Here is a 41586-nt window from a genome sequence, read left to right as displayed (position 1 = left end):
ATACAATGCAACAACTTTTAACAACTAATCAGAATCTCTAGTACTCAAAATGGTCTATTCTCTTTGTTGAAAATTATCGTTTCCAATAACTTTCTTACGCTGTCAATTCAATATGTTTATGAACTTTTTTTATCTTTTCTTAAAGTCTTTCCTCCTTAAGCGGGTGCAAATATAAAACCCTTTTTTTAACTCCACAATACTTTTTTAATCTTTTTTGAAAAAAATATGAACCTTTTTCTTTCCCAACTAAATAAGTAACATTTTATGAACTTCGCTAATCAACTCTACTGCTGTTTTTAGCGGGTGCAAACATACTACCTATTTTTAATTACGCAATGGCTTTTTTAAACTTTTTTTTGCCTTTTTTTTATATCACTTTTAACTGCCTTGTTTTCTGTTATTTATAACCCTTAATTTTATTTGATTTTTTTTAATCTTATGACTAAAAGTATCTAGGTACGGATTATATACTGTTAATTGATTAGTTATTTTGACCTGTGAATCTTGTAGGCTTGAATTGTACTTTTATTATGTGAATAGTATTGTTATCGTATCTAATCATTATCTCGTTATGCCCGCGTTAGGGATTGTAGTGGATAGCCCACAGCGGAGGTACGACGCGAGCACTTGAAACCCTTAGACTCCGCTCAGGATAAAATTCAGCCCGACCCCTTTGAGGAACGTACTAATGAAAAAATTTTATAGGAAGAAATTCCATACTAAGCCGAAACGTATTGCGAAATCGCGGTATGGATACGTTGGTGCTGAATAAAAGTTATAGCCTGTTAATGAGGAATTGAAATGTTCGAGCTTGAAATAGATACGGGTTTGACGGATTTTTGCGTTTAAGAAAAAATCTAACCTTGGAAAATCGCCATATTGGGTTTCGTTTTGCACATAAAATTCTGATAGTAACGGACTGTAAGCATCCATATAATACTTTGAGAAGTAATTTAATGTTACTCCGGTTTGCAGATACATGGCTTTTTTGAATAGGTGACTTGAGAAATAGAATGTGTTTCGGGTGTTTATTTCGGGAACGTTTAATACCTGATTATCGTCTTTTACGCTTTGATACATTATAGTATTGTTTAAGGCGAATTTTCCGAATTTTATTTCGTTTTCTAACTTAACCCTAAAGTAGGATATGGATTTATTGTTTTGAAATGGATTGACTTGCGCTGTGGTTTGGTCTTTTTTAAAGTATACGTAATCATTTATTGTTGAGAAATCTGCTGTAATGTTTGCGAGTTCCTTATATTTTAGTTTGAACCCTATTTGCTGGGTTTCGATATTATTGAAATTATTTTGCCAGTTGTAATTTAAATAATCACTTTGGTATAATAATGTATTAAAGTTTGGCACTTTTGAACTGTGATTTAAGGATGCCGATGCCGAAATATCGTCGTTTAATTTAAAGGTTGCATCTGCTTTGAGGTAATTGCCTTCAAAATCTCCAGTGACATTTACTCCCAACTCTCCGTTTAATCGAAAGCCTTTATAGCGTTTACTATATTTACCGCCTACACCAAACACATTTCCTTTTAAGCGATTTACAATGGTATTACCGTTTAAAACTACTAACTTATTATAACCGTAGTTATAGTTTGTATTGTTTACATTTATTTGAACGTTACCTAATACGTTATTATAGTAATCTAGTTGCAGCTCGTTATAGAAATTTTCTAGTGTTGCTTTATCTGACAAACTTCTTGATTTGAAAGCATCACCAAAAATAGTCATATTCGCTATTGTTTGTTTATATTGATAGTATTTATCTTCAAAAGTCATGATGTGTCTTACACTAAGTCTGCTTTTTGAAGTAGAATCGTTTAAGGTGTTTGGAAGATACTTCTCAATTACTTTTTTATAGATGTCGTAGTTTTGATCGAGATAAATGCGTTTACCAATTAAAATATTTTCGGCATTTTCATAATTAACATCGAGGATGGAGCGTTCAAGAAATTCTTCTATGCCTGCTTCAAAATTTTCTACACTTTCGTCAATTAGTCCGCCATTTTCTTCATTATACAAATCTTGTGTTACTATATGGCCTCTGGCCTGATACTTCTTATTTTTAGAAGTATAGTTTGATGTAAACCTAAAATTACCTGTACTTGTAATGGCGTGCTGGTAAAAACCAATGGAGCGCATACCTTTATAAGCGATGGAGAAGTTTAATTGTGGTGAAACGTTAACACTAAAAAAAGAATCGGCAGTCTGCCCTTGTTCAAACACGGTACGATAAAACAACTCGGTAAACGGGGTTGGCATTCGATAATAAAATATATCATCGATTTCCATATAATTAAAGTGTCTTGCTGTTGCGCCAAATTTTGGCATGGCGCCGGTATTTTGAAAATTATAAGTTAGGCTATTATAAGATTGCCCAACATTCGAAAAAGGAATTAAACCAAAATTATCTTTTCGCAAGTAATTGAATTTAAATTCTTTTTTGATTGTTAATGTGGTATCTACAAAGGTAGTGTCTCTATGATGTGAAATAATAAGATAATCTTCTATTTTAGTTTTTGGACCTTTTTTAGTTGACCCTGTTGACTTTCTGGTTATTGAATCTTGTACACCAAAAGATTTATCGTCTATACTAGTACCCTTTTGAATTGGTTGTATTTGAGCCACAGTAAAATTAAACATAAGCAACCCGAAACAAGTTAAAAAGACTTTAAGCATCTGATTAGATATATTTCTATTTTTAATTTTTAGGGTTACTACCATATTAAGATTAAGGGTGAACTGAAGAAAATTTAGTTGTTTCTAGATATTCTTTGGCAAAAGTAATTATTTGAACGTAAAGTGTTGAAAAATATTTTAAATAAAGAAAGCCAGCGTTATTTAGCTGGCTTTCTTTTTAATTATAACATCTAATTACATAGATGAGATTTAAAATTATATTTGAGTTAGTCGATAGCAAACATCTAAATAATAAATTTAAAAAACAACTACTTTTACGAAAAACATACACATCTCTAGTTTATATGAATGATACCTAGCAAGTTAATTTTATATTTGTTTTTATTTTAAATATGCTATTACTAAACCACTCTGAATACAATTTAGAATGCGGAACTGACGAAGCAGGACGAGGTTGTTTGGCTGGTCCTGTAACCGCTGCAGCAGTGATTTTACCTAAAGATTTTAAGAATTTAATATTAAACGATTCCAAACAATTAAGCGAAAAAAAAAGAACGCTTTTAAAACCGGTTATTGAAGAAGAGTCTATTTGTTTTGGAGTTTCTCATGTTTTTCAAGAAGAAATAGATACTATTAATATTTTAAACGCTTCTATTTTAGCTATGCATCAGGCTATAGAAAACTTAAATACAATACCAGAATTTATAATTGTTGATGGTAATAAATTCAAGCCCTTTAAAAACATTCCTTATGAAACCATAATAAAAGGAGATGGTAAGTATTTAAGCATTGCAGCCGCTTCTATACTAGCAAAAACTTACCGTGATAAATACATGGATAAAATTCATGAAGAATTTCCGATGTACAATTGGAAACAAAATAAAGGTTACCCAACCAAAGAACATAGGGCTGCCATAAAAAAGTACGGCATAACCAAATATCACAGAAAATCTTTTAGATTATTGCCAGAACAATTAAAGTTAGATTTTTAAGTTTTTATATTTGCTGAAATTAATGAAGTCCATGAGATTATTTTGCTGTTCCCTCCTACTTTTTTTATTTTTTGGTTGCTCAAACACAGGCAAAAAACACAACAATCTTATAGAATTTATTCCTGACAATGCTAGTTTAATTATTAAAACCAATAACCTAGAAAGTTTAAATAGTAGTTTAAAAAACAACGATTTTATTGAACGGTTTTCCAAAACAACTGCTTACAATCGTTTACAAGAAAAGCTAAAGCCTTTGGCTTTACTCAAGCCATTAAACGAAGTTGTTTTATGTTTATCTGAAGGCGTTAATGACAATCTGGATTTCACCGTGATTACCAAACTAAATTCGAATATATTCGAAACAGATTCACTTCCAAATTACACTGAAGAAACGTTAACCTATAAAAACAAAACAATAATAAAATCGACACTAAATGATAATTCTTTTTACACTGCAAGTATTGATAGTGTGCTAGTAGTTTCATCATCAAAATCCATAGTAGAAAATACTTTTAGTAGTTTTAACGATGATGATGAATTTAAAAAAGCCTATCGCACTACTAGCAACGACAAATCCTGCTCTATTATTATAAAACCCAATTCAGAATTTATTTCAACATTTTTTATTGAAGATTTTTTAACTCTTAATAATTTTACCGAATATCTTGCTCTTGACGTTGAAATGAACCAGAACAGTATTTATTTTAATGGTATCACTAAAGCTTTAGCTTCTTCAAAAAAATTAATTAATATTTTTAAAAACACCTATCCTCAGGTTAATCAAACTCAGTATATAACGCCTTCAAACAGCGACGGTTTTATGAGTTTTACCTTTAATGATTTTAAGATTTTAGAATCAAATTTATTGAAATATCAGCAGAAAGATTCTTTAATGAGTAACGCTATTCTTTTAAATGATGTTGTAGAAGTTGGTGTGATTTATGAAGATAAAAACCGTGCTATTGTACTTAACTCTGTAGATGTTATAGCTACTAAAGATGCTTTAATAGCAGAACAATCCGTTGCAGATACTTATAGAGAAATTGAAATTTATAATTTTAGTCAACCTAAGTTATTCGTTGAAACATTTTCACCTTTAATAAGCGATACTCATGCCAATTTGTATTGTATTTTAGATAATTTTTTTGTGTTTTCAAGCCAAATGGACATGTTGCAAAATATAATTGCTAGTTATCAAAACAAAACCACTTTTTCGAACTCTTTAATTTTTGAAGACACCAAGGAGAAACTTAGTGATGCATCTTCAATTTTACAGATAAATAATGCTTCAGCATTAAAAAACATTTTTGATAAAAATTTAGGCTCCGATGAAAAATTTAAAATTGTAGAATATAACCAATCGGCCATCCAATTTATCTACGATAATAATTTTGCTCATGTTAATGGCGTTGTAAATAAAAACAAAACTCGAGGGTCTATAAATTCTGTTTCGGAAGAATTAAATATTAAGTTAGATAATGATATCTTAAACACGCCTCAATTTGTTACAAATCATATTACCAAGCATAAAGAAATTGTTGTGCAAGATGTAAACAACAACCTTTATCTTATTTCTAATAAAGGAAAAATTCTATGGAAAAAACGATTACAAGGACCTGTTTTAGGCAGAATTGAACAAATTGATATTTACAAAAACGGTCGTTTACAACTGGCTTTTGCAACACCAAAAAAAGTCTATGTTTTAGACAGAAAAGGGAGAGAAGTTAAACCGTTTTCGTTGAATTTTAAAGACAAAATTACACAACCGCTTGCTATTTTTGATTACGATAAAAGAAAAGATTATCGACTTTTAGTTACCCAAGGTAAAAACGTATTAATGTATAATGTTAAAGGAAAAATAGTATCTGGCTTTAAATTTAAATCGGCAAAAAATGCTGTTGTATGTAAACCCGAACACTTTAGAATTGGTAGTAAAGATTATATTATTATTAAAACAAACAAAAACCTTTATGTTTTAGATAGACTCGGTAAAATAAGAGTTAAACCAAAACAGTCTTTTTCATACACCAATCAACCTGTTTTTCTATATAATAATACTTTCACAACTACAAGCGAGTCTGGAGATTTAGTTTCTGTTAATCCATTGGGAAACGTTTCATTAAGAAAGTTAAACCTTTCTAATAATCATTTTATAGAAACAACAAGTAAAACGCTGGTAACACAAAGTGAAAACAAGCTATTTATAAAAAATAAAACTACTGAGCTTGATTTTGGCAATTACGTAAATCCAAAGATATTTTACATCAATGATAAAATTTATGTTTCGACAACAGATTTGCAATCTCATAAAATCTATTTGTTTGATAGTGCCTCAAAATTACTTCCCAATTTTCCGGTTTATGGCAATTCGACCATAGAGTTAAACAATATAGATAAGGATAAAAATTTAGAATTTGTTACCATAGGAGAAAGCAATGCTATTATTCTATATCAAATTAATTAAATTTATGATCATTTAAATACATTAAGTTGTATGAAATTATCATGAATTTTAACACTACATTTTTGTTTGTAAAAAACTAATTTCTATCTTTAAGGCAGCTATTAATCAATTAATTACAAATGAAAATTCCCAAAAGTGCTTACAGCATTCTACTTTTTTGGATTGCTTTTGTATTTACTTTCCCTAACATTGATGCACAAACCAAGAAATTAAAACGCCCAGGAAGTAAAGTTGGCATTTATAGCGTTGATAAATTTGTGTCTGAGTCGTTTGATATTTATGATAAAGTTTACAAATACGATGGGTATGCCGAAGCTGGAACACCCTTAGATGATGAAGATATTGATGTTCTCGAGGATGCTCTTGACGATTTAGAAGGTTTAAGTGATAGCGCACCCGATATTCTGAGTGATGTTGATGGCACCAGCGTCTTAAAACAAGCTAAAGCTACTTTGCAAATTAATAAAGCTAAAAAAGCCCTTAATTATAGCATAAAAACTGCGAAAGAATTATTGTTAGGACAGCGGGAACATGACACTGAAGAAGAATCTGAAGAAGAATCTAATGACACTTCAACCAATGATAATCCGAAAACCAATTCTACTTCAACCAACAATGATATTGAAGACAACGATGACACCAATATATCTGACAACTTAGAGATTTATAGCAAATTTGATTTTGTTCCTGGAGATAAGCTCTTATTTTTTGATGATTTCTCACAAGATTTTATCGGCGATTTTCCTAGTAAATGGAATACAAATGCTTCAGGCGAGGTGGTGAAAATTGGTGATAAAGGCAACTGGTTCGAATTAAAATCTGGTTACGGGGTCTATTTCATTCCAGATGTGAAAAACCTACCAGAAGATTATACCATTGAATTCGATATGTTAACTCAAGGAGTGGGACGAAACACCTCTTCAACAGCGAGGATTCATGTTATTTTAAGCGATGATGATAAAATTAAAGAGGGCAGCAATCATTACGCCTTTGTTTCTATTCCAGTAGGTCAATATGGTGCTTTTTCATTACGAGCCAAAAACTACTTTAATAGAGGGGGTGGCGCCATTAATACAGATATTAAAGCAGACGTTAGAAAAGCGGTTCTTAATCAACCACATATTGCGATTTCCGTGACCAAAAAACGATTTAGACTTTGGATTAACGAAACAAAATACGTCGATATTCCACGATTTATTGAGGAATTAAACGTACTCAAGTTTTTAAAATTTCACATCAATAATTTTAAAGATGGTGAAGAGCATCTTTATATTTCAAATTTGAAAGTCTCAGAAGGCGGTGTAGATTTAAGAAGAAAATTACTTGCCGATGGCAAAATTTCTACAAACGGCATTTTATTCGATACAGGTTCTGCAAATATAAAACCACAGAGCTATGGTATTATTCGCCAAATTTCTCAGGTTTTAATGCAAGATGAAAATATTAATTTAAAAATTATTGGACACACGGATGCTGATGGTACCGATGCATCCAATTTACAACTCTCCAAAACACGGGCTGAAGCTGTAAAAAATGCATTAATTGAAATTTATAAAATTTCTGAAAATAGGTTGCAAACAGATGGTAAAGGTGAAAGCGAACCTCTAAAAGACAATGGAACTAGTGATGGAAAAGCACAAAACCGTCGTGTAGAATTTGTAAAAATTTAAAATAATATGAAAACAAAAATCATCATACTCATAGGTCTTTTATTTATAAGTTTTTCGTCTTATAGCCAAAGTAATTGCAAAGCCTACTACCCTTTTGAAGAAGGCACCAAATTTGAAATTACCAATTACGACAAAAAAGGCAAGAAAGAAGGCGTCGTTAAATATCATGTATCAAATATTGAAAATAATGTGGCAACTATTGAAGCTGTAATTTTTGACGCGAAAGACAAAGAAGTTACCACCATGAGCTATAATGTAATGTGCGATGGTAATAAAATTTCTATTGACTTTAAGTCGTTAATGAATCCAGACATGTTAAATCAATATAAAGACATGGAAATGGAATTTACTGGTACTAATATTGAGCTTCCAAATGATTTACAAGTGGGCCAAAACTTAAACAATGCTAACATGAATATGGCTTTAAATATGGGAGGCATCACTATGAACATGAGCGTTAATATGTTAAACCGAACCGTAGACAAAAAAGAATCTATCACCACACCTGCAGGCACTTTTGATTGTTTTGCTATTAGCTACGACAACGAAATGAAAATGGGTATGAAAATGAAGTTTAAAATTAAAGAATGGATAGCAGAAGGTGTTGGTATGATTAGAAATGAAACATATAATAAAAATGATAAACTTATGGGTTACTCAGAACTTACAAGTTTTAGCAAATAACGATTTTTAACAACCAAAAGCAAGTCCTCGAATCTCGAGCGTCAAAATATTATGTTTTGGCGCTCTTTTTTTAAACCAAATTCAGCTTAATTTTATAGTATTGCATTAATAATACACGATACATGATTTCAAGAAAAAACGCCTCAATTTCAAAATTCATCATCCATAAAGTTGGTAATAAATTCAACGACACTAAAAATGCATTTTCAGAAAAACTAGTAGATTTTGACGAAGCGAGCTACGATTTAATGTTACCCTTTTTGTTAAGGCCATTTGGCAGTGTGGTACAGAGTTACCGTTTTAATCATCACGCTAATATTGCTTTAAATGAAATTAACAGCTATTGCACGCAATTGTTTAATGATGAAGATAGTTTTGTAGACATTTCAAAACACATTGTCACACATTTATACGAGCAATCGAGTTCAGCGCAAATAAAAACTGGCGATGTATTGGTTGTTATGTTTGAAGGTATCGAGTTTCGGGACATGACAACCAACGCCTTAGGTATTTTTAAAATTGAAAATAAGGTTAATTTTTTTCAAACGTATTTAGAAAACAACAGTTACGATGTTTTAGTACAAAAAGGTATTAGCAGTAAAAAAGTTGATAAAGGCTGTTTAATTTTAAACCAAAGCGATACTGAAGGCAACATTATTTTAAGCGTAGACAATAATAGTTACGATGCCCAATATTGGCTCAATCATTTTTTAAATATTAAGTACGCCGATGACGCTAATAATCATACTCAACAGTATATTGAGTTGTGCAAAGATTTTTCAACTGAAATTATAAAAACCAGTTATGGCGCACAAGAGCAAAATATGTTTTTAGCTAAAACCATCGATTTTTTTAAAGAAAATGAAGTAGTCAATGTTGAGCGATTTAAAGAAGAACTTTTTGAAAACGAAAAGCATATTCGCGAATTTGAAAACTATAAAAAAGAATTTGAAGGTGAACAGAATCTCGTGATTAGAAATCAGTTTGATGTTTCCGAAGCGGTTGTAACAAAAGAAAAACGAAAAATAAAAACCGATATTAAGTTAGATACACACATACAAATAAAGTTAGATATTGATGCTCCTGATGCTTCTTCGGAATATTTGGAACGCGGTTATGACGAGGAAAAGAAAATGCATTATTACAAAGTATTTTTTAATGCCGAAAATTAATAAGAACCTTTATAAATTACCTTTATTTTAAGCAATAAAGCGTGCTTAAATCGCTTCATTTTTATGTTTTTCTGTAACTTGTGTTTCGTAAAAGTTTTAATATGGCAAAAGACAAAAAATTCAATTACGAAGCTGAATTAGCAAAACTACATACCGAGTTAGTTCATCTACAAGAATGGGTTAAAAAACAAGGTTTAAAAGTGGTTATTGTTTTTGAAGGCAGAGATGCTTCTGGTAAAGGTGGAACTATAAAACGATTTACAGAACCTTTAAACCCCAGAGTTTGCAAAGTAGTTGCATTAGGCGTTCCTACCGAAAAAGAAAAAACACAATGGTATTTTCAAAGATATGTTTACCATTTACCTGCTGCTGGCGAAATTGTACTTTTTGATAGAAGTTGGTATAACCGAGCCGGAGTAGAAAAAGTAATGGGATTTTGCACCAATGACGAATACGATGAGTTTTTGCGTTCATGTCCAGAGTTTGAACGTATGTTAGTTCGATCGGGAATTATAGTTTTAAAGTATTGGTTTTCTGTAAGCGACGAAGAACAAGAACGACGTTTTAAAAATCGAATAAGCAATCCTTTAAAGCGTTGGAAATTTAGTCCGATGGATTTAGAATCTCGCTCTCGATGGTTGGAATATTCTAAAGCTAAAGACAACATGTTTGCACATACAGATACTAAACAAGTGCCTTGGTATGTAGTAAACTCAGACAACAAGAAAAAAGCGCGTTTAAATTGTATTAGCCATGTTTTAAGTCAGATTCCATACCAAAAAATGGATATTAAGCCTATTGAACTTCCGGAGTTACCAGACTATAAAGCCTATGTAAGACCACCAATGAATTACCAAACGTTTGTGCCTGAGAAGTATTAGAATACTCGTTTTGTAACTTTTCCTATTTACTTCACTAACAACATTTCATTGAAATACATTTTAAAAACGAAACCACATGATTGAAATTATTGATTTAAGTCAAGAAATTTATGAAGGCATGCCTGTTTTTAAAGATCTGCCTCAAGTAAAAATGGAAATTCACAATTCTCACGAAGAATGGGATGGATTTAAGAACCCAAAAAAAAGAACCCCTGCTGTACATAAATTAGAACTTGGAGAACACACTGGAACACATGTTGACGCCATAAATCATATGGCAAAACAATATGAAGGACAATCAATAGATACGATGCCTTTATCTATGATTTATACAGAAAGCATTTGCATAGATTTCTCTCACAAAAAACTTAAAGAATTAATTGAGCCTTTTGAAATTGAAAATGCTTGTAAAAAAGCGAATTTAGAAATCAGAAAAGGAGACACCATTTTAATTTATACAGACCATTACCGAAAACATTTTAACGGCAATGATTGGGGAAACGGACCCGGTATTTCTGGAGAAGCTGCGCGTTGGTTAGGAGAACAAAAAATCTCTGCTTTTGGAGTTGAAACCATGTCTCCTGGTGTTCCAAAAATATCTAATAAAGAAGTACATCAAATTTGCGGAGAATTAGGCTTTACACATTATGAAAATATGGTAAATCTTAATTTATTAATTGGTAGAGGACGTTTCCGATTTATTGGATTTCCATTAAAAATTAGAGGAGGAACAGGTTCTCCAGTAAGAGCAGTTGCCATATTTGAAAAATAATTTTTGATAGCACTCAATTACTGACAATCTAACAGGAAACGATTTAACCATAGAACCACTATAGAAACTTGAATTCGTAAAATTTATCCTCTAAATTTGCTAACAACTGATATCAATCAGTAAAACGACTTCATATCATTTAAGTTAGCAGATATTAAAGAAAAAAAACAGAAAAGTTTTTAACACACATAACAGATGAAAAAATTAATAAGTACCGCCATAATCTTATCTTTTATTCTTTCTGTAAAAGCTCAAATTACGCTTCCAAAAGTTGTTCATGGTAAGATAAAACGTATTGAGAATTTTGAGTCCAAATATATAACCTCAAGACATGTTGATATATGGATGCCAGAAGGCTATTCTAAATCGAAAAAATATGCGGTATTATACATGCATGATGGACAAATGTTATTTGACCCTGAAAGTTCATGGAATAAACAAGCTTGGAATGTAGATGATGCGGCTTCTAAATTATTTCAATCAAATAAGCTTAAAGAATTTATTGTAGTTGGTATTTGGAATGGAGGCGAAACAAGGCACTCTGATTATTTTCCGCAAGAACCATTTAAATATTTATCAACTAGTCAAAAAGACACAATCAATGCTCAACTTAAACGCTCGCACGTTCCAATAAAAAAAACATTTAATCCTCAATCCAACAATTACCTTAAGTTTGTTGTTGAAGAGCTAAAACCATATATCGATAAAACCTATTCGGTTTATTCCAACAAAGAAAACACATTCGTGATGGGTAGCAGCATGGGAGGTTTAATTTCTATGTATGCTATTTGTGAATACCCAAAAATATTTGGAGGTGCAGCCTGTTTATCAACGCATTGGACAGGCACTTTTACACTTGACAACAACCCTATGCCTGATGCATTTATTGAGTACTTGAATAAAAACCTTCCAAATCCCAAAAATCATAAAATTTACTTTGATTGTGGAGATGAAACATTAGATAAGTTGTATCCGGAAATCCAAAAAGAAGTCGACCAGTTGATGGTAAAAAAAGGATACAATGAAAACAATTGGCTAACTAAATTTTTCCCAGGAGAAAATCATAGTGAAAATGCCTGGAGTAAAAGGCTCAATATCCCTTTAATATTTTTATTTAAAAAATAAGGACTGATAACCTTGTTTACAAAACCGTTAGCTCCCCTGATAAAACTCTGCCTCAAAAAGCGATTTAAAATGCTTCAAAAGTTTTGCTTTAACTTCAGATTCATCTACTTTTTCAAGTCCGAGTTCTACGTTAAGCGAAGTGACCGCTTTTCCACGAATACCGCAAGGAATCATTAAATCGAAATACCCTAAATCGGCATTTACATTTAGAGCAAATCCGTGCATGGTAACCCAGCGGCTTGCCCGTACACCCATAGCACAAATTTTTCGTGCAAATGGCGTGCCTACATCTAGCCAAACACCTGTTTCGCCAGGGCTTCGTTCGGCTTTTAAACCGTATTCAGCAAGGGTTAAAATGATCATTTCTTCAAGAAAACGTAGGTATTTATGAATATCGGTAAAAAAATTATCTAAATCTAAAATAGGATATCCAACAATTTGCCCAGGGCCATGATAGGTAATATCGCCGCCGCGATTTACTTTATAGAAACTTGCGTTTTTTGCTTTTAATTGTGCTTCGTCAACCAATAAGTTGGACATATCGCCACTTTTACCAAGGGTATAAACATGCGGATGCTCTACAAACAAAAAATAGTTTTTGGTTTCTAAAGCGGCGTTTTCGCGTCTGTTTTTAATTTTAGTATCTACAATGGCTTTAAACAAGTTTTCTTGGTAATCCCAAGTTTGCTTATAATCTTTAAAGCCTAAGTCTTGAAGTTCGATGTTCTTATTCATGAACCGCAAAATTACAATATTTTATATGATTTTGAATGAAGAAGGTAGATAGATGATAGCAGCCAATTAATCGACTACCTGTTACTGAAAAGCACCTTCTACAAACTAATTTTTAGGATTATTAAGTATTACCAATGCTGCTATAACTCCTGGCACCCAGCCACAAAGCCATAACAAGAACACAATAATAATAGAACCGCAACCTTTATCGATAACGGCTAAAGGTGGACAAATAATAGACAGTAAAACTCTCCAGAAACTCATGATTTATTTTTTAATTGATGATTTAATTATATGACGTAAAAGTATATTTTTTGTTACAATTTGCGTTAGGGATTGCAATGAAAATCCTTTTTGTGAGGCACGAGCAAAAAGATTGTAATGGAAAGCCCGACCCTTGTGGTAACCTGCCTACCGGCAGGCAGGCGCCTAAAAAAAAAATCGTAATTCAATAATCGTAAATCGTAAATCAATTGATTATCTTTGTGCCTTAAAAATTTTTACACAGCCATTAGACTATGTCGCAACTATCAGAACAAGAACTTGTAAGAAGAGAAAAATTAGCCAAATTACGCGAATTGGGTATTAACCCCTATCCTGCCGATTTATATCCTGTGAAAAACACATCGAAATCTATAAAAGCCAATTTTGAGGAAGGAAAACAGGTGAATATTGCAGGTCGTTTGATGTCTAGACGTATTCAAGGAAACGCGAGTTTTGCTGAATTACAAGATGCCGACGGACGCATACAAGTGTATTTTAACAGAGATGAAATTTGTACTGGTAATGATAAAAGCAAGTACAACGATGTTTATAAAAAACTACTTGATATAGGCGATTTTATTGGTGTTGAAGGCGAATTGTTTTTAACCAAAGTTGGTGAAAAAACTGTGAAAGTTAAAAATTTTACGCTGCTTAGTAAAGCCTTAAAACCGCTACCATTACCTAGAACGGATGCAGAAGGTAAGGTGCATGATGCTTTTACCGACCCAGAGCAACGTTACAGACAACGCTATGCCGATTTGGTAGTAAACCCACAGGTTAAAGACGTGTTTGTAAAGCGTACCAAATTATTTAATGCGATGCGTTCGTTTTTTAATGATGCTGGGTATTTTGAAGTTGAAACGCCGGTTTTACAACCTATTCCTGGTGGTGCTGCGGCACGCCCGTTTGTAACGCACCACAATGCTTTAGATATTCCGTTGTATATGAGAATCGCTAACGAACTTTATTTAAAAAGATTAATTGTTGGTGGTTTTGATGGCGTTTATGAGTTTTCTAAAAACTTTAGAAACGAGGGTATGGACAGAACCCACAACCCTGAGTTTACAGCGATGGAAATCTATGTAGCTTATAAAGATTATAACTGGATGATGGATTTCTGCGAGCGTTTGTTAGAGCATTGTGCTATGACTGTAAATGGGAGTACGAAAGCTACTTTTGGTTCTAACGAAATTGATTTTAAAGCGCCATATGCTAGAGTAACTATGGCCGATTCTATAAAGCATTTTACTGGTTTTGACATTACTGGAAAATCTGAAGACGAGATAAAACAAGCCGCCAAAGATATGGGTATTGAAGTTGATGATACCATGGGTAAAGGAAAGCTTATTGATGAGATTTTTGGTGAAAAATGCGAGGGTAATTACATCCAACCAACATTCATTACGGATTACCCAAAAGAAATGAGCCCACTTTGTAAAGAACACCGTGATAACCCAGAATTAACCGAACGTTTTGAGTTGATGGTTTGTGGTAAAGAAATTGCAAATGCGTATTCTGAACTTAATGACCCTATTGACCAACGTGAGCGTTTTGAACACCAATTGAAGTTGGCTGCGAAAGGCGACGATGAAGCTACCGAGTTTATTGATTATGATTTTTTACGTGCTTTAGAATATGGTATGCCTCCCACTTCGGGCATGGGTATTGGCATGGATCGTTTAATTATGTTTTTAACTAACAACCAGTCTATACAAGAGGTGTTGTTCTTCCCACAAATGCGACCAGAGAAAAAAGCCGTTGCTATTAGCGATGATGCTAAAGCGGTGCTAGAAATTTTGAAGAAAGCAGAAACCATTGATCTAGTTGCGTTGAAAGGAAAATCTGGATTATCAAACAAAAAATGGGATAAATCGATTAAAGAATTAACTAAAAACAATCTTGCTAAAGTTGAAAAGACTGATGAAGGATTGTTTGTTAATCTCGTTTAAAGCACACTTATATCTAAAATTAAAAAAGCCAGTAATTCATGAATTACTGGCTTTTTTTAAAACTAACTAAACTAACTAAATTTATTAACTAAACTTCTCTACAAATAGACAGAATATTTAGCGTTTAGAAAAGTAATTTAGAAATGTTTAACACTCCTTTTTTGTATTTTAATTTTTATTTAAGAATTAATGCTTAGATATGTTAAAATATTAAGAAAAAGAAGCTATTTCCACTGCTTTTATTCAGCACCGTAACCCAACTATAAAGTTTATTTAAGTACCATTTCCATATGACTATGATAAGCATCAAACGCACTTAAGTTATGATGCGTTCCTTCTGGAAAAGTTACAAATGTGGTTCTATCCTTAGGAGAAGCTTCATATAGTTTTTCGGCAGATGCATAAGGCACAACATCATCACTGGTGCCATGCAACATTAAAATAGGGCAATCGGTTTTTTGAATAAACTGATAACTCAACAATTTGTATTTTAAAAGTGCTTTTACTGGCAATAAGGAAAATCGAGATTCGGCAACATCTAAAATACTGTAATAAGGGGTTTCTAAAATGAGTTGTTTCGGTTTGTTTTTGGAAGCTAAATAAGTGGCTATTCCTGTTCCTAATGATCGTCCGTAAATAGTGATATCTTCTTCATCATATAAACCTTTTATATAATTGTAGCAACACTGTCCGTCGTGGTACAATGCCTCTTCACTAAGTTTGCCTTTACTTTTTCCGTAGGTTCTGTAGTCCATGATTAAAACATCATACTGTTTTTCAACAAAATATTCTGCCAAAACACCCCAACGTGATAAATCGCCCGCATTACCATGAAAAAAAAGCACCACACCTTTAGGTTGTTCAATTTTAAAATGGATGGCATTTATTACAGCATTGGTTTCTGTTTGAAAAAATAGTTCTTCAAAAGGATATGAAAAATGATAGGTATAATCTTGCTCTAAAACCGTTGGCAAAAACAACATTTTCTCTTGAAAAAAATATAAAAGGGCTGTTACCATAAAATATAAACTGAGTAAAATAAAAACTAGGTTTTTAAATATTCGTTTTATTGGATTTTGAGCTGTGTTGAACATGAATGCTTGTAGTTGATAAATCGATATCTTGAAGAGTGCTATTCAATATATCATGAATCATTTTATGATACGATTCAAAATTATTTAAATTTTTATGTCCACCACCAATTACTGTATGCAGTTTCGTGAGTTTAGGGTTTACCTTCGATAATTTTACACTCGTTTTATATGGTATTAACTTATCATTCGTACCATGAATAATATGTATAGGGCACTGCACATACTTGAGCCATTTATAAGTAGGTAACGGATATTTTATTAAAACTGATAATGGCATAAAAGGCGCATATCGAGCGGTAACTTTTGTTAGACTATAATAAGGTGCATCTAGAATAAGCATTTTGGGGTGATTCATAGAAGCTAGTTTTGCAGCAAAACCAGAACCTAAAGATCTTCCGTATAAAATGATTCTATTTTCAGAAGTACGCTCCTTAATTTTATTATAAACCTCTTGTAAGTCTCTCTTTATGGCTTTCTGTGAGCGTCTGCCCGTACTTTTTCCAAAACCTCGATAATCTACCATGAGCACATTGTAACCATGTCTGGTAAAATCTACAGCAAATTTACCCCAACCTTTTATGCTTTTAGAATTTCCTTTGAGATATAATACAATGCCTTTTGATTCGCCCTTAGGCTTAAAAAGTAAACCATTAATTATAGCACCATCTCTTGTTTCTAAATTATACTCTTTGGTGTCTTGATTTTCATAATAGAATTCAAAATCATTTGGAAGTTTTTCGGGCTTAAATAGCATATAATCTTGTAAATAATACAAGGCAATACTTATTACCACATAAGCAATTAAAATGATGATAAGAATATGTAACCAATACGGCATTAATAAAAGATGTTAGCATACTAATATACAATAAATTGGTTTCTTCTCTATATTCAGAATTCACTCAAGCAGAATTAAATATCAAACAAACTTTACTTATTTTTGCTCGATGCAAAAAATCATGCCATTTGCTTTAATTATCTTTTTACAATGTTGCGCTCTCACTCAAGCGCAACAAAAAGATAGCCTATTAGTTAAAAATGGTATTGAAAACCCTAGTATTTTATCTACCCACCATTTTGGAATTTTTAGTTCTAGACTAAATACCAATTTTAAATATGCGCCGCCTTTAAAAGCAACGGTGGCAATAAATTATACTAGCGGAAATAATTTTCACCCGTATGTAGAATCTTATTACCCAAAAGATCCAACCGTTAGAGCACAGCAAAGTGAGGTAGCATGGAATATACGTCCGTTTCATTTTATAGACCAAGAAACCACACCTGCCGATTATTTAAACATTGTTATTGACGCTGTTATCAAAGAATTTAGAGCAACGGCAACCATTCCCATTAATCAACAACACGAAATAGGTATATCATTGAGATCCTACCTTATTACCAAAGGTAAATACCCGTTTTCATTTTTTACCAGCGATGAGTCTATAGAATGGTTTCATAGCCATGTTGCTGGTGGCGAAGATCCATTTGGTAGGCGCTATTATGGTTTAAACCAAGTCAATTTCAAATATTTAGATCGCAACGGTAAAACCTTAGAGCTAAATAATAACACATTCTTTCTGGGAGGCATAGAGTTAAGTCATTACTACTACCCAAAACTCAACATCAATAAGTCGCGACGTATTTTCCTGAATTTTGGTACGCATGTGGGTTTAAACACTTCGAGGTTTAATTCATCTATCGATGTAGGAATTTCAGCAAATGCCATTAAAAAACTGCCGTTAAAAAATAACTACGAGTTAAATATTGCCACAGGCTTAAACGTGTTACGTAAAAATTTAATCAATTTTAAAGAAGTGATGGATTTGGGTAATAATCCTTATTTAGGAACTTTCGAAGCCGAAATAGAAATTACCAAATACACGCTAAAAGGCAATTACAATGCTTTTGGTATTAATTATCATATCCAGACGCGCTATAATAAAAAAGAAGAATACGATTATTTCAAACTTATAGGAAAATGGCGTGAAATAAATGGTGGTTGGCAAAACGGCGTATACAATCTTTACCAACCATTATCTAGCTGGAATTTCATATACACCTACGGCACACCAAAATACCTGCTCACCCTTTTCGTAAAGGAAGATTTAGAAGTCAACAACGCGCCAGACTTTCAAACAGGTATTAGTTTAAAAATACCAATCGCAAAATAATTGTTTAGGGTGCCTGCCGGCAGGCAGGTTACCACAAGGGTCGGACTTTACACTGCAAGTCCGCGTTCGTGCCTCACTGTGGGCATTTCACTACAATCCCTAACGCAAATCCATTTCCAAAACAAATGCACAGTTTTGTTAACGTGTCGTTAAATTTCTATTGACAATTAAACCTTTTTAAAATGTGAAAGTCAAAAGAGCAAAGACATATAAAAATACACAAAATGAAAAAAATCTTAATTATTGCAGTAGCGTTGTTAGCATTACAAGTTACAGCACAACAACAGAATAAAGAAAGAGGAAACAGAGGTGAAAGAGCCAATAAAATGATGAATCTTTCTGCAGAAGAAATAGCGACACTTCAAACTAAAAAAATGACTTTACATTTAGATTTAACAGAATCTCAACAAAAAGAGATTATGAAAATAAATTTAGATAATGCTACCAAAAGAAAAGAAATGATGGCAGCACGTAAAGCTAAAAAAGAAAGTGGAGAAGCTAAAAAACCTACGGATGAAGAGCGCTACAAAATGGCTAATGCCAAATTAGATCATAAAATTGCTATGAAGGCTAAAATGAAAAAGATTTTAAACGACGAGCAATATGCTAAATGGGAGAAATCTCAAATGCGACAAGCAAAAAAAGGAAAAGACAAAAAGAAAAGCATGAAAGAAAAAATGCGTTCTAAAACCGAATAAAAATTTAGTTTAGTTAGTTGATTATAGTTTAGTTGATGTTAAACGCATCCCGAAATTTCGGGATGCGTTTTTTTTATAAAGCAGTTGCAACCTTTTTTACAGCTTCAATAGTAAAATCTAAATCTTCATAACTTAAGGCGTCTGTTATAAACCAAGTTTCAAAAGCACTAGGTGCAATGTAAACACCAGCGTTCAACATGCCATGAAAGAATTTTTTAAAAGTATCATTGTTTCCTTTGGCAGCTGTATCAAAATCTACCACATCGGCTTCATCAAAATGCACAGAAATCATAGAGCCTACTCTATTAATGGTATGTGTTATACTATTTTCGGTTAATACCTTTGCAATGCCTTCGTGCAAATAGGCAGTTTTATCTTCTAGCCTTTTAAAAACTTCAGGGTTTGTATTAAGTTCGGTAAGCATCGCTAAACCTGCAGCCATGGCCAACGGATTACCGCTTAAAGTTCCTGCTTGATAAACCGGACCTAATGGTGCTAAGTAATTCATAATTTCATTACGTGCCGCAAATGCCCCAACTGGAAGTCCGCCGCCAATAACTTTTCCAAAGCAAACAATATCTGCATTGATACCATATAATTCTTGTGCCCCTCCTTTAGCCAATCGAAAACCAGTCATCACTTCATCAAAAATCAAAAGCATATCATTCTCGTCACACAAGGTTCTTAAGCCTTGTAAAAATCCTTCTTTAGGCGGAATACAACCCATATTTCCAGCTACTGGCTCAATAATAATACAGGCTATTTTGCCTTTGTTCGCTTCTATTAAGGCTTTTACATTATCAATATTGTTGTATTGAGCTAACAACGTATCTTTTGCAGTTCCTTTGGTAACACCTGGGCTATTTGGTGTCCCGAAGGTGCTAGCACCACTTCCTGCTTGAATTAAAAACGAATCTGAATGTCCGTGATAACAGCCCGCAAATTTTATAATTTTATCTTTCCCAGTATAGCCTCTTGCTAATCTAACAGCGCTCATGCAGGCTTCAGTTCCAGAATTAACAAACCTAATTTTATCGATATTAGGCACCATGGACACTGCTAATTCAGCGATTTTGGTTTCAATTTCAGTAGGCATTCCAAAGGACGTTCCTTTTTTAGCCTTTTCAATAACAGCGTTTACAACAGGTTCGTGGGCATGACCTAATATCATGGGCCCCCAAGAATTTATGTAATCAATTAATCTGTTGCCATCTTCATCATACAAATAGGCGCCTTTGGCTTCTTTGACAAAAATTGGCGTTCCACCTACCCCTTTAAAAGCTCTCACTGGCGAGTTTACGCCTCCTGGAATTACTTTTTCTGCTTCAGCGAACAATGCGCTGCTTCTTTTATAAATCATGAAAATTAATTAGTTGTTTGATGATGATTTTACGACTAATACCTGCCCAATACTAAGGGCCGTATCGCTCAAACCATTTATATTTTGAAGTTCTTCAACGGTAATATTATGTGCTCGAGAAATAGAATACAAAGTATCCCCTTTTACAACGGTATAAGTAATTCGTCCTTCAGATTGAGGCAACTCGAATTGCTTATACTTATCGCCTAAAACCTCTTTATCGTACTCGTACAAATTATAACGTTCTATTAAGCTAATAAGTTTTTGTGGATATTTTCTATCGGTAGCATATCCAGCAGCTTTTAAGCCTTTAGCCCACCCCTTATAATCTTCTATTTTAAGTTTAAAAAGATTAGAATACCGCTTTCTTTCAGTTAAAAACAATGAATGGTCTCGAAACGAATATTTGGCATCTTTATATTTTCTGAAACATTCTTGCTTCTCGTCATCGTCGTGATATATTTTTTTTCCTGTCCATTCATGACATTTAATTCCGAAATGATTGTTCGCTTCAACTGATAATCTTCCTCTTCCCGAACCCGATTCTAAAATACCTTGTGCTAAAGTGATACTAGCCGGAATACCATACAAACTCATTTCTTGTTGCGCGGTAGCTTTGTGCAAATCGATGTAATGCTCTGTGCTCGTAACATACACTGCTGGCGATTCTTCTTCACTTTTTTGCTCATTATCTTTTTGAGTTACTTCAACAGGTTTAGTATTGTCCTTTTGTTTTTTAGTAACAATACCTTTTCTGGATTTGCAACTAAATGCTAAAAGTGCAACACAAAATATAACGATGAGTCTTTTCATTAAATTAAATAATTTCAGATAAATTTTTCTTTCTTAAATGAGCATTCATTCCTTCAATGCCTTGTAAACCTCCAGTATGAATAACCAATATTTTTGATCCCTTTGAAAAATAATTTTTGTCAATTAAATCCATTATTCCAAACAACATTTTTCCTGTATAAACCGGATCTAAAGGCATGTTATAATCCGATTTAAATTGATTTATAAACGCTACCAATTCGTCATTTATTTTGGCATAACCTCCAAAATGATAGTCTGTAATAAGTTTCCAGTTGGTTTGAGTTGCAAATTTACTAATATCTTCTTTTAAAAAATCACCTTTTAAGGCAGGAAAACCTAAAACTTGTTGACTAGGTTTTGAACCATTGATAAGCCCTGAAATAGTGCCTCCAGTTCCTACCGAACAACAGATATAATCAAAATTAAAATCTTCTGGATATAAAATTTCTTGACAGCCTTTCACGGCTAATTCGTTTGTACCACCTTCAGGAATCACATAAAAATCGCCAAATTCAGCTTCCAAAGATTTTAAAAACGATTCGGAAGTTTTACTACGATAGATTTCACGTGATACAAATTTAAAATTCATTCCATTTTCTTGTGCAAAATTTAAAGTAGCATTTTCAGATATTTTAGATTCTAGTTCATCACCTCTTATAACACCAATGGTTTTAAACCCAATTAAATGTCCTGCGGAAGCCACCGCAGCAATATGGTTTGAAAACGCACCACCAAAGGTTAGCAACGTTTTATACCCCGATTTTTCAGCTTCTAAGAGATTATATTTTAGCTTTCTATATTTATTTCCAGAGACAAATGCATGTATTTGATCTTCGCGTTTAACATACAATTCAACGCCTTTGGTTTTTGGAAGATTTACCCGCTCGTTTATGGTCTTTTCAAACTCAAATATCATGGTATCAAAGATACTTTAAAAAATACCAAAAAGGTCGATGCTTTAAATATTCTAAATCAAATTCGTTACAATAAGCCTCTTTTTCAAACGAAATATTCTTATAAGCTTTGTGCCAATTTTTGTACTTAATTAATTTTACCAAAAACTCGACACCATAAATGAGATAAAAGGGGATAACTAACAATTCTAATTGCTGTTTCAAATGAATCCTTTCATGGTTAATTAAAACCTGATTTTCTTTTAAGAATTTCGATTTTAAAAACACAAAAGGCCATATGGTTATTCCAGTATAACCTCTTGGAACGATATGTTTTGAAATAAATATCATGATTAAGCAACTTCAAAAATCAATCCAATTTACATTATCTTTGTGATTCATGAAAAAGTTTATTCCCATTGAAGAGGGCGATTACTACCTAACACCTGAAGGGTATCGCTGTTTTACCGAGCAGTATCTTTTAAAACGCGGATATTGTTGCGAGAGCGGATGCAGGCATTGCCCCTACGGCTATAACCCAGCGACAAATTCAATAAAAAAGTAAGCAAAAAAGCCTTTGATTGTAGTCTATACTTGGTATGATTATTGATGCTATTTATGATAGAAGTCATTAAAAAAAGCTGTTAAAAAATATTAATTTTAAGTCCCGAATAGTTTTTACAGCCACTGCAACCTTTAAAAAAATGTATTATGAAAAAAATTATTAAAACCCTACCAATTGTGGCATTACTACTTGTATTTGCTTCTTGTAGCTCGGTAAGAGTAGCTGCCGATTATGATAAAGAGGCGAATTTTAGTGATTACAAAACGTTCGCATTCTTTAAAACTGGAATTGATAAAGCTGAAATAAGCGATTTAGACAAACGTAGAATACTTCGTGCCATTGAAGCTGAACTTTTAGCAAAAGGCTATACTAAATCTGAAAATCCAGATATTCTGGTAAGTCTATTTACCAAATCTCAGCAACGTGTAAACGTTTACAACAATACTTGGGGCTACGGTGCCTGGGGCTGGGGTGGCTGGGGAGGCTTTGGTCCTGGATGGGGCTGGGGTTGGAACCAACCTAATGTAACCACCAGTGTACAAGGCCATTTATATATAGACCTTATTGACGCCAACAAAAAAGAATTGGTTTGGCAAGGTATGGGCACTGGATATCTTACTAGAAACATGGATAAGAAAGAGGCTCGAATAAAAGAATTTGTTACTAAAATTATGGAGAAATACCCTCCGGGTTCCCAACAATAAAAACGATTAAAAGGCAGCTAAATAGCTGCCTTTTTTATTTAATACATTTAACTTATTAAAACCTATTTTGTCTGGTTTTATATATTTTTATAAACGACATTCTATTGAAAGAAAAGTTAAAAACTGAATATTTCAATGTATTATTCGTATTTTTAAACAAGTTTTATACATAAAATTTACCGATGTCGCATTTATTTGAATCTAACGAAATACTTCAAAAGCTACCCAAGCATCTTCAGCAATTTATTAAACCTCAAAACTATGAGGATTATTCAGCAATCGATCAGGCCGTTTGGCGCTACGTGATGCGTAAAAATGTTGATTTTTTAAGCACAGTAGCCCACGAGTCTTATTTGGAAGGATTAAAACACACAGGTATTTCCATTGATAGCATTCCCAATATGTATGGCATGAATCGAATTTTAAAAGATATAGGTTGGGCTGCCGTAGCGGTTGATGGGTTTATACCACCCAATGCTTTTATGGAGTTTCAAGCGTATAATGTACTAGTAATTGCGAGTGACATAAGACAGTTAGAACATATTGAGTACACACCTGCTCCTGATATTATTCATGAAGGCGCAGGACACGCACCCATAATTGCTAATCCCGAATATGCGGAATATTTAAGACGCTTTGGAGAAATTGGATGTAAGGCAATTTCATCAGCAAAAGATTATGAATTGTATGAAGCTGTTAGGCATTTATCTATAATTAAAGAAGCTCCCAATTCGACGGAAGAAGATATTATTTCTGCAGAAAAAAAAGTTGAAGATTTACAACAAAATATGGGAACACCCAGCGAAATGGCTCTCATAAGAAATTTGCATTGGTGGACCGTTGAATATGGCTTAATTGGCACGCAAGAAAATCCGAAAATTTATGGTGCTGGATTGCTTTCTTCAATTGGAGAAAGTGCATGGTGCATGACAGATGAAGTTGAAAAATTACCCTATGATATTAATGCAACCTATAAAGATTTCGATATTACCAAACCACAACCTCAGCTTTATGTTACACCAGATTTTGCCCATTTAAGTTTGGTTTTGGAAGAGTTTGCTAACACTATGGCATTGCGAAAAGGCGGGCTTTCTGGAATTAAAAAATTAATAGCGTCGCATGCCTTGGGCACCATTGAATTAAGTACAGGGCTTCAAATCTCCGGAGTATTTGACACTGTTATTGAAAATGAGAACAATCCCATTTATGTTCAAACCATTGACGAAACGGCACTCGCTTACAGAGAAAAAGAACTTGTGGGTCACGGCACAATCACGCATCAAAAAGGTTTTGGGTCTCCCATCGGAAAATTAAAAGGCATCAACCTAGCTATTGAAGATATGAGTCCTCGAGATTTGGCCGCATATCATATTTATGAGGGTAAGGTAGTACATTTAGAGTTTGAAGGCGGTGTGAAAATTTCAGGAGAAATTATCACTGGAAAACGGAACTTACAAGGAAAAATCATTCTTATTAGTTTTAAAAACTGTACCGTATCGCACAATAACTTAACACTCTTTAAACCAGAATGGGGCATTTACGATATGGCTGTTGGAAAAGAAATTGTTTCAGCATTTTCAGGACCTGCTGATTTAAATAGCTTTGATTTAATTACACATAAAACATCATCGCAAACCATTCATATTAAAAAATCAAAAGAACGATTAGCCTTAGAAACTTTATATCAACAGGTTAGAGATTATAGAGATGGCACTAATAAAACCATTTCAAGAACAAAAGTGCTTGAGCAACTTATAGAAAAGCATCCTAATGATTGGTTGCTACCAGTTGAACTCTACGAATTAGCACACCTAGGAAATGAAACTGAATTATTAGAAAAAATATTGAAACATTTAGAAACTATCAAACAGAATAAACCAAATTTAGGTCATTTAATTGATGATGGATTATCCATAATTCACAAAAACGCCGTCATTAATTAAAAAGCTATTAAGATCTGAAGCTTTTTAAAGTCTTTTTTGTGAATTCACTTAGCACTAGTTTTCCGCTAATTTCAGCACGTTCGGTTAACAAATCATCCCAATGTTCGGTATCTTTCCAAAATACTTTTTTCATTTCAGTTAAAGCTTCAGGATTATAACTAGCTAGTTTGGTAGCCAAAGTATTTAAAGCGTCATCTAAAGCTTCGGTAGTTTCAAAAACTTCAGCATAAAGCCCTTTATCTTTAGCAAACTGTGTTGAAAAAAACGTTTCAGCATCAATTGTCATTTGTGCCATCGCAGTAACACCTATTTTTCTTGACACCACGGGTTCTATAACAAACGGACCAATGCCAATACTTAATTCACTCAATTTTATAGAAGCAAATTTGGTTGCCATACAATAGTCTGTTGCCGCTGCTAAACCAACGCCTCCACCAACAGCTTTTCCTTGAATACGTCCTAAAATAATTTTAGGACATTTTCGCATTGCATTAATAACATTGGCAAACCCCGAGAAAAAAGTTTTCCCCATCGCTTCATTTTCAATTGTAATAAGTTCATTTAAGCTTGCACCTGCACAAAATGCTCTATCGCCTCCACTTTTTAAAACAATAACTTTTACATCATTGTTTTTACCTGCACTTACAATAGTTTCCTCTAAAAGTGATAAAATATCACTAGGCATTGAATTTCTATTAGGGTGAAAAAATTCAATAACACCAATAGTATTGGTTATAGTAAGCGTTACATAAGGTTTCATAAAGACTCGAGTTTCTAAAGGATGAATATACATAAAATTTTAATGCGTCGTAATGCAACTTATGTTACCCACGCTTTAAACTTTTTTGGAGTAATTTGCATAAAAAATTATTATATGGGTTTATTGAATTTATTATTTGGAAATAAGAATAACATGATTAAAGAATTTCAAGAAAGAGGTGCCATAATTATTGATGTAAGAACCACAGGTGAATTTAGCCAAGGTGCTATTGCGGGTTCAAAAAACATTCCTTTACAAGCCATCGGATCAAAAATTAATGATATAAAAAAATACAATAAGCCAGTAATCACGTGTTGCGCAAGTGGCATGCGGTCTGGAAGTGCTGCTTTGATTTTAAAGAATAATGGTATAGAGGCCGTAAACGGAGGTGGTTGGACAAGCTTGAATAGCAAACTATAACTTTAACCCTTGCAAATCGTTTATTGATTGCAGTTCGTTTTGGTTGTATTTTAAAGTCCAGCCTAAGGAATTGGTTAGAATATAAAATTTTGAAAGTTCGCTAATAAGTCGGTTTTTGGCATTTGCTTTTAAATCTGAAGCTACTATTTTTTTTGATAGCGTTGCATTTACCATATTCTTAATATCGTTATAATCTTTAGCTTCAAACGGATTTAAGTAATCTGCCTGCACATCATAATACTCAAAATCAGGATTGATTTTTACCTCCTCATCGGGTATACTTAAAATGGTAAGGGTTTTATTAACCTCATCTACTTCAAATTCAATTTGACTTAAATCGTAGGCCACCGTAACTTCAGCATTTACAACAACCAGTGCTTTTTTTTCAGCCGATAATAAATCTCCAAATAGATCTTTAGAATTTTTATATGTAAAAACTTCACTAAAATGCCCTTCGGTAACTATGAGTTTACCAACATTTTTAATTTGTTCTTGAATTAAAGCCGAATTTTCTTTGAGAATAACAGTGTCTTCGCGTTTTTCTCCGCAATATTTAAACGTAAATAAAACCACTAAAGTGATGATAACACCGAATAGAATTTTTCGCATGGACTAATTTAAACAAAAAAACATTAGTTCCTTCGACATAAGAAGTCTAACTAATGTATTCAATCAAATTTAAACTAACACCACAAATATACTTTGTAAATTCAGAAACAACATGAATTTATTGTTATGCCAAAATTATTTAATTAATAAGTCATTCAAAAAAAAACACCAATTACAAATCAAAATATTGATAAGCATTGGTGTTTTTTGATATGAACTGATTAATAGCAATCTAAATCTACAATTAAAAGTGATATGTCTTACAAATACTCGACCAAATGTTATTAAAAAAGACGAATTACAATAATCTGATTTTCAATATAATTAACAATTCTACGTAAGAAAAGTGTTCTATTATTTTAATTAATTAGATGAATATTTTTTAAGCTCCCTGAATCTTTAAAAGGAAACCATGTTGTTATTTGAAATGAGGAAATTGTGCTTTTAGCTTCAGAATTCTTGCCTGTAATTTCTCCACAAAGACCTTGTGTGCATCAGAATCAGGATTAAATGGTTTATGACGCAGTCCTTTTTGAATAGCATCCACTTCATCCATAATGCTATAGGAGTCTTCAGAAATCCATACCATTTTAAATCTTTCCCAAATATAATTTATAGCAGTTTGGTTAGGGTGAATCATATCTTCAGAATAAAAACGATAATCGCGAAGTTCGTCCATCATGATTTCATATGATGGAAAATAACTAGATTTATTACCTATTATTTGATGAATAGAAGAAATTAAATGCGCTTTACTCTGCGTGTTTTCTATAAATCCATCTTTAATATGTCTTATTGGCGATACTGTAAAAACCACTTCGGCATTATAATTAATCGATTTAATTTGAGTTCTTATATTTTTTAAAGTTTTAGTAATATCTTTAACCGACAATAATACTTTTTCAAATTCCGATTGAGGCACTTTGTGACAATTAGCAACAAATTCTCCAGTTTTAAAATATCGATATGCCCAAGCTGTTCCTAAAGTGATGATGATATGCGTTGCGTTTTGAAGCGTATTAAAGGTGCTATTTAAATTAGCATTCAACCCATTAATTAACGCTTCTTTCGAAGTATGACTTAACTGTGAGTGCGCCTCAAAGCAATGCCATTGCTCGTTATGCAAGAACACATCTTTCTCTGTGTATTGTTTTTGTTCTATTGCATTGGCAATTAAACGTTCTATCGCGGCAGGATGAAATAGTATCCCGAAGGGATTTTGAGTATTTTGTATTTTAAAATACTCTAATTTATTAGCTATGTTTTCTGAAAAACAGGAACCAAGTAATATAACTTTAGAATGGTAGTTTATTTGATTTTCAGACTGTTTTTCTAATGGTATTTTGGTTTGAAAATTCAAAACTTAAGATATATAATTCTTAGCATTCTCTAAGGCATCCACAATACCACCTGGGTTTTTACCTCCCGCAGTTGCGAAAAATGGTTGCCCACCGCCACCACCTTGGATGTATTTACCCAATTCTCTAACTACTTGTCCTGCATTCAATCCTTTGCTCTCCACCAATTCTTTAGAAATATAGCAAGATAATAAGGCTTTACCTCCTTGGTCGGTAGCCAATAATAAAAACAGATTATTAAATTGCCCTCCTAATTCGAAAGCCACATCTTTTAAACCAGCAGCATCTAGATCTAACTTTTTAGCCAAAAACTGAACACCGTTTATAGTTTCGAGTTCATTTTTAAGTTCACCCTTTATGTTTTTAGCTTTGTCTTTTAACAAAGATTCAATCTGCTTCTTTAAATTGGTGTTTTCTTCTTGTAAACTTTGAAGTGCTTTTACAGGTTCTTTAGCATTGTTTAATAAATCTTTCATTTCGAAATAAGCTCTGTTATTTTCAAAATAAAAGTCTTTAACAGCGTCATTGGTAATCGCCTCAATTCTCCTAATACCTGCAGCTACTGCGCCTTCTGAAACTATTTTAAAATGCCATATATCTGCTGTATTCTTAACGTGAGTACCTCCGCATAATTCTATGGATTTACCAAAACGAATCGCACGAACCGTATCGCCATATTTTTCACCAAACAAACTCATTGCGCCTTCGGCAATAGCTTCTTCTTTTGGAATATTACGCATTTCTACTAAAGGTAATTTCCCTTCAATTCTCCGGTTCACAAAATTTTCTACATCGCGTAGTTCATCTACAGTCAATTTTGAAAAATGTGAAAAATCGAATCGTAAATATTTTGAGTGTACTGCACTTCCTTTTTGTTCTACGTGCGTTCCTAGCACCTCGCGTAAGGCCTGATGAAGCAAGTGTGTTGCCGTATGATTACATTCTGTTCTGTAACGTTGTTTAGCATCAACAACCGCTTTAAAAGACTCGTTAATATGTTTAGGTAGATTCTTAGTAAAATGAATAATAACGTTGTTTTCCTTTTTAGTATCTAGGATATAAACCACATCGCCATGAGCGTCTTCTAAATACCCTTTATCACCAACTTGTCCACCACCTTCAGGATAAAATGGTGTTAAATTAAACACCAATTGATACATATCGCCATCTTTCTTAGATGTTACCTTTCTATATCTTGTGATATTAACTTGAGCTTCTAAAGTATCGTAACCAACAAATTCTTCTTCGCCATCTTCTGCTAAAATAGTCCAATCGTCAGTAGACATTTCACTTGCCGCACGCGATCGATTTTTTTGTTTTTGCAACTGCTCATTAAATCCTTTTTCGTCTAACTTCAAGCCTTTCTCTGAGAGGATTAATGCTGTTAAATCTATTGGAAAACCATAAGTATCGTACAATTCAAAAGCTTTTTCTCCCGAAACGGTATCGCTTTTGGTTTCATCTACAATTCTATTTAACAACACCAGACCTTGATCGAGTGTTCTTAAAAAAGATTGTTCTTCTTCTTTAATAACATTCTCAATAAGTTGTTTTTGAGCTTTCAATTCAGGAAAAGCTTTCCCCATTCTATTACTCAAAACATCAACTAATCGGTAAATGAATGGTTCTTTTTTATCAAGAAATGTAAATCCGTAACGCACAGCGCGACGCAAAATTCTTCTAATTACATAACCAGCGCCAGTATTACTTGGTAATTGGCCGTCTGCTATTGAAAAAGCCACCGCGCGCACATGGTCTGATATTACTCGAATAGCAACATCTGCTTTTTCTTCTTTTCCGTAGGTTTTAGCAGTAATGGTTTCAATTTCGCGAATTATAGGTTTAAAAACGTCGGTATCATAATTAGACTGAACATTTTGCAACACCATGCATAAGCGCTCAAAACCCATTCCTGTATCAATATGTTTGTTAGGTAAAGGTTCTAGAGAACCATTGGCTTTTCGGTTGTATTGCATAAAAACCAAATTCCAAATCTCTACAACTTGCGGGTGGTCTTGATTTACTAAATCCTTACCTGGAACTTTCGCTTTTTCTTCAGCAGAGCGAATATCTACATGAATTTCACTACAAGGTCCACATGGTCCTTGATCTCCCATTTCCCAGAAGTTATCCTTTTTATTGCCTTTTAAAATACGGTCTTCAGAGATGTATTGTTTCCAAATATCGTATGCTTCAGTATCCATTCCCAAACCGTCATCTTCACTTCCTTCAAATACTGAAACGTATAAAATATCTTTATCGATGCCGTAAACTTCAGTTAGCAACTCCCAAGCCCAAGCTATAGCTTCCTTTTTAAAATAATCACCAAAACTCCAGTTCCCTAACATTTCGAACAGAGTATGGTGGTACGTATCATAACCTACTTCTTCCAAATCGTTATGTTTACCAGAAACACGCAAACATTTCTGCGTATCTGCAATACGGTTATTTTTAGGTTGCGCATTTCCAAGAAAATATTCTTTAAAAGGCGCCATACCCGAATTAACAAACATTAAAGTTGGGTCGTCTTTTAAAACCATAGGAGCCGATGGCACTATACTATGCTTTTTTTCTTCAAAAAAACTTAAAAATTTTGATCGTACTTCTTGTGAGTTCATCTATAATTATTGAGCATCTTGTTTCTTATAAATTATTTTAAATAAGAAACTATTTTTATATTTACTCTCCAAAATTATTTAATAATAAGGAGAACTTGGGTCTACTGATTAAAACAAAGCCTTAATTATTATGAAAATAATTTCGTAGGTTTGTTCGTTTACATATCTGACAGACCAAAACATTGGTTGTTCAAATTTAGTTGCAAAAATAGCATAATTTAAGAAATGAGTAAGGTAAAATATTACTATGATAAAGAATCGCTTTCATATCGCAAAATTGAGCGAAAAAAGCGAACAACATTCAAGTATGCTGCTCTGTTTATGTTAGCCGCAGCATTTTTTGCATTCATTTTTGTTTTTATTGCAAGTCAATACGTTGAATCTCCTAAGGAACGTGCTTTAAAAAGAGAACTACAAAACGCCCAATTACAGTTTGAATTACTCAATAAAAAGATGGAACAAGCTGAAGCTGTTTTAGCTAATATAGCCGATAGAGATAATAACATTTATCGCGTGTACTTTGAGGCTAACCCTATACCTGAAGAACAGCGTAGAGCGGGTTTTGGTGGTATTAACCGATATAAAAATTTAGAAGGGTTTGATAATTCTAAACTCATTATTGAAAGTAATAAGCGCTTAGATATACTTCAAAAACAAATAGTTGTGCAATCAAAATCTTTGGATGAAATTGCGATACTGGCTAAAGAGAAAGAAAGTTTATTAGCTGCAATACCAGCCATACAACCCGTAAGTAATGAAGATTTAACACGTATGGCTTCAGGGTATGGCATGCGTTCGGACCCATTTACTAAAGTAAGAAAAATGCATTGGGGCATGGATTTTACGGCGCCAAGAGGAACGCCAATTTATGCAAGCGGGGATGGTGTTGTAGAACGTGCAGACAGTAATTCATCGGGATATGGAAAACATATAAGAATAAACCACGGTTACGGTTACACTAGTTTATACGCGCATTTATACAAGTATAATGTTCGCAAAAATCAAAAAGTAAAACGTGGTGATTTAATAGGTTTTGTTGGTAGTACAGGACGCTCTGAAGCGCCACATCTGCATTACGAAATCTTTAAAGATGGAGACCGAATTAACCCAATAAACTTCTACTACGGAAGTTTAACTGCGGAAGAGTTTAATAAATTATTAGAACACGCCTCGTTAGAAAATCAATCTCTAGATTAATGCATATAGATTTACCAGAAAAAAGATATTATGGTATTGGCGAAGTTGCTAAGGCCTTTGGTGTGAACACATCATTAATCCGATTCTGGGAGGGAGAATTTGATGTTCTTAAACCTAAAAAAAACGCTAAAGGCAACCGAAAATTCACACCAGAGGATATAAAAAATCTTAAATTTATTTACCATTTAGTAAAAGAGCGAGGATTTACTTTGGAAGGTGCTAAAATACATTTGAAAGAAGAAAAAAAACAAGCACTAAGTAATTTTGAAATTATTAGTAAGCTTGAAGATGTAAAAAACCAGCTTATTAAAATAAAACAACATCTTTAATATTAAAGGTTGATGTAACTTTTTGCTATAAAAAGTGTCATATACATAACATTAACTAAAACAGATCAAACTTATTTATCATGAAGAAATTTTTACCAATAATTATTATTGCAGTAATAGTTTTAGGTCTTTATTCTTGGGGAAAAGGCTTTAACAATACTGCTGTAAACTTGAAAGAAACTGCAACTAAAACATGGGCTAATGTAGAAAGTAGTTATCAGCGTCGAAACGACTTAATTGGCAATTTAGTTAAAACAGTACAAGGTGCTGCCGATTTTGAAAAAGGTACATTGCAAGCAGTTATTGAAGCAAGAGCCAAAGCGACTTCAATTAACATCGACCCTACAAATATCACTCCTGAACAGTTAGCTAAATTTAACGAAGTTCAAGGTGGTTTATCAGGTGCTTTAAAAAGTTTATTGGTAACGGTAGAACGCTATCCTGACTTAAAAGCAAATCAAAATTTCCTAGAATTACAAAGCCAATTGGAAGGTACTGAAAACAGAATTAATGTAGCAAGAGATCGTTTTAACGAAGCTGTTGAACCGTACAATAAACACATTAAAACCTTTCCAAACTCTTTATTAGCTGGTATTTTAAATTTTGATGAATTGAGTTATTTCAAATCAGAAGCAGGTAGTGAAAAAGCACCCGACGTTAACTTCGATTTTAAATAGAAAACATGTCTAGTAAAATTGAAGATTTTTTGACAGCCGATGAAGAACAAGATATAGTTGAGGCTATACGAGTGGCTGAACTAAATACTTCAGGAGAAATACGAGTTCATATCGAAAAAACTAGCAAAGGCGATGCAACAGCTCGAACGCTAGAACTTTTTCACACCTTAAAAATGGATAATACCAAACTTCAAAACGGCGTGTTAATTTATCTTGCTGTAGAAGACAAAACCTTTGTGATTTATGGAGACAAAGGCATTAACAAGGTGGTTGGAGAATCGTTTTGGGACAGTACTAAAAACCTCATGCAATCTTTTTTTAAGGAAGGTAATTTCAAACAAGGACTTATTGAAGGGATTTTAAAATCTGGTGAACAGTTGAAAAAATATTTTCCATATTCAGATTTAGACACTAACGAACTAACAAATGAAATTTCTAAAGGGTAGGTTTAAACATGCAAATTTCAATTTTGAATTTTAGAAAAGTAACAAACAGAAAAAGCTTCATTTGTGCTTTTTTGCTGCTGTTCTCCGCTACAAACTTTAGTTTTGCCCAGTTTGATATTCCTGCAAAACCTAAACTGGAAACAAGTGTTTATGACTATATAAATTTACTTTCGGCTTCTCAAAAAACCAATTTAGAGCAAAAATTAATTAAATATTCTGATACAACTTCAACGCAAATAGTTGTTGCTATCATCAAATCTACCAACGGAGAAAACATAAATTACTTGGGTGCCAAATGGGGGCAAGAATGGGGAATTGGTCAAGCCAAAGAAGACAATGGTATTTTAATAATACTCGCCCATTCTGATAGAAGAATTGCAATAAATACAGGTTACGGTGTTGAGCATTTACTAACCGATGCAATGTCTAAGCGTATTATTGAACGTGATATTATTCCATACTTTAAACAGAATGATTACTACGGTGGATTAAATAGAGGCGCCGATGCAGTTTTTGAAGTTATGAACGGTGAATATCAAGGCACCCGTCAATCAAACGAAAGTGACTTTCCTGTAGGACTCATTATTATACTGATTTTTATATTTATCATCATTCTTATATCTATTTCTAAAAATAGACGCGGTGGCGGCGGAAACCGAGGAAATCGTTCTGCTGGAACCGATTTATTAGAAGCCATTATTCTCAGTAATATGGGCCGTGGCAGTTACCGCAGAGGCTCTTCTGGTTGGGGCGGAAGCTCTGGCGGCGGTGGATGGTCATCCGGTGGTGGCGGCTTTGGCGGTGGCTTCGGCGGCGGTGGCTTTGGTGGCGGTGGTGCTTCTGGTGGTTGGTAAAAATTTATCTATTAAAACGGCCGGTTACATTACCATCAACAATACGCAAAACCTCATCAATGGTTGTGTAATTTACATCGCCCACATAAGTGTGTTTTAAAGCACAGGCTGCACTTGCAAATTCCATAGATTTAGTATCATCATAATTTAATAATCCATAAATTAATCCTGCCGCAAATGCATCTCCTGTTCCAATGCGATCTACAATATGTGTAATATCGAAATCTTGAGTTTCACGAAACTCACTACCATTCCACATTCTTGCTCGTATTTTATGCCACGATGAATTTATAGAAGTTCTAATTTTATCAAATACCTTTTCAATTGTAGGAAATTTATCCATGATTAATTTACTAGCTTCAACAAACTCATCATTACTGTATCCGAAATTTGTTCCAAGTACTTCATTCATTTCATTTATACCACCAATAAATATAGTTGAACAATGGAGTAATTCAGTTAAAGCTTCTTTGGCATCTACTCCGTATTGCCAAAGCCCACTTCTGTAAGTTGGGTCTGCCGAAACTTGCATCCCTTTTTTTCTAGCTAATTTTAAGCCTTCTTTTAAAGTATCGTAACTGCCTTGAGATAAAGCAGGTGTTATTCCTGTCCAATGAAACCAGCCACCGTCCGCTAATGATTTTTCCCAATCAACCATACTTGGTTTTATTTCAGAAAAGGCAGAATGTGATCTATTATAAGAAATAGAACTCGGCCTCATTACCGCCCCAACTTCTAAAAAATAAACCCCTAAAGGCCTGTTGGATCTTACAATAGCTGTAGTATCTAAATCAAATTTATTAAGATAAGCCATGGCGGTATTACCAATAAAATCATCCGAAATACAGGTTATGTGTTTCACATTACCTCCAAAATTAGCAATTGAAATACCTACATTTAATTCGGTACCACCAAAATAAAATTCAACTGTATTAGATTGTATAAATTTTCTATTCCCTCGAGGTGATATACGCATAAGTACTTCACCAAATGTTATTATTTGACTCATAAATTAGTTAGTTACACTTTAAAAATAACTAAATAATCTTAAAACCAATCAAAAAACTTAAGGCTTTTGGAAAATTATTTTTTGCGCATGTAAACACTGATTGGAACGCCAGTAAAACCAAAATGTTCTCTTAGCTTATTTTCTAAAAACCTTTTATAAGGCTCTTTTACATATTGAGGTAAATTACAGAAAAACGCAAATTGTGGTTGCGGCGTTGGCAATTGCATGATATATTTTATTTTTACAAATTTTGCTTTATATGCTGGCGGTGGATAGTTTTCTATGATCGGCAACAGCACATCGTTTAGCTCGCTTGTTTTTATTTTTTTAGTTCGGTTTTTATAAACCTCTACAGCAGTTTCAATAGCTTTAAAAATACGTTGTTTTGTTAATGCAGATATAAAAATAATTGGAACATCTGTAAATGGTTCCATTTGTTTTTTTATAGCTTTTTCATATTCTTTTACCGACTTATGATCCTTCTCAACTAAATCCCATTTATTAACTAAAACCACAATACCTTTTCTATTGCGTTCAGCCAACCAAAAAATATTTTGCACCTGTCCATCAAAACCTCTATTGGCATCTAAAACTAGTAAACAGACATCACTATGTTCGATGGCCCGAACACTTCGCATCACAGAGTAGAACTCTAAATCTTCTTTTACTTTAGATTTTCGTCTAATTCCTGCAGTGTCTACTAAATTAAATTCAAATCCAAATCGATTGTATTTTGTATCTATTGAATCTCTTGTGGTTCCAGCAATATCTGTTACAATGTATCGATCTTTACCAATAAGTGCGTTTATAAACGATGATTTTCCCGCGTTAGGTCTTCCAACCACAGCAAAACGAGGTAAATCTTCTTCCACAACTTCTTCTTTTTCTGGTAAGGCTTCAACAAGTGCATCTAACAGCTCACCTGTTCCGCTACCATTTATACTAGCAACGGTATAATATTCACCGAGACCCAAAGCATAAAATTCTACAGCATCTTCAGCTCGTTTTCCATTATCAACCTTATTAACTACTAAAAAAACAGGTTTGTTAACCTTCCTTAATAATTTAGCAACGTCTTCATCCATACCTGTTACTCCAGATTCAACATCTACCATAAAAATGATTGCATCTGCTTCATCAATAGCCAATTCTACTTGCTTATCTATTTCAGCTTCAAAAACATCATCACTTCCAAGAACGTAACCTCCGGTATCGATTAATGAAAATTCTTTACCATTCCATTCACTCTTACCATAATGACGATCTCTAGTAACTCCACTAACGGCATCAACAATGGCTTCTCTTCGTTGTATTAAACGATTAAAGAATGTTGACTTCCCAACATTTGGCCTTCCTACTATTGCTACTATATTACTCATTCTCTTTTCTTTAAGTTTCACACCTCATCCGGTGCCTTTTTTATTCCTATCCGAAATATTTTGCAAAAATAGGAAATATACACGACGCAAAGTTCTTTTTTAATAAAGATTGAAGTTATTTAAAGTTTAAATAAAAAATAGTATTTTACTTTGCGAAACTAATTAAGATGGCATTAAGTAACGATATTGTATTGCGTCCAAGGTTTAAACTGGAAATCCCAAGACCTAACGAGTCTATTTTAAAAGATTTTGAGACCGCTAAAAATACTCAAAAAGAATTTATTGTAACTCGTATTGACGATCATGTTTTTATAAAGTTCCCTAAAGTACAGCAACATTTTTGGTCGCCTCAACTGCATTTAGAAATCAACAAAGTAGATGAAAACTCAAGTCGGTTACACGGTTTATTTGGGCCTAATCCAACGGTTTGGACACTCTTTATGTTCTTACATTTTTTAGTTGCGGGAATATTTATTGCTTTTGCTATTTGGACTTATACCAACTGGTCTCTGAAAAAAAGCTATGCAATTCAGATTAGTGTAACACTGTTAATGGTATTAATTTGGATTGTGTTATATTTTGCTGGAAGTATAGGTAAGGCATCAAGTACTAAAGAAATGCGATTACTAAATAATTTTATGAATAATGTACTGAAGATAGACTAATAGAAGCAATTATTATTCTTTATCTATAAAATTAAAACTTGAATAAAAATCTTCCCAAGCCCTCCAAATAGCGACGTAGGCATATTTTGGTTTTTCTAAAGTACTACCGTTACTTCCAACACCTAAAATATTATATTTTACACCATTTTTATTCTTGATAACATAAGGTAATTGATTTTCCAATACTTCAAAATCGTTGGCGTTACTAACTTTAAAAGCATTTATGAATCGTTTTGATTGATTACCAACAATGATATATTCTTGATTCCTAATGATTTTAACAATCATTTGATTAGAGAAATCTGAATATTTAAATATATGCACATTGTCAAAATCATCAATAATACCATATACAAACTCGCCATTATTTGGTATGTTGCCACCCGAATCGTCGTCAGTGTTGCCTGTATCATCTGGAGGTTTACTATTGTACTTTAAAGACGATTTATTATTTAGTGAAGGAGGACCAGCGAGCACTTTAGCATTAGGAAAAAAGGATTTCACTACACCCAAAGTGGTTTCTAATACTGGTATGGTATTAAATCTATTATTTTTTCTATCACCCTTAATACCTTTTATTAGCATTTGTGACCAAATAGATTCGGTTTCAGCATCCCATGGTGTTAAGTTGTTTTTATATAAATATCCTGAAGCTCTAAAAATTCCTGTTCGATTAAATGCAATAGCACTTTTAGTAATAGGACAATAGGTGAAAGCATATTTCCTGCCTTGAAATTCACTATTTATAACTTCGTTCTCAAAAGTATAAACATAGGGATAAACTATTACTTGATTACCAAAGTTAACAATACCAACCAACTCACCATCAGCTAGGTTTATATTCTGAACACTATCGAAATTAGGATTTAATGCAAGTGGATATAAAAAGAATTCTCCTGTAACATCTAGTTCATCAACAATCCAATCAGAATCAGTAATTATATCCGCTTGTAAGTCATTTTTACTACTACAACTCACGATGAAGATTGAAAGGATACCTATAAATACTAATCTAAACCACATGCAAATTTGTCGTTACTACCTCGAAAACCTTACATGAGGAGATTAATACGGCTTATTGGTTATAACCAAAACGCTTCAATTGATTTTGATTACTACGCCAGTTTTTATTTACTTTAACGTATAGTTCAAGATGAATTTGTTTACCGAAAAAAGCCTCTAAATCCTTACGAGCTTCAACTCCAACGCGTTTTAATGCAGAACCTTTATGTCCAATAATAATACCTTTTTGAGTTTCTCTTTCAACCATTATTACCGATCGGACACGAATTATCTTTTCTTCTTCGAAAAACTCTTCAGTATCAACCTCAACTGCATAAGGGATTTCTTTTTTGTAATGAATGAGAATCTTTTCCCTGATGGTTTCATTAATAAAAAAACGTTCTGGCTTATCTGTTAATTGGTCTTTTGGATAAAATGGGGGCGATTCTGGAAGTAATTCGATAATGCGATTAAATACTTCTTTAACATTAAATCCTTCTAGGGCAGAAATTGGAAAAATCTCAGCATTGGGAACTTTTTCAGCCCATGACTGAACTTGCTCTTCTAACTGTACTTGATCTGACTTATCTATTTTATTTAGAAGTAATAAAACCGGGATTTTGGAATTGGTGATTTTATTAAAAAACGCTTCATCTTTTAGTTCCTTCTCACCTATTTCCACCATGTAAATAAGTACATCGGCATCTTCAAAAGCAGATTTTACAAAGCCCATCATAGACTCTTGTAACTCGTACGCTGGTTTTATAATGCCGGGAGTATCACTTAAAACTACTTGAAAATCATCTCCGTTTACAATTCCTAAAATTCGATGTCTTGTTGTTTGTGCTTTTGATGTGATAATAGAAAGTTTTTCTCCAACAAAAGCATTCATTAATGTAGATTTACCAACATTCGGATTTCCAATAATATTTACAAAACCTGCTTTATGGTTCATTTTATTTTATTTTTTAAGACTACAAAGTTACAACCTTGGATTATCAATTGCGCTATCTATTGACTTTAAAACCAATTTATTTCATTTTAAATATCTGATAAAAATCATATTTACTCATCATGAAGTGTATTAATTTAGCTGAAAATTTTAAATTATGATAGCTCAATTTATTTCTCTTTATAGCTGGACTAATGGCGCCATAATGATTGCCGTTTTTGGAATTGTTTGCCTAACACTGGTTGGGTTTCTAATCAAATTTATGATGGGTGGCAAGAAAAAAGACGAACTAGATAACTAACTAAACAAAAAACAGTCGTTTAAACTTATGTTAAACGACTGTTTTATTATGTAATAATATCTTTTTTACTTTACTATTTCTAGTAATTCTACATCGAAAATTAAAGTTGAATTCGGTTTAATAGCCCCACCTGGTCTTGGGTTACCACCATATGCTAAATCACTTGGGATAAAAAATTTGTATTTTGATCCAACTGGCATTAATTGTAAACCTTCTGTCCAACCTTTAATCACTTGAGTTACTCCAAACTCAGTTGGCTCACCTCTATCAACTGAACTATCAAATACAGTTCCGTCAATTAAAGTACCATGGTAATGCACTTTTACTTTTGATGCGGTAGTAGGTTTTTCACCTGTTCCTTCTTTAAGAACCATATATTGTAACCCACTTTCAGTAGTTACAACACCATCTTTTGTTTTATTTTCAGAAAGGAATTTTTCACCCTCTTCTTTATTTTTTAGAGCTTCTTCTTGACGCTTAACGGCTTCTTCCTTTTGTTTGTTTTGGAAATATGTTCTTACTACTTGTTGCGCAACGGCCTGGTCTAATAATATATCAGTTGAATCAATGACATTATTAAATCCTTGAATAAACAAGTCATTATCAAAATCATCAAAACTTGCCTTTACATTTTTAGCAACATCCATTCCAATGGCATAACTCACTGAATCTAATTCTGTTTTAATAGGCTTTTGGGCAGCACCATTTTTATTACAGGATACTAGAAAAATTAACACCGCTGTAAGACTTAAGTATTTCATTATTTTCATTTTAAAAATTTTTTATTCGATGCCAAATGTAGCAAAATTATATAGAGTAAAAAAGAAAAATAATGCGACATGATAAAGTATAGTTTCTAATGACGAAGGCATTACAAACCATGGTTAAAATTTGAATAAAACAAAAAAAAGAGCCACAATTCATGTGACTCTTTTAAACTTAATTAACTACTACTATTATTTTCTAACAGATTTAACAATCGCTAAAGCAGCTTTTACATCTTTCTCTAGTTTTGCATAGTCTTTGTTAGCAATAATTTCTTTTGAGATTAATTTAGATCCCATTCCAACACAAGTTACACCTGCATCAAACCAAGCTTTTAAATTTTCCTCAGTTGGAGAAACTCCACCTGTTGGCATAATAGAGGTCCATTGTTGTGGTCCTTTTATACCTTTTACAAATTGTGGCCCATAAATATCGCCAGGGAATAATTTTACAATTTCGCATCCTAGCTCTTCAGCTCTAGTAATTTCAGTTAATGTACCACAACCAGGAGACCAAAGTACTTTTCTTCTATTACATGCAATTGCAATATCTTCTCTTAATACTGGTGTTACTATAAAGTTTGCTCCCAAAGTCATATACAATGATGCTTGTCCTGCATCGGTAACAGAACCAACACCCATAAT

Annotated in this window: 41 protein-coding genes (1 of these 41 only partly in view); 22 read left to right on the top strand and 19 right to left on the bottom strand. The window is 33.2% G+C overall.

Annotated features, from left to right (window positions below; all coding sequences use genetic code 11):
• Positions 1 to 699: 699 nt before the first annotated feature.
• The gene (locus BUA46_RS11620) at positions 700 to 2691 is read right to left on the bottom strand and encodes a putative porin (RefSeq protein WP_026010109.1); all 1992 of its coding nucleotides are present in this window, start codon (positions 2689 to 2691) and stop codon (positions 700 to 702) included.
• A gap of 353 nt (positions 2692 to 3044) precedes the next feature.
• On the opposite strand from BUA46_RS11620, the gene rnhB reads away from it, so the two are divergent.
• From rnhB to BUA46_RS11580, 8 genes are all read left to right on the top strand, one after another.
• Complete coding sequence (gene rnhB, locus BUA46_RS11615) at positions 3045 to 3644, top strand: ribonuclease HII (RefSeq protein WP_019388293.1); 600 nt, start codon at positions 3045 to 3047, stop codon at positions 3642 to 3644.
• Between the two features lie 31 nt (positions 3645 to 3675).
• Positions 3676 to 6108 (top strand): hypothetical protein, encoded by a 2433-nt coding sequence (locus tag BUA46_RS11610; protein WP_019388292.1) that lies wholly within the window; start codon positions 3676 to 3678, stop codon positions 6106 to 6108.
• A 119-nt stretch (positions 6109 to 6227) separates the two neighbouring features.
• Positions 6228 to 7778 carry an OmpA family protein gene (locus BUA46_RS11605; RefSeq protein WP_019388291.1) on the top strand — a complete coding sequence of 517 codons (1551 nt, stop codon included), beginning with the start codon at positions 6228 to 6230 and terminating at the stop codon, positions 7776 to 7778.
• Between the two features lie 6 nt (positions 7779 to 7784).
• Positions 7785 to 8462 (top strand): TapB family protein, encoded by a 678-nt coding sequence (locus BUA46_RS11600; protein ID WP_019388290.1) that lies wholly within the window; start codon positions 7785 to 7787, stop codon positions 8460 to 8462.
• A 122-nt stretch (positions 8463 to 8584) separates the two neighbouring features.
• The gene (locus BUA46_RS11595; RefSeq protein ID WP_019388289.1) at positions 8585 to 9634 is read left to right on the top strand and encodes a nucleoid-associated protein; all 1050 of its coding nucleotides are present in this window, start codon (positions 8585 to 8587) and stop codon (positions 9632 to 9634) included.
• A 101-nt stretch (positions 9635 to 9735) separates the two neighbouring features.
• Complete coding sequence (ppk2, locus tag BUA46_RS11590) at positions 9736 to 10515, top strand: polyphosphate kinase 2 (RefSeq protein ID WP_019388288.1); 780 nt, start codon at positions 9736 to 9738, stop codon at positions 10513 to 10515.
• A 76-nt stretch (positions 10516 to 10591) separates the two neighbouring features.
• Positions 10592 to 11287: a cyclase family protein gene (locus BUA46_RS11585; protein WP_019388287.1), complete on the top strand. Its 696-nt coding sequence runs from the start codon at positions 10592 to 10594 to the stop codon at positions 11285 to 11287.
• 195 nt (positions 11288 to 11482) lie between these two features.
• Positions 11483 to 12412 carry an alpha/beta hydrolase gene (locus BUA46_RS11580; protein ID WP_019388286.1) on the top strand — a complete coding sequence of 310 codons (930 nt, stop codon included), beginning with the start codon at positions 11483 to 11485 and terminating at the stop codon, positions 12410 to 12412.
• A 27-nt stretch (positions 12413 to 12439) separates the two neighbouring features.
• Here BUA46_RS11580 and lipB read toward each other — a convergent pair whose 3' ends face one another.
• Positions 12440 to 13147: a lipoyl(octanoyl) transferase LipB gene (lipB, locus tag BUA46_RS11575; RefSeq protein WP_019388285.1), complete on the bottom strand. Its 708-nt coding sequence runs from the start codon at positions 13145 to 13147 to the stop codon at positions 12440 to 12442.
• Positions 13148 to 13252: 105 nt separating this feature from the next.
• Positions 13253 to 13411, bottom strand: coding sequence for a YqaE/Pmp3 family membrane protein (locus tag BUA46_RS11570; protein ID WP_019388284.1), 159 nt, complete (start codon positions 13409 to 13411; stop codon positions 13253 to 13255).
• Between the two features lie 254 nt (positions 13412 to 13665).
• Between BUA46_RS11570 and lysS the strand changes: the two genes are divergently transcribed.
• A complete protein-coding gene (lysS, locus tag BUA46_RS11565) occupies positions 13666 to 15360 on the top strand; it encodes a lysine--tRNA ligase (protein ID WP_019388283.1) in 1695 nt (564 codons plus the stop codon).
• Positions 15361 to 15629: 269 nt separating this feature from the next.
• On the opposite strand, the gene BUA46_RS11560 is transcribed toward lysS, so the two are convergent.
• Positions 15630 to 16379, bottom strand: coding sequence for an alpha/beta hydrolase (locus tag BUA46_RS11560; protein WP_237714673.1), 750 nt, complete (start codon positions 16377 to 16379; stop codon positions 15630 to 15632).
• Between the two features lie 34 nt (positions 16380 to 16413).
• A complete protein-coding gene (locus BUA46_RS11555; protein ID WP_019388281.1) occupies positions 16414 to 17292 on the bottom strand; it encodes an alpha/beta hydrolase in 879 nt (292 codons plus the stop codon).
• 121 nt (positions 17293 to 17413) lie between these two features.
• On the opposite strand from BUA46_RS11555, the gene BUA46_RS11550 reads away from it, so the two are divergent.
• Both BUA46_RS11550 and BUA46_RS11545 read left to right on the top strand, forming a co-directional pair.
• Entirely contained in the window at positions 17414 to 18625 is a 1212-nt protein-coding gene (locus BUA46_RS11550; RefSeq protein ID WP_143148124.1) for a hypothetical protein, read from the top strand.
• 224 nt (positions 18626 to 18849) lie between these two features.
• Positions 18850 to 19323 (top strand): DUF4890 domain-containing protein, encoded by a 474-nt coding sequence (locus tag BUA46_RS11545; protein WP_019388279.1) that lies wholly within the window; start codon positions 18850 to 18852, stop codon positions 19321 to 19323.
• A 73-nt stretch (positions 19324 to 19396) separates the two neighbouring features.
• Here BUA46_RS11545 and hemL read toward each other — a convergent pair whose 3' ends face one another.
• From hemL to BUA46_RS11525, 4 genes are read right to left on the bottom strand one after another with little or no spacing between them, the layout of a single operon-like run.
• Entirely contained in the window at positions 19397 to 20683 is a 1287-nt protein-coding gene (gene hemL / locus BUA46_RS11540; protein ID WP_019388278.1) for a glutamate-1-semialdehyde 2,1-aminomutase, read from the bottom strand.
• A 9-nt stretch (positions 20684 to 20692) separates the two neighbouring features.
• Positions 20693 to 21496, bottom strand: coding sequence for a glucosaminidase domain-containing protein (locus BUA46_RS11535; protein WP_019388277.1), 804 nt, complete (start codon positions 21494 to 21496; stop codon positions 20693 to 20695).
• A gap of 4 nt (positions 21497 to 21500) precedes the next feature.
• Positions 21501 to 22412 carry a 1-aminocyclopropane-1-carboxylate deaminase/D-cysteine desulfhydrase gene (locus BUA46_RS11530; protein WP_019388276.1) on the bottom strand — a complete coding sequence of 304 codons (912 nt, stop codon included), beginning with the start codon at positions 22410 to 22412 and terminating at the stop codon, positions 21501 to 21503.
• A gap of 4 nt (positions 22413 to 22416) precedes the next feature.
• The gene (locus BUA46_RS11525) at positions 22417 to 22740 is read right to left on the bottom strand and encodes a hypothetical protein (protein WP_019388275.1); all 324 of its coding nucleotides are present in this window, start codon (positions 22738 to 22740) and stop codon (positions 22417 to 22419) included.
• Positions 22741 to 22789: 49 nt separating this feature from the next.
• Here BUA46_RS11525 and BUA46_RS15135 point away from each other — a divergent pair, with 49 nt between their 5' ends.
• The 3 genes from BUA46_RS15135 (at position 22790) to BUA46_RS11515 (ending at position 25601) form a co-directional block, all read left to right on the top strand.
• Positions 22790 to 22954: a C1orf53 family protein gene (locus BUA46_RS15135; RefSeq protein ID WP_162129539.1), complete on the top strand. Its 165-nt coding sequence runs from the start codon at positions 22790 to 22792 to the stop codon at positions 22952 to 22954.
• A 146-nt stretch (positions 22955 to 23100) separates the two neighbouring features.
• On the top strand, positions 23101 to 23658 hold the full coding sequence (locus BUA46_RS11520; RefSeq protein ID WP_019388274.1) for a DUF4136 domain-containing protein: 558 nt from the start codon (positions 23101 to 23103) through the stop codon (positions 23656 to 23658).
• Between the two features lie 182 nt (positions 23659 to 23840).
• Positions 23841 to 25601 (top strand): aromatic amino acid hydroxylase, encoded by a 1761-nt coding sequence (locus tag BUA46_RS11515; RefSeq protein WP_019388273.1) that lies wholly within the window; start codon positions 23841 to 23843, stop codon positions 25599 to 25601.
• Positions 25602 to 25608: 7 nt separating this feature from the next.
• Here the strand turns inward: BUA46_RS11515 and BUA46_RS11510 are convergent, their stop codons facing one another.
• On the bottom strand, positions 25609 to 26361 hold the full coding sequence (locus tag BUA46_RS11510) for an enoyl-CoA hydratase/isomerase family protein (RefSeq protein WP_019388272.1): 753 nt from the start codon (positions 26359 to 26361) through the stop codon (positions 25609 to 25611).
• Positions 26362 to 26382: 21 nt separating this feature from the next.
• Between BUA46_RS11510 and BUA46_RS11505 the strand changes: the two genes are divergently transcribed.
• A complete protein-coding gene (locus BUA46_RS11505; RefSeq protein WP_019388271.1) occupies positions 26383 to 26781 on the top strand; it encodes a rhodanese-like domain-containing protein in 399 nt (132 codons plus the stop codon).
• Here the strand turns inward: BUA46_RS11505 and BUA46_RS11500 are convergent.
• The 3 genes from BUA46_RS11500 to alaS all read right to left on the bottom strand — a co-directional run bounded on the left by BUA46_RS11500 (position 26776) and on the right by alaS (position 31366).
• The gene (locus tag BUA46_RS11500; RefSeq protein WP_019388270.1) at positions 26776 to 27390 is read right to left on the bottom strand and encodes a DUF4230 domain-containing protein; all 615 of its coding nucleotides are present in this window, start codon (positions 27388 to 27390) and stop codon (positions 26776 to 26778) included. The genes BUA46_RS11505 and BUA46_RS11500 overlap by 6 nt on opposite strands.
• Before the next feature lie 418 nt (positions 27391 to 27808).
• On the bottom strand, positions 27809 to 28750 hold the full coding sequence (locus BUA46_RS11495) for a GSCFA domain-containing protein (RefSeq protein WP_019388269.1): 942 nt from the start codon (positions 28748 to 28750) through the stop codon (positions 27809 to 27811).
• 3 nt (positions 28751 to 28753) lie between these two features.
• Positions 28754 to 31366: an alanine--tRNA ligase gene (gene alaS, locus BUA46_RS11490; RefSeq protein ID WP_019388268.1), complete on the bottom strand. Its 2613-nt coding sequence runs from the start codon at positions 31364 to 31366 to the stop codon at positions 28754 to 28756.
• A gap of 225 nt (positions 31367 to 31591) precedes the next feature.
• Between alaS and BUA46_RS11485 the strand changes: the two genes are divergently transcribed.
• From BUA46_RS11485 to BUA46_RS11465, 5 genes are all read left to right on the top strand, one after another.
• A complete protein-coding gene (locus tag BUA46_RS11485) occupies positions 31592 to 32563 on the top strand; it encodes a M23 family metallopeptidase (RefSeq protein ID WP_019388267.1) in 972 nt (323 codons plus the stop codon).
• On the top strand, positions 32563 to 32892 hold the full coding sequence (locus BUA46_RS11480; protein ID WP_019388266.1) for a MerR family transcriptional regulator: 330 nt from the start codon (positions 32563 to 32565) through the stop codon (positions 32890 to 32892). The genes BUA46_RS11485 and BUA46_RS11480 overlap by 1 nt, the downstream gene beginning before the upstream one ends.
• A gap of 80 nt (positions 32893 to 32972) precedes the next feature.
• Positions 32973 to 33569 carry a LemA family protein gene (locus tag BUA46_RS11475; RefSeq protein WP_019388265.1) on the top strand — a complete coding sequence of 199 codons (597 nt, stop codon included), beginning with the start codon at positions 32973 to 32975 and terminating at the stop codon, positions 33567 to 33569.
• 5 nt (positions 33570 to 33574) lie between these two features.
• Entirely contained in the window at positions 33575 to 34015 is a 441-nt protein-coding gene (locus tag BUA46_RS11470) for a TPM domain-containing protein (RefSeq protein WP_019388264.1), read from the top strand.
• An 8-nt stretch (positions 34016 to 34023) separates the two neighbouring features.
• Positions 34024 to 34869: a TPM domain-containing protein gene (locus BUA46_RS11465; protein WP_019388263.1), complete on the top strand. Its 846-nt coding sequence runs from the start codon at positions 34024 to 34026 to the stop codon at positions 34867 to 34869.
• 4 nt (positions 34870 to 34873) lie between these two features.
• On the opposite strand, the gene BUA46_RS11460 is transcribed toward BUA46_RS11465, so the two are convergent.
• Both BUA46_RS11460 and der read right to left on the bottom strand, forming a co-directional pair.
• Entirely contained in the window at positions 34874 to 35878 is a 1005-nt protein-coding gene (locus tag BUA46_RS11460) for a sugar kinase (protein WP_019388262.1), read from the bottom strand.
• A 74-nt stretch (positions 35879 to 35952) separates the two neighbouring features.
• Entirely contained in the window at positions 35953 to 37257 is a 1305-nt protein-coding gene (gene der, locus BUA46_RS11455) for a ribosome biogenesis GTPase Der (protein WP_019388261.1), read from the bottom strand.
• 167 nt (positions 37258 to 37424) lie between these two features.
• Between der and BUA46_RS11450 the strand changes: the two genes are divergently transcribed.
• Positions 37425 to 37922 carry a hypothetical protein gene (locus tag BUA46_RS11450; protein ID WP_019388260.1) on the top strand — a complete coding sequence of 166 codons (498 nt, stop codon included), beginning with the start codon at positions 37425 to 37427 and terminating at the stop codon, positions 37920 to 37922.
• 12 nt (positions 37923 to 37934) lie between these two features.
• Here BUA46_RS11450 and BUA46_RS11445 read toward each other — a convergent pair whose 3' ends face one another.
• Both BUA46_RS11445 and era read right to left on the bottom strand, forming a co-directional pair.
• The gene (locus tag BUA46_RS11445) at positions 37935 to 38945 is read right to left on the bottom strand and encodes a DUF3179 domain-containing (seleno)protein (RefSeq protein ID WP_019388259.1); all 1011 of its coding nucleotides are present in this window, start codon (positions 38943 to 38945) and stop codon (positions 37935 to 37937) included.
• A gap of 52 nt (positions 38946 to 38997) precedes the next feature.
• Complete coding sequence (era, locus tag BUA46_RS11440) at positions 38998 to 39879, bottom strand: GTPase Era (RefSeq protein ID WP_019388258.1); 882 nt, start codon at positions 39877 to 39879, stop codon at positions 38998 to 39000.
• Between the two features lie 154 nt (positions 39880 to 40033).
• On the opposite strand from era, the gene BUA46_RS15130 reads away from it, so the two are divergent.
• Positions 40034 to 40177, top strand: a complete 144-nt coding sequence (locus BUA46_RS15130; RefSeq protein WP_019388257.1) for a hypothetical protein — start codon at positions 40034 to 40036, stop codon at positions 40175 to 40177.
• Between the two features lie 65 nt (positions 40178 to 40242).
• On the opposite strand, the gene bamJ is transcribed toward BUA46_RS15130, so the two are convergent.
• Positions 40243 to 40938: a BamJ family beta-barrel-assembly machinery protein gene (gene bamJ, locus BUA46_RS11435; protein ID WP_237714672.1), complete on the bottom strand. Its 696-nt coding sequence runs from the start codon at positions 40936 to 40938 to the stop codon at positions 40243 to 40245.
• Between the two features lie 195 nt (positions 40939 to 41133).
• Positions 41134 to 41586, bottom strand: the 3' portion of a protein-coding gene (locus tag BUA46_RS11430; protein ID WP_019388255.1) for a bifunctional 4-hydroxy-2-oxoglutarate aldolase/2-dehydro-3-deoxy-phosphogluconate aldolase. The gene runs 216 nt beyond the window's last position; the window shows 453 of its 669 coding nt (coding positions 217-669); its start codon lies beyond the right edge, outside the window; the stop codon is at positions 41134 to 41136.

Source organism: Algibacter luteus, from assembly GCF_900141715.1.
Lineage (GTDB): Bacteria > Bacteroidota > Bacteroidia > Flavobacteriales > Flavobacteriaceae > Arenitalea > Arenitalea lutea.
This window is presented reverse-complemented; position numbering and strand designations above follow the sequence as displayed.

Excerpts from the sequence above, each read along its gene's own strand:
- BUA46_RS11620 (WP_026010109.1), bottom strand. The coding sequence starts at position 2,691 with ATGCTTAAAGTCTTTTTAACTTGTTTCGGGTTGCTTATGTTTAATTTT.
- rnhB (WP_019388293.1), top strand. The coding sequence starts at position 3,045 with ATGCTATTACTAAACCACTCTGAATACAATTTAGAATGCGGAACTGAC.
- BUA46_RS11610 (WP_019388292.1), top strand. The coding sequence starts at position 3,676 with ATGAGATTATTTTGCTGTTCCCTCCTACTTTTTTTATTTTTTGGTTGC.
- BUA46_RS11605 (WP_019388291.1), top strand. The coding sequence starts at position 6,228 with ATGAAAATTCCCAAAAGTGCTTACAGCATTCTACTTTTTTGGATTGCT.
- BUA46_RS11600 (WP_019388290.1), top strand. The coding sequence starts at position 7,785 with ATGAAAACAAAAATCATCATACTCATAGGTCTTTTATTTATAAGTTTT.
- BUA46_RS11595 (WP_019388289.1), top strand. The coding sequence starts at position 8,585 with ATGATTTCAAGAAAAAACGCCTCAATTTCAAAATTCATCATCCATAAA.
- ppk2 (WP_019388288.1), top strand. The coding sequence starts at position 9,736 with ATGGCAAAAGACAAAAAATTCAATTACGAAGCTGAATTAGCAAAACTA.
- BUA46_RS11585 (WP_019388287.1), top strand. The coding sequence starts at position 10,592 with ATGATTGAAATTATTGATTTAAGTCAAGAAATTTATGAAGGCATGCCT.
- BUA46_RS11580 (WP_019388286.1), top strand. The coding sequence starts at position 11,483 with ATGAAAAAATTAATAAGTACCGCCATAATCTTATCTTTTATTCTTTCT.
- lipB (WP_019388285.1), bottom strand. The coding sequence starts at position 13,147 with ATGAATAAGAACATCGAACTTCAAGACTTAGGCTTTAAAGATTATAAG.
- BUA46_RS11570 (WP_019388284.1), bottom strand. The coding sequence starts at position 13,411 with ATGAGTTTCTGGAGAGTTTTACTGTCTATTATTTGTCCACCTTTAGCC.
- lysS (WP_019388283.1), top strand. The coding sequence starts at position 13,666 with ATGTCGCAACTATCAGAACAAGAACTTGTAAGAAGAGAAAAATTAGCC.
- BUA46_RS11560 (WP_237714673.1), bottom strand. The coding sequence starts at position 16,379 with ATGGTAACAGCCCTTTTATATTTTTTTCAAGAGAAAATGTTGTTTTTG.
- BUA46_RS11555 (WP_019388281.1), bottom strand. The coding sequence starts at position 17,292 with ATGCCGTATTGGTTACATATTCTTATCATCATTTTAATTGCTTATGTG.
- BUA46_RS11550 (WP_143148124.1), top strand. The coding sequence starts at position 17,414 with ATGCCATTTGCTTTAATTATCTTTTTACAATGTTGCGCTCTCACTCAA.
- BUA46_RS11545 (WP_019388279.1), top strand. The coding sequence starts at position 18,850 with ATGAAAAAAATCTTAATTATTGCAGTAGCGTTGTTAGCATTACAAGTT.
- hemL (WP_019388278.1), bottom strand. The coding sequence starts at position 20,683 with ATGATTTATAAAAGAAGCAGCGCATTGTTCGCTGAAGCAGAAAAAGTA.
- BUA46_RS11535 (WP_019388277.1), bottom strand. The coding sequence starts at position 21,496 with ATGAAAAGACTCATCGTTATATTTTGTGTTGCACTTTTAGCATTTAGT.
- BUA46_RS11530 (WP_019388276.1), bottom strand. The coding sequence starts at position 22,412 with ATGATATTTGAGTTTGAAAAGACCATAAACGAGCGGGTAAATCTTCCA.
- BUA46_RS11525 (WP_019388275.1), bottom strand. The coding sequence starts at position 22,740 with ATGATATTTATTTCAAAACATATCGTTCCAAGAGGTTATACTGGAATA.
- BUA46_RS15135 (WP_162129539.1), top strand. The coding sequence starts at position 22,790 with ATGAAAAAGTTTATTCCCATTGAAGAGGGCGATTACTACCTAACACCT.
- BUA46_RS11520 (WP_019388274.1), top strand. The coding sequence starts at position 23,101 with ATGAAAAAAATTATTAAAACCCTACCAATTGTGGCATTACTACTTGTA.
- BUA46_RS11515 (WP_019388273.1), top strand. The coding sequence starts at position 23,841 with ATGTCGCATTTATTTGAATCTAACGAAATACTTCAAAAGCTACCCAAG.
- BUA46_RS11510 (WP_019388272.1), bottom strand. The coding sequence starts at position 26,361 with ATGAAACCTTATGTAACGCTTACTATAACCAATACTATTGGTGTTATT.
- BUA46_RS11505 (WP_019388271.1), top strand. The coding sequence starts at position 26,383 with ATGAATATACATAAAATTTTAATGCGTCGTAATGCAACTTATGTTACC.
- BUA46_RS11500 (WP_019388270.1), bottom strand. The coding sequence starts at position 27,390 with ATGCGAAAAATTCTATTCGGTGTTATCATCACTTTAGTGGTTTTATTT.
- alaS (WP_019388268.1), bottom strand. The coding sequence starts at position 31,366 with ATGAACTCACAAGAAGTACGATCAAAATTTTTAAGTTTTTTTGAAGAA.
- BUA46_RS11485 (WP_019388267.1), top strand. The coding sequence starts at position 31,592 with ATGAGTAAGGTAAAATATTACTATGATAAAGAATCGCTTTCATATCGC.
- BUA46_RS11480 (WP_019388266.1), top strand. The coding sequence starts at position 32,563 with ATGCATATAGATTTACCAGAAAAAAGATATTATGGTATTGGCGAAGTT.
- BUA46_RS11475 (WP_019388265.1), top strand. The coding sequence starts at position 32,973 with ATGAAGAAATTTTTACCAATAATTATTATTGCAGTAATAGTTTTAGGT.
- BUA46_RS11470 (WP_019388264.1), top strand. The coding sequence starts at position 33,575 with ATGTCTAGTAAAATTGAAGATTTTTTGACAGCCGATGAAGAACAAGAT.
- BUA46_RS11465 (WP_019388263.1), top strand. The coding sequence starts at position 34,024 with ATGCAAATTTCAATTTTGAATTTTAGAAAAGTAACAAACAGAAAAAGC.
- BUA46_RS11460 (WP_019388262.1), bottom strand. The coding sequence starts at position 35,878 with ATGAGTCAAATAATAACATTTGGTGAAGTACTTATGCGTATATCACCT.
- der (WP_019388261.1), bottom strand. The coding sequence starts at position 37,257 with ATGAGTAATATAGTAGCAATAGTAGGAAGGCCAAATGTTGGGAAGTCA.
- BUA46_RS11450 (WP_019388260.1), top strand. The coding sequence starts at position 37,425 with ATGGCATTAAGTAACGATATTGTATTGCGTCCAAGGTTTAAACTGGAA.
- BUA46_RS11445 (WP_019388259.1), bottom strand. The coding sequence starts at position 38,945 with ATGTGGTTTAGATTAGTATTTATAGGTATCCTTTCAATCTTCATCGTG.
- era (WP_019388258.1), bottom strand. The coding sequence starts at position 39,879 with ATGAACCATAAAGCAGGTTTTGTAAATATTATTGGAAATCCGAATGTT.
- BUA46_RS15130 (WP_019388257.1), top strand. The coding sequence starts at position 40,034 with ATGATAGCTCAATTTATTTCTCTTTATAGCTGGACTAATGGCGCCATA.
- bamJ (WP_237714672.1), bottom strand. The coding sequence starts at position 40,938 with ATGAAATACTTAAGTCTTACAGCGGTGTTAATTTTTCTAGTATCCTGT.